The organism is Amycolatopsis sp. NPDC051071, assembly GCF_040682875.1.
Taxonomy (GTDB): domain Bacteria; phylum Actinomycetota; class Actinomycetes; order Mycobacteriales; family Pseudonocardiaceae; genus Amycolatopsis.
In genome coordinates, this window is record NZ_JBFBBY010000068.1 from 1 (window position 1) to 41,257 (window position 41,257).

Annotated in this window: 38 protein-coding genes; 22 read left to right on the top strand and 16 right to left on the bottom strand. The window is 67.4% G+C overall.

Annotated features, from left to right (window positions below):
- Positions 1 to 359: 359 nt before the first annotated feature.
- Positions 360 to 977 (top strand): sigma-70 family RNA polymerase sigma factor, encoded by a 618-nt coding sequence (locus tag AB0M65_RS21935; RefSeq protein WP_364030264.1) that lies wholly within the window; start codon positions 360 to 362, stop codon positions 975 to 977.
- 269 nt (positions 978 to 1,246) lie between these two features.
- The gene (locus AB0M65_RS21940) at positions 1,247 to 2,161 is read left to right on the top strand and encodes a LysR family transcriptional regulator (protein ID WP_364030267.1); all 915 of its coding nucleotides are present in this window, start codon (positions 1,247 to 1,249) and stop codon (positions 2,159 to 2,161) included.
- On the opposite strand, the gene AB0M65_RS21945 is transcribed toward AB0M65_RS21940, so the two are convergent.
- A complete protein-coding gene (locus AB0M65_RS21945) occupies positions 2,143 to 3,132 on the bottom strand; it encodes a small ribosomal subunit Rsm22 family protein (RefSeq protein ID WP_364030270.1) in 990 nt (329 codons plus the stop codon). The genes AB0M65_RS21940 and AB0M65_RS21945 overlap by 19 nt on opposite strands.
- 205 nt (positions 3,133 to 3,337) lie before the next feature.
- Between AB0M65_RS21945 and AB0M65_RS21950 the strand changes: the two genes are divergently transcribed.
- Together AB0M65_RS21950 and AB0M65_RS21955 are read left to right on the top strand one after the other, a co-directional pair.
- The gene (locus AB0M65_RS21950) at positions 3,338 to 3,745 is read left to right on the top strand and encodes a YciI family protein (protein WP_364030273.1); all 408 of its coding nucleotides are present in this window, start codon (positions 3,338 to 3,340) and stop codon (positions 3,743 to 3,745) included.
- Positions 3,746 to 3,774: 29 nt separating this feature from the next.
- Positions 3,775 to 5,106 (top strand): RNA polymerase sigma factor, encoded by a 1,332-nt coding sequence (locus AB0M65_RS21955; protein WP_364030276.1) that lies wholly within the window; start codon positions 3,775 to 3,777, stop codon positions 5,104 to 5,106.
- Positions 5,107 to 5,264: 158 nt separating this feature from the next.
- On the opposite strand, the gene AB0M65_RS21960 is transcribed toward AB0M65_RS21955, so the two are convergent.
- The 6 genes from AB0M65_RS21960 to AB0M65_RS21985 all read right to left on the bottom strand — a co-directional run bounded on the left by AB0M65_RS21960 (position 5,265) and on the right by AB0M65_RS21985 (position 10,621).
- Positions 5,265 to 5,705, bottom strand: a complete 441-nt coding sequence (locus AB0M65_RS21960) for a sigma factor-like helix-turn-helix DNA-binding protein (protein WP_364030279.1) — start codon at positions 5,703 to 5,705, stop codon at positions 5,265 to 5,267.
- A gap of 77 nt (positions 5,706 to 5,782) precedes the next feature.
- Positions 5,783 to 6,655, bottom strand: coding sequence for a nuclease (locus AB0M65_RS21965; RefSeq protein ID WP_364030282.1), 873 nt, complete (start codon positions 6,653 to 6,655; stop codon positions 5,783 to 5,785).
- 184 nt (positions 6,656 to 6,839) lie between these two features.
- Positions 6,840 to 8,540 (bottom strand): lactate permease LctP family transporter, encoded by a 1,701-nt coding sequence (locus AB0M65_RS21970; protein WP_364030285.1) that lies wholly within the window; start codon positions 8,538 to 8,540, stop codon positions 6,840 to 6,842.
- Between the two features lie 2 nt (positions 8,541 to 8,542).
- Positions 8,543 to 9,325: an IclR family transcriptional regulator gene (locus AB0M65_RS21975; RefSeq protein WP_364030288.1), complete on the bottom strand. Its 783-nt coding sequence runs from the start codon at positions 9,323 to 9,325 to the stop codon at positions 8,543 to 8,545.
- A gap of 281 nt (positions 9,326 to 9,606) precedes the next feature.
- Positions 9,607 to 10,014 (bottom strand): CoA-binding protein, encoded by a 408-nt coding sequence (locus tag AB0M65_RS21980; protein WP_364030291.1) that lies wholly within the window; start codon positions 10,012 to 10,014, stop codon positions 9,607 to 9,609.
- Between the two features lie 34 nt (positions 10,015 to 10,048).
- On the bottom strand, positions 10,049 to 10,621 hold the full coding sequence (locus tag AB0M65_RS21985; RefSeq protein ID WP_364030294.1) for a hypothetical protein: 573 nt from the start codon (positions 10,619 to 10,621) through the stop codon (positions 10,049 to 10,051).
- Positions 10,622 to 10,752: 131 nt separating this feature from the next.
- Between AB0M65_RS21985 and AB0M65_RS21990 the strand changes: the two genes are divergently transcribed.
- Positions 10,753 to 11,550, top strand: a complete 798-nt coding sequence (locus AB0M65_RS21990) for a fumarylacetoacetate hydrolase family protein (RefSeq protein ID WP_364030297.1) — start codon at positions 10,753 to 10,755, stop codon at positions 11,548 to 11,550.
- Positions 11,547 to 12,308, top strand: coding sequence for a fumarylacetoacetate hydrolase family protein (locus AB0M65_RS21995; RefSeq protein WP_364030300.1), 762 nt, complete (start codon positions 11,547 to 11,549; stop codon positions 12,306 to 12,308). The genes AB0M65_RS21990 and AB0M65_RS21995 overlap by 4 nt, the downstream gene beginning before the upstream one ends.
- Here the strand turns inward: AB0M65_RS21995 and AB0M65_RS22000 are convergent.
- Both AB0M65_RS22000 and AB0M65_RS22005 read right to left on the bottom strand, forming a co-directional pair.
- The gene (locus tag AB0M65_RS22000; protein ID WP_364030303.1) at positions 12,289 to 13,173 is read right to left on the bottom strand and encodes an alpha/beta hydrolase; all 885 of its coding nucleotides are present in this window, start codon (positions 13,171 to 13,173) and stop codon (positions 12,289 to 12,291) included. The genes AB0M65_RS21995 and AB0M65_RS22000 overlap by 20 nt on opposite strands.
- Before the next feature lie 58 nt (positions 13,174 to 13,231).
- Complete coding sequence (locus AB0M65_RS22005; RefSeq protein ID WP_364030306.1) at positions 13,232 to 15,088, bottom strand: ABC transporter ATP-binding protein; 1,857 nt, start codon at positions 15,086 to 15,088, stop codon at positions 13,232 to 13,234.
- Positions 15,089 to 15,322: 234 nt separating this feature from the next.
- Between AB0M65_RS22005 and AB0M65_RS22010 the strand changes: the two genes are divergently transcribed.
- Genes AB0M65_RS22010 through AB0M65_RS22025 form a run of 4 tightly spaced genes read left to right on the top strand, consistent with a single transcriptional unit; the run spans position 15,323 to position 20,440 of the window.
- Positions 15,323 to 15,760, top strand: coding sequence for a hypothetical protein (locus tag AB0M65_RS22010; RefSeq protein WP_364030309.1), 438 nt, complete (start codon positions 15,323 to 15,325; stop codon positions 15,758 to 15,760).
- Positions 15,761 to 15,792: 32 nt separating this feature from the next.
- Positions 15,793 to 17,385, top strand: a complete 1,593-nt coding sequence (gene boxC, locus AB0M65_RS22015; RefSeq protein WP_364030312.1) for a 2,3-epoxybenzoyl-CoA dihydrolase — start codon at positions 15,793 to 15,795, stop codon at positions 17,383 to 17,385.
- 6 nt (positions 17,386 to 17,391) lie between these two features.
- Positions 17,392 to 18,813: a benzoyl-CoA 2,3-epoxidase subunit BoxB gene (boxB, locus tag AB0M65_RS22020; RefSeq protein ID WP_364030315.1), complete on the top strand. Its 1,422-nt coding sequence runs from the start codon at positions 17,392 to 17,394 to the stop codon at positions 18,811 to 18,813.
- 19 nt (positions 18,814 to 18,832) lie between these two features.
- Positions 18,833 to 20,440 (top strand): benzoate-CoA ligase family protein, encoded by a 1,608-nt coding sequence (locus AB0M65_RS22025; RefSeq protein WP_364030318.1) that lies wholly within the window; start codon positions 18,833 to 18,835, stop codon positions 20,438 to 20,440.
- A gap of 104 nt (positions 20,441 to 20,544) precedes the next feature.
- Here the strand turns inward: AB0M65_RS22025 and AB0M65_RS22030 are convergent, their stop codons facing one another.
- Positions 20,545 to 20,997, bottom strand: a complete 453-nt coding sequence (locus AB0M65_RS22030; RefSeq protein WP_364030321.1) for a MarR family transcriptional regulator — start codon at positions 20,995 to 20,997, stop codon at positions 20,545 to 20,547.
- A gap of 97 nt (positions 20,998 to 21,094) precedes the next feature.
- Between AB0M65_RS22030 and AB0M65_RS22035 the strand changes: the two genes are divergently transcribed.
- From AB0M65_RS22035 to AB0M65_RS22050, 4 genes are read left to right on the top strand one after another with little or no spacing between them, the layout of a single operon-like run.
- Positions 21,095 to 22,060, top strand: coding sequence for a ring-cleaving dioxygenase (locus tag AB0M65_RS22035; RefSeq protein ID WP_364030324.1), 966 nt, complete (start codon positions 21,095 to 21,097; stop codon positions 22,058 to 22,060).
- A complete protein-coding gene (locus tag AB0M65_RS22040) occupies positions 22,057 to 22,668 on the top strand; it encodes an alpha/beta hydrolase (protein ID WP_364030327.1) in 612 nt (203 codons plus the stop codon). Before AB0M65_RS22035 ends, AB0M65_RS22040 begins: the two co-directional genes overlap by 4 nt.
- A gap of 19 nt (positions 22,669 to 22,687) precedes the next feature.
- Positions 22,688 to 23,836, top strand: a complete 1,149-nt coding sequence (locus tag AB0M65_RS22045; protein ID WP_364030330.1) for a dipeptidase — start codon at positions 22,688 to 22,690, stop codon at positions 23,834 to 23,836.
- A 38-nt stretch (positions 23,837 to 23,874) separates the two neighbouring features.
- Positions 23,875 to 24,237, top strand: a complete 363-nt coding sequence (locus AB0M65_RS22050; protein ID WP_364030333.1) for a lipopolysaccharide assembly protein LapA domain-containing protein — start codon at positions 23,875 to 23,877, stop codon at positions 24,235 to 24,237.
- Between the two features lie 15 nt (positions 24,238 to 24,252).
- Here AB0M65_RS22050 and AB0M65_RS22055 read toward each other — a convergent pair whose 3' ends face one another.
- On the bottom strand, positions 24,253 to 25,095 hold the full coding sequence (locus AB0M65_RS22055) for a maleylpyruvate isomerase family mycothiol-dependent enzyme (RefSeq protein WP_364030375.1): 843 nt from the start codon (positions 25,093 to 25,095) through the stop codon (positions 24,253 to 24,255).
- An 80-nt stretch (positions 25,096 to 25,175) separates the two neighbouring features.
- On the opposite strand from AB0M65_RS22055, the gene AB0M65_RS22060 reads away from it, so the two are divergent.
- The 8 genes from AB0M65_RS22060 (at position 25,176) to AB0M65_RS22095 (ending at position 37,038) form a co-directional block, all read left to right on the top strand.
- Positions 25,176 to 25,958 (top strand): Abi-alpha family protein, encoded by a 783-nt coding sequence (locus AB0M65_RS22060; RefSeq protein ID WP_364030336.1) that lies wholly within the window; start codon positions 25,176 to 25,178, stop codon positions 25,956 to 25,958.
- A gap of 8 nt (positions 25,959 to 25,966) precedes the next feature.
- Complete coding sequence (locus AB0M65_RS22065) at positions 25,967 to 27,211, top strand: DUF445 domain-containing protein (protein WP_364030339.1); 1,245 nt, start codon at positions 25,967 to 25,969, stop codon at positions 27,209 to 27,211.
- 347 nt (positions 27,212 to 27,558) lie between these two features.
- The gene (locus AB0M65_RS22070; RefSeq protein ID WP_364030342.1) at positions 27,559 to 30,528 is read left to right on the top strand and encodes a patatin-like protein; all 2,970 of its coding nucleotides are present in this window, start codon (positions 27,559 to 27,561) and stop codon (positions 30,526 to 30,528) included.
- Between the two features lie 215 nt (positions 30,529 to 30,743).
- Positions 30,744 to 31,235: a diaminobutyrate acetyltransferase gene (gene ectA, locus AB0M65_RS22075; protein WP_364030345.1), complete on the top strand. Its 492-nt coding sequence runs from the start codon at positions 30,744 to 30,746 to the stop codon at positions 31,233 to 31,235.
- A gap of 38 nt (positions 31,236 to 31,273) precedes the next feature.
- Positions 31,274 to 32,524, top strand: a complete 1,251-nt coding sequence (gene ectB / locus AB0M65_RS22080; protein WP_364030348.1) for a diaminobutyrate--2-oxoglutarate transaminase — start codon at positions 31,274 to 31,276, stop codon at positions 32,522 to 32,524.
- A 32-nt stretch (positions 32,525 to 32,556) separates the two neighbouring features.
- Positions 32,557 to 32,946, top strand: coding sequence for an ectoine synthase (locus AB0M65_RS22085; protein WP_364030351.1), 390 nt, complete (start codon positions 32,557 to 32,559; stop codon positions 32,944 to 32,946).
- A 23-nt stretch (positions 32,947 to 32,969) separates the two neighbouring features.
- Positions 32,970 to 33,869, top strand: coding sequence for an ectoine hydroxylase (thpD, locus tag AB0M65_RS22090; protein ID WP_364030354.1), 900 nt, complete (start codon positions 32,970 to 32,972; stop codon positions 33,867 to 33,869).
- Positions 33,870 to 34,242: 373 nt separating this feature from the next.
- Positions 34,243 to 37,038, top strand: a complete 2,796-nt coding sequence (locus AB0M65_RS22095) for a BTAD domain-containing putative transcriptional regulator (RefSeq protein WP_364030357.1) — start codon at positions 34,243 to 34,245, stop codon at positions 37,036 to 37,038.
- A gap of 364 nt (positions 37,039 to 37,402) precedes the next feature.
- On the opposite strand, the gene AB0M65_RS22100 is transcribed toward AB0M65_RS22095, so the two are convergent.
- The 5 genes from AB0M65_RS22100 to AB0M65_RS22120 form a co-directional block, all read right to left on the bottom strand.
- Positions 37,403 to 38,053, bottom strand: coding sequence for a DUF4190 domain-containing protein (locus tag AB0M65_RS22100; RefSeq protein ID WP_364030360.1), 651 nt, complete (start codon positions 38,051 to 38,053; stop codon positions 37,403 to 37,405).
- A 161-nt stretch (positions 38,054 to 38,214) separates the two neighbouring features.
- The gene (locus AB0M65_RS22105) at positions 38,215 to 39,138 is read right to left on the bottom strand and encodes a hypothetical protein (RefSeq protein WP_364030363.1); all 924 of its coding nucleotides are present in this window, start codon (positions 39,136 to 39,138) and stop codon (positions 38,215 to 38,217) included.
- Positions 39,096 to 39,572 (bottom strand): hypothetical protein, encoded by a 477-nt coding sequence (locus AB0M65_RS22110; RefSeq protein ID WP_364030366.1) that lies wholly within the window; start codon positions 39,570 to 39,572, stop codon positions 39,096 to 39,098. The genes AB0M65_RS22105 and AB0M65_RS22110 overlap by 43 nt, the downstream gene beginning before the upstream one ends.
- Before the next feature lie 90 nt (positions 39,573 to 39,662).
- Complete coding sequence (locus tag AB0M65_RS22115) at positions 39,663 to 40,109, bottom strand: hypothetical protein (RefSeq protein ID WP_364030369.1); 447 nt, start codon at positions 40,107 to 40,109, stop codon at positions 39,663 to 39,665.
- A 7-nt stretch (positions 40,110 to 40,116) separates the two neighbouring features.
- Positions 40,117 to 40,848: an OmpA family protein gene (locus AB0M65_RS22120; RefSeq protein WP_364030372.1), complete on the bottom strand. Its 732-nt coding sequence runs from the start codon at positions 40,846 to 40,848 to the stop codon at positions 40,117 to 40,119.
- Positions 40,849 to 41,257: the final 409 nt, after the last annotated feature.

Consider the following 41,257-nt stretch of genomic DNA (forward strand, 5'->3'; position numbering starts at 1 on the left):
CGATCTAGTGATTTGGGTCGTTCTAACGACCCAAATCACTCACGACCTTCGCGCGGCGTGGCCGGGCTCCGTCGCCCTAGAACGCCGTCAGCGTGATCCGCGCGGTGCGCGGGTCACCGGCGAGGCGTTTCAGCACGGAAAGTTACGTCCCCTGTCCCGACTTGTCTAGACCAGCGGTGAGAATCTGTCCGGTTTCGCGGCGAGGCGGACAAGCGATCGCGAACTTTCGTCGATTGAGGCGGCCGGATTACTCGGCTAACCTGGTTCGTGTCCACCGCGCCGGACCGCAGACCCGGTCGTGCGCGCATCCGTCCCAGACTTCGACGGCCAGGGTTCAGGTCTGTCGAGTGAGCAGGACGATGGATGACTCGGATTTTCCGGCGCGAAGAACAAACGAGACGTGGATTTCGCCGTCCGGCTGGGACGAACTCGCCAAGGCCGCGGCGGTGGGTGAACCACGCGGCATGGAGGACCTCATGGCGGCCCTTGTGCCGTGGGCGAGCCAGTACACCGCTACCCGGCTCGGCGACCAGGACCTGACTTATCTCGAACCCGCCGACGTCGCGCAGGAGATCTGTCTCGCGCTTTTCGTCGCGGTTCCCGGCTACGGCCTGCGCGGCGGTTCCTTCTTGTTCCTCATGCGCGCCATCGCGGCGAACAAGGTCGCCGACGTCTACCGGAAGGTGGCGCGGAGCAGGCTGGTCCTGACCGGCGAACTCCCGGAGCGGCCGGCGGTCACCGCGGACGAACCGGAGCAGCGAGCCCTGCGGGACGACCTCGGGATCCGGCTCGGCAAGCTGCTGCGGATGCTGCCGGTCTCCCATCGGGAGGTCGTGGGGCTGCGGGTGATCGGGCAGCTGACGTCGAACGAGACCGCGGCGGCGCTGGGTACGACGTCGTTGCGGGTGCGGGTGACCAAACACCGGGCGATCAGCAGGCTGCGTGCCTGCGCTCAGCGCCAAGAGGCCTTGAGCTGAAGGCGGACCATCAGCCGGAGAATCGGATTCCCCCGCTTGGCCCGGGTTTCGAGAATACGCACGCACATGGCCCCTCCAGAGGTCGTCGACAGACGCCGTCGTCGAGGGCCGGGACAACGAACACGATCCAGCCTAGGGACCGGCCGGGGTGCCGGAACCGGCTGAACGGCCGATTGGTTTCCACCTGATTCTCGCCAGTGGGTGAATGCCACCCGGAACGATACCGATTCGGCGCTTGTCCGGCACTGTTCGATACCTAAAATGGATAGGTGTTCTCCCTGGAGCAGTTGGTGAGTTTCGTCGCGGTGGCCGAGGAACTGCACTACGGCCGCGCGGCGGAGAGACTTTCGATGACCCAGCCGCCGTTGAGCAGGCGGATCCAGTTGCTGGAGCGGGAACTGGGGGTCGAGCTTTTCGACCGTACGCACCGCACGGTCCGGCTGACACCCGCCGGACGGGTTTTTCTCGCCAAGGCAAGGAAAATACTGCGTACGTCGCAAGAGGCGACGGTGTATGTCCGCCGCGCGAAACAGGGTGAGGTCGGGGTCGTGACGCTCGGTTTCACCGCCACGGCCGCGTATTCGTCTCTGGATCGTGTGCTCGCCGCGGCGACCGCGGAATTGCCGGGTGTCGATCTGGTGCTGCGGGAAATGGTGACGTCGGCGCAGGTCGAGGAGGTGCTGGCCGGCGGGATCGACGTCGGGATGATCCGGCCGCCGGTGACCGGGAACGACATCGTGACCTTGCCGTTGTGCCGCGAGCCGTTGCTCGCGGCCTTGCCGGCGGCGCATCCGCTGGCGCGGCGCAAGAAGAATCCCGACGTCCGCGATTTCGACGGCGAGCCGTTCATCATGTATTCGCCGTCGGAGGCCCGGTATTTCCACGACGTGCTCGTGGCGGTGTTCCGCGCCGCGCGGGTGCTGCCGTCGTATACGCAGTACCTCAGTCAGGTGCACACCGTGCTGGCGCTGGTCAAGGCGGACCTCGGCGTCGCGCTGGTGCCTGCCGCGGCCGCCGCGCTGCGGTTCGACGGCGTCCTGCTCCGCCCGGTGGACGGTATCGAGGGCCGCCCGGTGGAACTCGATCTGATGTGGCGGCGCGGCAACGACAATCCGGCACTCGGCGCGCTGCTCACCGTCATCGGCAACCTCGTCCGGCGCGGCCGTCAGTCTACTGTGGACTGACTGGGCCAGTCGTCGCCCCATTCGGCGTCACGTGCCTCGCGGTAGGCCTGCCCGTGCCGTTTGGTGACGATTTTTTCGGTGAGGCCGGTTTCGGCGCAGAGTGTCAGGCTGACCATGCCTTTGCGTTTGACCGGATGCCGCAGGATCCGGCCATCGGCCCGTTCCGGCGCGATCCGGGAGGCGACGACGTAGGAGAACTTCTCGTCCTCGAAGCCGAGCGTCCCGGCTTTGAGCTGGCGGTGCAGGCCGGTGCGCGGAAGCCGGGCGGAGAAATGGCACCAGTCCTTGCCGCGCGGGATCGGGCAGTCGCCTTCGTGCGTGCACGGCGCGACCAGGGAGAGGCCGAGCCCGACGAGCTGATCCCTGGCTTCGACGATCCGTTCGTAGCCGGCCGGGGTGCCGGGTTCGATCAGCACCAGCATCCCGGCCTTCGCCGAAAGCCAGCGGACGACGTCGGCCCGGCGCGCTTCGGGCAGCTCGCCGAGGACGTAGGAGAGGGTCACCAGATCGGCGTCCGGTGCGGGGGCGGCCGGGTCGATCAGGCCGCGCTGCCAGGTCGAGCCGCGGACGGCCTTGCCACCGGCGTTCCCGGCGAGCCGCCGCCCGAGCGCGATCGCGCCGGGGACCTGCTCGACGACGGTGCTCTCCTCCAGCGACGCCCAGACGTCGGCCGCGGCCCAGATCGCCGCGCCGGTGCCGCCACCGACGTCGATCTGCGTGCGCGGAGCGAACCCGGGCGCGCGAAGGGCGGCTTCGGCGAGCACGGCGTGTACGGCCGCGTAGGTGGCCGGCATCCGGTAACCCGCGTACGCGGCGATGTCGACGTCTGACGACAAGATCGGATCCGTCGCCGGGTTGTTCTCGCGGTAGCGGGAGCTGAGCCGCTCGACGGACTGCGTCAGCCTGGTCTGCGGGTACTTGCCCAGCTCTTGGTCCAGGGCGGAGCGGAGTGTTTCGGGGAGAGCGGCCACGACTGGAGAGTAAGTCCAGCCACGCGGAGCGCCTCCTTCAAGGGTGGGTGGTGGGGATAAGGTGGCAGCATATGCGGTTGACCTGCGGTTTCGCGGCTGCTCGAATACTCGCGGAAAAACTTTGGGGAGCGTGTCGAATCCGGGGGTCCCCGGTCGACGCGTAGATGTGGCAGGGACGAGCCCCGCCGGGAAACGGAGACGCGAGATGCGGTTCATGGTGATCGTCAAGAGCGACGAGAAGACCGACGCGGCCGGCGCGCAGCCGAGTGCCGAGAATCTTCAGGAGATGGGGAAGTTCAACGAGGAACTGGTGAAGGCCGGCGTCATGCTCGCGGGTGAAGGACTGCACCCCAGCTCCGAGGGTTTCCGCATCGCGTACTCCGGCGCCACCGAAGCCAGGATCGTCGACGGGCCCTTCGCCGAGAGCAAGGAACTCATCGCGGGTTTCTGGATCCTGCAGGTCAAGGACAAGGCCGAGGTCATCGAATGGATGAAGCGGGCGCCGTTCCGCGAGGGCGAGATCGAGATCCGTCGCGTGTTCGAGCTGGAGGAGTTCGACAACGCCACCCCGGAGATCATCGAGACCGAACAGAAGCTGCGGAAGCAGGCCTAGGGTTGCGGTCGCCGCCCCGACGATGTTGATTGGTCGGCGTGACGGCAACAGCAGATCCCCGGTCGGCGATCGACGCGGTGTGGCGGATCGAGTCCCCCCGCCTCATCGCCGGCCTGGCGCGGATGACACGCGACATCGGCCTCGCCGAGGAACTGGCGCAGGACGCGCTGGTCGCCGCGCTCGAACAGTGGCCTGAGTCGGGCGTCCCGAGAAATCCGGGCGCCTGGCTCATGACCACGGCCAAACGCCGCGCCGTCGATACCTTCCGGCGCAACGAACGGTACGTGCGGAAACTCGGCGAGATCGGCCGCGAGCAGGAGTTCGAAGAGGAACCCGACTTCATCGCGGGCCTCGACGACCACATCGAGGACGACCTGCTGCGGCTCGTGTTCACCGCCTGCCATCCGGTGCTCTCGACCGAGGCCAGGGTGGCGCTCACGCTGAAGATGATCGGCGGGCTGCAGACGCACGAGATCGCGCGGGCGTTCTTGGCCAAGGAAACCGCCATCGCGCAGCGGATCGTCCGGGCGAAGAAGACGCTCGGCGACGCGAAAGTGCCGTTCGAGGTGCCCGAGGGCGAAGACCGGGTCGCGCGGCTTTCGTCGGTGCTCGAAGTGATCTACCTGATCTTCAACGAGGGCTATTCGGCGACCGCGGGCGAGGACTGGATGCGGCCGGGGTTGTGCGACGAGGCGCTGCGGCTCGGCCGGATCCTCGCCGGGCTCATGCCGAAGGAACCCGAGGTGCACGGGCTCGTCTCGCTGATGGAGATCCAAGCGTCGCGGTCCGCCGCGCGTGTCGGGCCGAACGGCGAACCCGTCCTGCTGATGGACCAGGACCGGGCGAAGTGGAACCGGATCCTGATCGGCCGCGGTCTCGCCGCACTCGAACTCGCCGAGGCGCTGGCCGACGGCGCTTTCGGGATTTACGCGGCGCAGGCCGCCATCGCCGCCTGCCACGCGCGGGCGCGGGTGGGCGAGGAGACCGACTGGGGACGCATCGCCGTCCTGTACGAAGGGCTCGGGAAGCTGAACCCGTCGCCGGTGATCGAACTGAACCGGGCGGTGGCGCTGTCGATGGCCTTCGGGCCGGAGGCGGGACTCGAGGTCGTCGACAAACTGACGTCGGAGCCCGCGCTGAAGTCTTATCATCTGCTGCCGAGCGTGCGCGGCGACTTCCTGGCGAAGCTCGGCCGTCTCGACGAGGCTCGCGTGGAGTTCGAGCGGGCGGCGGAGATGACCGGGAACGACCGGGAGCGCACCCTGCTGCTGAACCGGGCCGCCGACTGCACCCCCGGCCCCAGCCCCGACTCGGGCCCTGCCGACCGCGCTGGTCGCGCTGGTCGCACTGGTCGCAAGTAGAGGACTGGTTGCGGTAGTTGCACGCGCAAGTACCGCAACTAGAGGACGAAACGCGATGGTCAGTATCGGCGCCGCCATGTACTGGGGAAGGTGTGAAGGTCGAGTTTCCTCGGCTGAGCCGAGGGAAGGGGGCCTTCACGCGCCCCGCGAAGCGCCGGTCAGGCGGGGGTCGGCCGCAGGGCGGTCAGGGCCCGGTGCTGGCCCAGCCGGACGGAGTGCACGGAACAGCCGAGCACCAGCGCGGTGTCGTCGGCGGAAAGCCCGACGAGTGACCGCAGCACCATGATCTCGCGCTGCGTGCCCGGCAGGCCCGAAAGCGGGTTCGGGAGTTCGGCGGCGGTCAGGTGGAAGTAGTCGACCTGGACGCGCGTGACCTCGTAAGCGAACGCGAGAAGGCCGGGTGCCTGGGGCGCCCCGGCGGCGATCGCGTGACAACTTTCCCTCACGACCGCGTCCGCGGCGTCGTAGGTACCCGTGCGCCGTCCGATCCGTGCCCGGCAATAGCGCACGACGAGGACACGAACGGCGTCGATGAGTTTCGCGGCTGGCTCCATCCGGCCGTCGGCCTCCTCCGACCGGTGCGAACTGTCTGCTTGCATCGGCTCCCTCTCCCACCTTTCAGATGAGCACGCCGGAGGGGGCAGGAGGTACGGTCTTTTTCCCTACATCGAAGCCGTCATGCCTCGATGAAGACGATCCGTTCCGGTTCGATCGTAAGGTTCACGGTCTGGCGTTTCACGCTCACCAAGGTCTCGAACTCCGTCGCGTGCCCGTCCGGGACGGTGAACAAGCGGTCGTTGCGGGAATCGAGGAAGGCGGAGAACCCGGCCAGCGAGACCCCGCCGCTCTCGTCGAGCGCGAGGTAGTCGACGAGCCTGCGGAAGAGCTTCGGCAGGATCACCAGTTCGTCGGCCAGTTGCCGCCGTGAGGAGAGCTTGAACCCGGAGTTCGTGACGTCTCGCGGCCACAGGCCGAGCCCGTCCTCGCGTGCCTTGCCCGCGGCTTCGGCCAAGGCATCGCGAAGATCGGGATAAAGCAGTGAATAGAACGTCGGGTAGGCGAGGCCGTCGGCGACCTGCCGGTAGTTGGCCGAGTTTTTCAGCGTTTTGACGTCGAGATGGACCTGGGAAAGGTCGGCCGACCGGCCGGGCCGTTGTCCTGGAAAGGCGAACGCCACCGCTCGTCCGTATTTGTCCGCGAATCGCGTCAGTATGTGACCCGCTACCTTGATCGGGGTCGCCGAAGTGACCCTTCCCCGTTCGTCGCGTTCCACGGTTTTGAACCCGAGGCCCTTCAGCAGGCTCGCCGCGGCGGCGTCGGCGAATTGCGCGGGCTGGTGCCACATCCCGCCGGTTCCCCTGGCCTGGTAATGCGTTTCGAGTGCGTCGATCGCGTCGAGCCGCAACTGCATCCCGCCCCGGGAATTGAGCCGGACCTTCAGCCCGGCTTTCTTCGTCGCTTCGGGGTCGTCGGGATAGAAGCGCACCGAATCGCCGTCCGGTGAGGCTCCGACAAGCTGGAACGTACCTTTGATCAGCGTCATGGGCATGTGGCCAACGGTAGTTCTCATTCCGGTGAATGAGACATCCGTTCATCCATCCAGAGCAGTGGCCGGTAAAGATCAGATGACCATTGTGGACATTCTCGGCGACCTTCAATTCCTTCGCGCGAATTGATCAAGTCCGCGATGCTGCCGGGATGGACTCGCCGCCCGTGGCACGCACTGATCCGCCTCAAGAAGGGATCATGAACCGGAACACGGTCGCCTGTAGCAGCGAGATCACGCCGACCACGGCGGTCAGCAGGACCGACCACAGAAACGTCTGCCGCAGCAGTGCGCCTTCCTTCCCGGACTGTCCGATCGCGGTGGCGCCGATGGACAGGTTCTGCGGCGAGATCATCTTGCCCATCACGCCACCCGAGGTGTTGGTCGCGCCGGCGAGGATCGGGTCGACACCCAGCTGCTGCGCCGAAATAACCTGCATCGGCCCGAAAAGACTGTTCGTCGAAGCGTCGGAACCGGTGAGGAAGACGCCAAGCCAGCCGATGTAGGCGGAGAACAACGGGAACAGCACCCCGGTCGTCGCCAGCGCGAGGCCGAGTGTCTGCGTCGCACCCGAATAGTTCATCACGAACGCGATCGCGAGGATCATGAAGATCGTCGCCAGCGCCCACCGCATCTGACGCAGTGTCCGCCGGTAGGTCGCCAGCAGCAGACCCGGTTTCGCGCCCATCGCGAAACCCACCACGATCGCCGCGATCAGGGCGACGGTTCCCGGCGAGTAAAGGAAATCGACGGTCAGTGTCGCCGCGTACGGGGTGTCCTTCGGCGTGATCGGCGCGTGCTGGACGACCTCCTTGTGCAGCCCCGGCCAGTCGAACACCCAGTCCGCCTTGTGCAGCAACGCGGTCAGGTCCAGCCAAGACGGCAGGTTCTTGAAGATCGTGCCGATCCGGGAAAGGAAGATCGCGACGATCAGAATGATGTACGGTGCCCACGCGTACAGCGCGCCACGTCCGGCCTTCGCCGCGCCGAGATTCGCGCCGAGACTCGCACCGGTCGTCACCGGTTCTTCGCCGTCGAAACGCCAAACCGCCGACGGCTGCCAGAACCGGGTCAGTATCCACAGTGAGGCCATCGCGGCGAGGGCGGCGACGACGTCGACGAGGCTCGGGCTGATGAAGTTCGAGGTGACGAACTGCATGACCGCGAACGACAGACCCGCCGTCAGTACCGCGGGCCAGACCTCGATCATCCGCTTCCAGCCGGCGAGGACGACGATCAGGAAGCCCGGGACGATGAAGGCCGGCAAGGGAAGCTGACGCCCGACCATCGACGAGAACAAATCCGTCGCTTGTTCCTGTTTCATGCCGAGGATCGGCGCGGTCAGCCTGCCGAGCACGATCAGCGGATTGCCGAGCCCGCCGAACGCGACCGGTGCGGTGTTCGCCAGCAACGCGAGCACGACCGCCTTCACCGGCGGGAAACCGAGCGCGGCCATCATCGCCGCGGTGATCGCGATCGGCGAGCCGCCACCCGCGATGCCCTCCAGCAGCGCGCCGAATCCGAACGCGATCAGCAGTGCCTGCAGACGGCGGTCCTCACTGAACCCGGCGAGTACCGCCTTGATGTTGTCGAACCGTCCGGTCGCGACGGTGACGTTGTGGAAGTACACGGCGTGGAACGCGATCCAGGCCACCGACCAGAAGCCGAACACCAGCCCCATGGCCGCGGAGCCGAAGGCCGGCCCGGCAGGCATCCGGTACAGCAGCAGCGCCGCGGCCAGTGCCGTGACCAGCGCGAGCGCGGCCGAAAGAGGTGCCGACCGGCGCAGGACGCCGAGCGCCACCAGCAGTACGACGATCGGCAGCGCGGCGAGCACCGCGGACAGCCAGAGCCCGCCCGCCGGCTGGTAGTCCTGGAGCCAGCCCACTTTCAGCCCCTTTGCGCCCGCACGTAACCCAGCCGGAGCGAAAGCGCGGCGGCTGTCCCGGCGACGGTCGCGCCCAGTTCGTCGGTCCGGCGGAGCACGCGGCCGGCGGGGCCCGCGATGCTGATCGCCGCGATCGGCCGTCCGGTGTGGTCGCGTACGGCGGCGGCCACACAGCCGACGTCCGGTTCGTTCTCGACGTCGTCGACGGCCCAGCCCCGGCGGCTGGTCCTGGCCAGATCGTCGAGGAGCCGGACCGGGTCGATGATCGTCTTGAGCGTGAGGCTGTCGAGTTTCATCCGGCGGATGCGTTCGACGCGATCCTGTTCGGGCAGCGCGGCGAGCCACGCCTTTCCGAGCGACGTCGCGTGCTGCGGGCGGCGGGTGCCGAGGCGGCAGGCGAGGGTGACGGCGTTGGCGCTGCGTTCGGTGGCGACGTAGACCATGGCGTCGTTGTCCGGGACGGCGAGATAGGTCGTCTCGCCGCTCCGCTCGGCCAGCGACGCGAGGTACCGCGGCGCGCAGCGGTGGAGATCGGTCGCCGCCATCGCGCGGGCGCCGAGTTCGACCAGCCGGGTGCCGAGCCGCACGCGGCCGGTGGCACGATCGGCTTCGAGGTATTCGAGGTTCTTGAGGGTGCCGACGATGCGGTAGGCGGCGCTCCGGGAGAGACCCAGTTGCCTGGCGATCGCGTTGGTGGAAATCTCCTGGTTCTGGCCAACATGCTCGAGCACCGCGAGTCCGCGTTCGAGTGTGCCACTGGAATCCAGGCCTCGTGGTGTACCCACTTCGCCCTCCGTTGGACCGGGGTACCGATGACCGGTACCTGTTTCCGCTAAGCGGATTCGGACGTTAACAGCTCCGTCCCGCGTTGGGAAGGTTTCTTAACGAAGTGCCGACTAAGGCAGGTTTTCGCAGCTCCAGGCTGGTCTTTCGAAGATCACCGGTTTGGCCCATTGGTCGCACCTATCGGATTCGATATATGACTTCAAGGGCCAATCTTCTGTTCACGGATATGAAAGAACCCCCGCCGGGAAATCGCGGCGGAGGTTCGGGGAGAAGTGCGTTTCTAACGGACAGACAGGCTCGCGACCGCTCGGACGACCGCCGTGCACCGGTCTTCGACGTACGCCAGGCCGCCTTCTTCGGCGATCCGGCGCGACTCGGCGGAGGTGATCCCCTGCTGGAGCCAGAGCGCCTTCGCGCCGATCGCGACGGCCTGTTCGGCGATCGGCGGGGTGTCGGCCGACGGACGGAAGACGTCGACGAGGTCGACCGGCTCCGGGATGTCGGTGAGCGAGCGGTAGACCTTCTCGCCCAGCAGTACGTCTGCCGAGGGATGGACGGGGATGATCCGGAAGCCGTGTTCCCGCAGCACGGCGGCGACACCGTGGGAGGCCTTGGCCGGATCGCGGCTCAGGCCCACGACGGCGATCGTCTTCGATCCGGCGAGGATCTCGGTGGCTCGATCGGTCATACCGGGTTCAACCACGGCGGAGGCGCGGGAATTCCTAGAGCTTCCACAGCCGCAGGCCACGCACCCGGTACACCGGCCAGACGAGGTGCCAGACGCGACGCCGCAGGAAGACCGCGGAGCAGGTCAGGACGTTGCGCGCGGAAGTCGCCGCGACGTCGTGGCGGTCCGCCCACGTCTCGCCGTGCCTGCCGGCGGCGATCCGGAAGACGTTGACCAGTCCCCGGCCCTGCATGTCGTACTTCGCGCCGGTGTCGCCGGAATCCGGGGTCAGCGACGCGATCTCCTGGCCGAACGCGGCCGCGGGTGCCGGTCCGGCGTCGGCAGGGAGGTCCCCGACGGTCGTCGCGATCGCCTTGCCGTAGAGGCGGCGCGAGTAGCGCTTGAGCAGCAGCCGCTCCCACAGCGGCAGGACACGGCGGTGCCTGAGCAGCGCCGAACATTCCGCGTGCCCGATGGCGAAGATGTCGGTGAGCTCGTCGTACGCGGTATGCGCCGTGGGCTCGTTGAGGTGCACGCGCACCTCGTAGCGGATGCGCGCGGTGAGCTCGTCGAGCTCCTCGCGGCGGTCGATCCTCGTCTTCGCCCGTGAGAGGGTCCAGTCGGACATGGGTGCAGGCTAGGTGATGATCGCGGCCGCACAAGCCACTTTCGGCCTAATCTCTTCCGTACCGGCCAGTGGAACGGGCACCTTGTGCGGGTACCGGTGACGGGGCAGAGTTCGGCTGTCGGAAGGAGCCCATGGACGCCAGCACGCTGCAGGAGGCCGCGGCCGCGCTGCTCAGCGCGTACGAGACCGGCAAGCCGATCGCGCCCCTGATCGAGACGTATCCCGCCGCGACCCTGGAGGACGCGTACCGCGTCCAGCAGCGGGTCGTCCGCCACTGGGCCGAACGCGGTGACGGCGTGCGCGGGCACAAGGTCGGCCTCGCCTCCGCCGCCATGCAACGGCAGATGGGCGTCGACCAGCCCGACTACGGTCACCTGACCGCCTCGATGTTCCACCTCGAACACCAGCCGATCCCGATCGGCGGGTTCCTGCAACCGAGGATCGAACCGGAGATCGCGTTCGTACTCGGTTCGCGGCTGCGCGGCCCCGGCGTCACGGTGGCGGACGCGCTGCGGGCGGTGGACTTCGTCGTGCCGTCACTGGAGATCGTCGATTCCCGCATCCAGGACTGGAAGATCAGCATCGTCGACACCATCGCGGACAACGCGTCCTCCGGCGGGGTCGTCCTCGGCAGCAGGCCGACCGCGATCGGCGACGTCGACCTGCGGCTGGTGGGTTGCGTCCTGCACCAGAACGGCGAGATCGCGGCCACCGGCGCGGGCGGCGCGGTACTCGGTTCGCCGGTGAACGCGCTGGTGTGGCTCGCGAACACGGTCGGGCCGCTCGGTGTCGCACTCGAACCGGGGCACGTCGTGCTGCCGGGTTCGATGACGCGTGCGATCCCGGTGAGCCCCGGCGACACCATCGTCGCGACGATGGCGGGGCTCGGCAGTGTCACCGCGAAGTTCTCCGGGGAGGAGCGGGCGTGAGTCTTGGGGTGCGGGAGGCGGCGGAAGCGCTGCTGTCCGGGGAAGAACGCGAGCCGCTGACCGACGCGTGGCCGGAGTTGGACGTCCACACCGCGTACGCGATCCAGGACGAGGCCTTGCGGCTGCGGCAGGCACGCGGCGAGACCCTGATCGGCGTCAAGCTGGGCATGACGTCGCGGGCGATGCGAAAGAGCATGGGTATCGACACGCCGTTGCTCGCGTGGCTGACCGACGCGATGGTCCTGCCCGCAGGCGTCCCGGTGCCGTCGTTGATCCATCCGCGCGCGGAGCCGGAGCTTGTTTTTGTCATGGGACAACGACTTTCCGGACCCGGCGTGACGGCGGCGACCGCGCTGGCCGCTGCCGACCGGGTACACGGCGGGGTCGAGATCATCGACAGCCGGTACCGCGACTACCGGTTCAAGCTGCCGGACGCCGTGGCGGACAACGGTTTCTCCGCGTACTTCACACTGGGGCCGGTCGGTGTCGCGCCGTCCACGCTGGATCTCTCACTGGAGGCGGCGCTGCTGGAGGTCGACGGCGCCATCGTCGACACCGCCACCGGCGCCGCGGTGCAGGGCCATCCGGCGGAGGCGTTGGCGCTGGCGGCCAACGCGCTGGGAGCGCGAGGGCTCACGCTGGAGCCGGGCTGGATCGTGCTCACCGGCGGGATGACGGACGCCGTGGACCTCCGCCCGGGTTCACGGGTGGCCGCGCATTTCTCGCAGCTGGGCTCGGTCACACTCGCCGGGTCTTGACCTCCGCGCGGTCGGCCGTCCGGACAAGGCCGCGCACCAGCCGCGGCCAGATCGGGCGTGGGAGGTCGTGCCCCATGCCCGCGACGACGTCCAATTCGGACTCCCGCAGCGCGCGGGCGGTCGCCCGGCCGCCCGACACATGCACGAGCGGATCCTTTGAACCGTGCACGACGAGTGCGGGCAGCCGCAGGTTCCGCAGCGCGCGGAAGCGGTCGCGGCCCGACATGATCGCCGCGAGCTGCCGTGCGGTGCCGCCGGGATTGACGCCGCGATCGAAGGAACGCTCGGCACGCTCCCGCATCCGGTCCTCGTCGAAGGGGTAGCCCGGCGAACCGATGACGCGGAACGTACGCAGCAGGTAGTCCACGTACTGCTCGCGATCGCGGGGCGGGGCCGAAAGCAGCATCGCGATCGCGCGGGCACTCGGCCGTCCGACGAACCGGTTGCCGGTGGTGGACATGATCGACGTCAGCGAGCGCACCCGCGCCGGATGCTTGATGGCCATGGTCTGCGCGACCATCCCGCCCATCGACGCGCCCACCACATGCGCGCTCTCGACACCGAGTCCGGCCAGCAACGCGGCCGCGTCGTCCGCCATGTCCGCCAGCGAGTACGGCGCCACGCGCAGGGTGTAGGCCAGCGGCAGGCTCACCCGCCCGGACAGCCGGCTGGAGCGTCCGGCGTCACGGTTGTCGTAGCGGATGACGTAGAAGCCCTCGGCAGCGAGGTTCTCACAGAGTTCGTCGTCCCACCAGATCATCTGCGAGGCCAGGCCCATGATCATCAGCAGCGGCCTGCCCTCCGGCGACCCGAACGTCTCGTGGCACAGCTCGATGCCGTTCACTTCGGCGATTGTCTCCGGCATCAGGACAGTGTGCCTACTCGCCGCGATACGCGCGAGCCTGGATTTCGTAAAGCTCGTGTTAGAGGCCTCCTTCCCCGATGAGTTCGGCGTGCGTGCCCTGTTCGATCAGCCGCCCCTTCTCCAGCACCAGGATCCGGTCCGCGGAACGGATGTTGGCCAGCCGGTGGGTCACGAGGATCGTGGTGCGCCTGCCCGTCCCGGACGTGCTCGCGTGCCGGAGCCCGGCGAAGACGCGGGCTTCGGCCTTCGCGTCGAGCGCGGCCGTCGGCTCGTCGGCGACCAGGACAGCGGCGTCGCGGTAGATACCCCTGGCGATCCCCATCCGCTGCCATTGCCCGCCCGAAAGATCCTGTCCGTCGTTGAACTTCTTCGACAGCACCGTTTTCTCCTTGGCAGAAAGGGACTCGATCACCTCGTCGGCGCCGGAGGAGAGGATCGCGTCATGCCACGCCGCGCGCTCCGGATCGTCCCGGCCGAGCCTGCCGACGGTCACGTTGTGCTCCGCGGTCATCGGCCATTCGGCGGGATCCTGCGCGATCACGGCGATGTTCGCATGCACCGATTCGTGGTCGGCGTCCGCGAGATCGACGCCGTCCCACGACACCTTTCCCTCGGACGGTGGATACAGCCCGGTGAGCAGCTTGCCAAGCGTGGTCTTGCCGGACCCGTTCTCACCGACCAGCGCGATGACCTCACCGCGCCGGATCGTCAGTGAAAGGTCCCGTAGCGCCGGGGTTTCCTGGCCCGGATAGGTGAAAGTGACGTTCTCCAGCCGGATCTCCGCCGGATCCGGCGGCGCGAGCAGCCCGCCCGTCGCCGGGCTGCGTTTTTCGGATTCCACGAGCAGCCGGTGGAAGAACGCGACGTAGAAGGAGTCCTCGTAGAGCGAATTGATCGCGTGCATGGTGGTGGACAGCGAGTTCGACGCCGTCCGCATGGCGAGTACGGCCGTGCCGGCGAGCGCGAGTTCCATCTGCCCGCTGTAGAGCAGGAAACCGAGCACGAAGTACGCGATCGCGGTACCCACGCCGGCGGCGGCGCGGCCGGTCAGCCGGACGAGGTTGCTGCGATGGGCGAGCCGGATTTCCTCGCGCATCAGGCTTTCGGTGATCCGCGAGTACTCGCTCAGCAGCGGTTCCTGCAGGGTGAGGGCATGCCGTTCGAGCGCGAACGAACGCCAGGTCGACACCTCCTCGACAATCGACTTCCGGATGTTCCGGCCGACGGTGTCGAGGTAGTGCCGGTAGTTCAGCCGGGCGACCTTGGCCGCCGCCCAGCCGTCGGCCGCCGCGGCGAGCAGGAGTACGGGCGCGAGCCACGGGTTGAGCAGGCCCGCCGCCACGAGGGCGGCGATCAGCGAGATCAGCGCCGACGTCAGATCCGCGATCCAGCGCAGGCTCATCTCGATGGCGCGGACGCCGTACCGCGCTCCTTGCCTTGCCAGCTCGCGGAAATCGGCGTCCTCGAAGGCGAGTAACCGCACCCGGACCATCGCGGCGGTGACTTCGTCGCCCGCGGAGGTGACGATGCGCGGCCGAAGCGCGCCTTCGACCGCCGCGACGGCGGTGTCGAGCAGCGCACGCAAGGCGTACGTGCCGGTGACGACCGCCAGCGCGGGCAGCGATTCCAGCACCCTGTCCGGGGTCGGCCCGTTCTCCAGCAACGCGGTGAACACGTTCGCCGTCGCGAGCAGCCCGAAGGCCGTGACGCAGCCGGAGAGCACGTGGACGACGCCTGCCAGCAGGGTCAGGCGCGCCGACGTCCGCCAGGCCAGCCGCAGCACGATCGCCACGGCGGACGGCAGCGCGCGGATGGCCTTGACCATCCCGGCGTCGGCCACGGTCTCGTCGACCATGGCCCACTCGGGCATCTTCAGGTTCTCGACCCCGATCAGGGGCACGGGAGCTTCGGGCACTCCTCCTTCTCTACGCGCACCCACCGACAATTCCGACCGCCTTCGGGGCTGGGTGTTGTCCGCTTGAGTACATGAAGGTCCCCTTCCTTGCGTCTAGCGCAGGGAAGGGGGCCTTCATGTACTTCGCCAGGGTTGCGAAGGGCCGCGCAGGCGGGACGAAAGTCCCCTTCAGCTCCAACACCCAGTGCGCTATCGTCTCGCTAGAGCGATCTATCAAATCGCAAGGGGGCAAGTATGGAAGCTCTACGAGACCGGGGCCTCACCGCATTGCGGCTGATCCTGGCCTTCACGCTGTTGTCCACCACGCTGCACTACACGCACAACGTGATCCGGGCGGCCGACTATCCGCAGGTCGAAGGGGTGTCGGTCACCGTCACCGCCGTCCTGGTCGTCGTCGCCTACGTTCTCTTCACCTCGTTCGGCATCCTCGGCTACCGCGACTATCTGCGCGGACGCTACTGGCGGGCGCTCGCGTTCCTGATGGTCTTCTCGCTGTCCGGGCTGGCGAGTCTCGGGCACTTCCTGGTCGGCGTTCCGCAGGTCCCGGCCTTTTGGTTCGCCACGATTTTCACCGACACCGCCGCCGCGCTGCTGCTGTGGGCCTTCGTGATGTGGGCGGCGACGAAGCTCAACCGGGTGAGTGTGCCTGACCAACTTTCTACACAACATTGACGGGGATTATCGAGATGTAGACAATCGATGGGGTGACGCGGACCACATCGGTGACGTTCGAACGTCATCCCAGCGGCTACCGGCACTGGAAGCTGACCATCGACGGCGACGTCGCGTGGCTCGAACTCGATGTCGACGCCGACGGGGGTCTCGTACCGGGTTACGAGCTCAAACTCAACTCGTACGACCTCGGCGTCGACATCGAGTTGTACGACGCCACCCAGCGCCTGCGGTTCGAACATCCCGAGGTCCGCGCGGTCATCGTGACCAGCGCGAAGGACAACGTCTTCTGTGCCGGTGCGAATATCCGCATGCTGGCCTCGTCGTCGCACGAGTGGAAGGTGAACTTCTGCAAGTTCACCAACGAGACCCGCAACGCCATGGAGGACGCGTCCGCGTACTCCGGGCAGAGCTACGTCGCCGCGGTGAACGGCACCTGCGCCGGTGGCGGCTACGAAATCGCGCTCGCCTGCGAGAAGATCCTGCTGGTCGACGACAATTCCTCGACCGTCGCGCTGCCGGAAGTCCCGCTGCTCGGCGTCCTCCCCGGCACCGGCGGGCTCACCAGGCTGGTCGACAAGCGTGGTGTGCGACGCGACCTCGCCGACGTCTTCGCCACCCGGCCTGACGGCGTGAAGGGGCGCACCGCCGTCGATTGGGGCCTTGTCGACGAACTCGTGCCCCGGCAGGGATTCCGCGAAACCGTACTGGCCAAAGCCCGGGAACTCGCCAGGACGAGCGAGCGGCTCGATGGCGAAGGTGTCGAACTGGCGCCGTTGACCCATCGGTATGTCGACGTCGCCCTCGGTGCGACCGAAGCGACGATCACCGTCAAGGGGCCGGAAGACGACGACGGCTGGTTACTGGATGTCACCCGTGAACTGGACGACGCGATCCTTCGCTTGCGCACCAACGAGCCCGTACTCGGCACCTGGGTGCTTCGCACCGAAGGCGATCCCGCGAAGGTGCTCGACCACGAGCGGGCCGTGTTCGACGCGAAAGACTGTCTGAGCAACGAAATCGTCCACTACTTCAAACGCACGCTGAAACGGCTCGATGTCACCAGCCGTAGCCTGATCGCGCTCATCGAACCTGGTAGCTGCTTCGCGGGGTCGCTGCTCGAACTCGCTCTCGCCGCCGACCGGCAGTACATCTTGGACGGTCCGCCGATCGACGACGAAGACAGTGAAGAACGTGCCTCGATCACGTTGTCCGAAGCCAACTTCGGCCGCTTCCCGATGGGCAACGGCCTTACCCGCCTGGAGTCCCGGTTCTTCGGCGACCCGGACCACGTCACGAGGCTTCTGGAAGAACGTGGCCGGGTGCTGAGCCCGGGGAACGCGAACGAACTCGGCCTGGTCACCGGCGCGCCGGACGATCTCGACTGGGAGGACGAGATCCGGATCGTGCTGGAAGGACGGGCGTCGCTGAGCCCGGACGCCTTGACCGGAATGGAGGCGAACCACCGGTTCGTCGGCCCCGAGACGCCGGAAAGCAAGATCTTCGGCCGTTTGGCCGCTTGGCAGAACTGGATCTTCACCCGTCCGAACGCGTCCGGTCCCGAGGGCGCTTTGCGTCGTTACGGGACTGGTCAGAAGGCCGTCTTCGACAGGAAGCGGGTCTGAAACCCCATGCCGACCAAGATCGATTACGACGCCAAGATCCCCAACAACGTCGACCTCTCCGGTAACCGGCGGCTCCAGCGGGCGCTGGAAGGCTGGCAGCCGAAGTTCCTGAACTGGTGGGGCGAGATGGGCCCCACCTTGCGGACCAACGGTGTCTACCTGCGCACCGCGATCAGCGTCGGCCGGGACGGCTGGGCGCATTTCGACCACGTCGACGTGCCAGGCTACCGATGGGGGATCTTCCTCGCGGAACCGGATCCGGACCGGGTCATCGCGTTCGGGGAGCACCAGGGCGAACCCGCCTGGCAGCAGGTCCCCGGCGAATACCGCGCCGACCTGCAACGGCTCATCGTGATCCAGGGCGACACGGAACCCGCGTCGGTCGAGCAGCAGAAACTGCTGGGGCTGACCGCGCCGAGCCTCTACGACCTGAGAAACCTCTTCCAGGTCAACGTCGAAGAAGGCCGTCATCTGTGGGCGATGGTCTATCTACTGCACGCCTACTTCGGCCGGGAAGGCCGGGAGGAAGCGGAAGGACTACTGCTCCGGAATTCCGGAAGCCCGGACGCCCCACGCATCCTCGGCGCGTTCAACGAGGAGACCGCGGATTGGCTCGCCTTCTACATGTTCACTTATTTCACCGATCGCGATGGCAAGTATCAGCTCGGCACCCTCAAGGAAAGCGGCTTCGACCCGCTTTCCCGCACTTGTGAATTCATGCTCAAGGAAGAAGCGCACCACATGTTCGTCGGCACTACAGGAGTGGATCGGGTGGTCACTCGCAGTGCCGAACTGATCCGCGAACACGACACCTTCGACATCGCCGGGTACGGCGGGATCCCGCTGGAAGTGATCCAGCGTTACCTCAACTTCCATTACACCGTCTCACTCGACCTGTTCGGCAGCGAGACCTCCACCAACGCCGCGAACTACTACACCGCCGGCCTGAAAGGACGCTGGCAGGAGGGCCGCCGCAAGGACGACCACAAGCTCACCGACGACGCCGCGGCGCTGTCCCGGCCACGCGCCGACGGCACCTGGGAGACCGAGGAGCTGCAGGCCATCCTGCTGCTGAACCTCGATCTGCGGGAGGAGTACCGGGCCGACTGCCAGACCGGCGTCAACCGCTGGAACAAGATCCTGGACGAGGCCGGTGTCGATTTCCGATTCGTCCTCCCGCACCCTGGATTCAATCGGGAAGTCGGCATAAACTCCGGCCACCATGTGACGCCCGACGGCACGGTTGTCGACGAGCGGACGTGGCTGGCCGGCAAACGCAAGTGGCTGCCCACTCCCGAAGACCTGACCTTCGTCCGATCGCTGATGCACCCGGTGTACGAGCGAGGAAAGATCGCGAGCTGGGTGGCGCCCCCACGCCAGGGCATCAATGGAAAGCCGTTCGACTACGAATACGTTTACTTGAGCTGAGCCGAGAGAAGGTGGGCCCGTGACCGCTGAAGCTACCGGGTTCAACGCGGCGAGCTACCTGCTCGACCGGCATCTGGCGGAAGGGCGCGGGGCGAAGGAAGCGGTCGTTTCCCCGAGGCGGAGCCTCACCTACGCCGGGCTCGCGGCCGAGACCCGCCGGGTCGCGGCCGGACTGAAGGCGATCGGCGTCCGCACTGAGGAACGGGTCCTGTTCTGCATGGTCGACGACGTCGAGCTGCTCACCGGGATCCTCGGCGCGATGCTGGCCGGAGCGGTGGCGGTGCCGGTGTCCACGATGGTCACCGGGATGGACCTCGGCAAGGTGCTGGCCGATTCGCGGGCAAGGGTGCTGTGCGTTTCCGGCGAGTTCGCGTCGCAGGCGACGATCGCGCTGGGGCTGGCGCCGGAGGTCACCGACGTCGTGCTCGACCGCGCGAAAGCGGCCGAGCTGCCGTCCGGTGTCCGCACGCACGACTGGACCGATCTGTCCACAGTGGATGACAGCGGCTTCGAGGCGGCGCCCACCTGGGAGGACTCGCCCGCGCTCTGGCTCTACACGTCGGGGACGACGGGTAAGCCGAAGGGCGCGATGCACCGGCACGCGGGTATCCGCGCCGTCTGCGAGACGTACGCGCGAGACGTGCTGGACACCGGCCCGAACGATCGGTTCCTCTCGGTCCCGAAGCTGTTCTTCGCTTACGGCTTGGGTAATTCCGCGTTCTTCCCGCTCGCGGCGGGCGGCACGGCGCTGCTCGAACCGGCGCGCCCGACCCCCGGGCTGATCGCCGCCAGGGTCAAGGCCGAACGGCCGACGCTGTTCTTCGCCGTCCCGACGTTCTACGCGGCTTTGCTCGCCGGCGACGTCCCGGACGACACGTTCAGCTCGGTGCGCCAGGCCGTTTCGGCTGGCGAACCGCTATCCGCCCTGCTGTACAACCGGTTCCGCGAGCGCTTCGGCGTCGAGATCCTCGACGGCATCGGTTCGACGGAGGCACTGCACATCTTCCTGTCCAACCGGCCGCATCAGGTCCGCCCCGGCCGCACCGGGGTGCCGGTGCCCGGGTACGAGGTCACGCTGCGCGACGAGCACGGCGCACCCGTACCGGACGGGCAGCCCGGCGAGCTCTACGTTTCCGGGCCGTCGATCGCGAGCGGCTACTGGGCGCGGTACGAGACGACGAAGCGGGTCTTCGAGGGCGAGTGGCTGCGAACGGGTGACAGTTTCGTGCGTGACGCCGACGGGAGCTACCTCTGTCTCGGGCGGTTCAACGACATGCTGAAACCCGGCGGGATCTGGGTGTCCCCGACCGAGGTCGAGGAGCGGTTGCTGCGGCATCCGGCGGTCGCCGAGGTCGCGGTCGTCGCCGCCTTCGACGCCGACGGCATCGAGAAGCCGATCGCCTGCGTGGTCGGCGTGCCCGGTCACCGGCTGGACGCGGACGAGCTGATCGAGTTCTGCCGGGCCGGGCTGGCGTCGTTCAAACGTCCGCGCGGCATCGTCGAACTCGGCGAACTGCCGAAGACGGCGACCGGGAAGATCCGGCGCAACGTCATCCGGGACCTGGTGCGGGACATGCACCAGATGCGGGCCTACCAGCCGGATCCCACTTCCCCCCTGCCCGGCTGACTCCCCGCGTTTCGTCCTCCGCCCTCCGTGTGTGTCATGAGGGGTCCCCATAGGACGAAATTTGTCCTATGGGGACCCCTCATGACACATCGCGAGCCGGTTCTTCAGTTCTCGCCGTTGACGGTGCGCAGGATCCGCATGGCCTCCGCCAGCGCGTGCGCGTCGTCACCGAGCGGGGCCAGCACGATCCGGCGCAGGATCTCCGCACACGCCTGCCGCGCCTGCCCCGCGACGTCGAGGCCGTGGTCGGTGAGTGCGGCGAACGTGACGCGCCGGTCGTCCGGGCTGGGGACGCGGCAGATCAGGCCGGCGGCGACCAGCCGGTCCGCGACCTTGGTGAAACCGCCGCTGGACAACGCCGCCTCGACGGCCAGCCGCGTCATCGGCATCCGGTGCTCTGGCGAGCGGACAAGCCGCAGGAGGATGTCGAACGACGCCGGCGCCAGGCCGAACCGGTCGGCGATCTCACCCATCAGCTTGTTCTGCGTCGCCAGGTAGCCCTCGATCACCAAACCCCACCAGGTGACCACTTCGTCGTCGTTCGGTTCCGCTGTCACGCGGCGAGGGTACACCAGCAAGTCTTCCTGGAATATATCTTGCGCGCGAGAGGTTATCGGGCTAGCGTCATTTCACCGGCTCCAGAGGAGGGGCACCATGTCGATCAAGACTTCAGGCCTGCACCACGTCACCGCCATCGGTGGCGATCCCCAGCGCAACGCGGACTTCTACACCCGGGCCCTCGGGCTGCGGCTGGTGAAGACCACGGTGAACTTCGATGATCCTGGCACCTTTCATCTGTACTACGGCGACGGATCCGGCAAGCCCGGCTCGCTGATGACGTTCTTCCCGTGGAAGGACGCGCCCAAGGGCAGGCACGGCACCGGCCAGGCGACGACCACGTCGTTCTCCGTACCCGAAACCTCGCTCGGCTGGTGGAAACGGCACCTCGCCGACAACGGCGTCGAGAGTGACCAGATCCGCAACTCCGACGGTGAGGAGACACTCACCTTCCTTGACCCGGACGGCCTGAAGCTCTCGCTCGTCGCGCATCCGCAGGGCGACCCGCGTGATCCGTGGGACACGAAGCTCGTCCCGGCGGAGAACGCCATCCGCGGCCTGCATTCCGTCACGCTTTCGGTGTCCAAAGAGGACGCGACCGCCGGGATGCTGACCGACGGCCTCGGCCTGACCTTCGAGCACCAGGACGGCAACCGGCTCCGTTTCTCCGCCGGTGACGGCGGCCCCGGCGCACTCGTCGACGTCCTGGTGACGCCGGACGCGCCGCGCGGTCTGGTCGCGGCCGGAACCGTGCACCACGTCGCCTGGCGCGCCCCCGACGAGCGGACGCAGGCCGCCTGGCGCGACGAGCTCATCGACGACGGCGTGAACGTGACGTCCATTTTGGACCGTCAGTACTTCCGTTCGATCTACTTCCGCGAACCGGGCGGTACACTGCTCGAAGTCGCCACCGACGAACCCGGCTTCGCGATCGACGAGCCGTTGCTGGAACTCGGCCGCGCGCTGAAACTCCCGCCGTGGCTGGAGCCCAAACGTGAGGACATCGAGGCGATGCTGCCGAAGCTGGACCTCCCGTGCGAGAACAACCCGGAATCGCGATGAATCCGTTGGAACACAAGTATGTCGAAGGATCACCGGACGCGCCGGTGCTGCTGTTCCTGCACGGCACCGGCGGCGGGCCGGACGATCTGGTGCCGCTCGCGCGGGAACTGAGTCCGTCTTCGGCGCTGCTCGCGCCGGTCGGTCCGGTGTCCGAACACGGTGCGGCACGGTGGTTCCGGCGCTTGGCCGAAGGCGTTTTCGATTATGAGGACGTCGTGTTACGCGCGCATCAGCTTGCCGATTTCGTGGTGTCAGCGCGAAAAGAATACGAAATCGAGAACAGGCGACTGGTCGCGATCGGGTTTTCCAACGGAGCCAATATCGCCGCCGCGGTGACACTGCTCCGCCCGGACGCGATCCATGAGGCCGCGCTCTTCGCGGCGATGTCGCCGGTTCCTTCGCCGCCGCAACACGATTTGTCCGGTACGCGAGTGTTCCTGTCGAACGGTGAACACGACCCGATGGCGCCGCTCGCCTCGGCGGATACTTTGGTCCGGACCTTACGTGAGCGCTCCGCCGAAGTCGTCGCACACCGCCATCCGGGCGGACATACCGTGACAGGCAACGGTTTGGTCGCGGCCGCGGACTGGCTGGGGAGAGCAAAGTAGACGGACGTACCATCGCCGGATGACCAATGGGGAACTAGCCCGCGCCAAGGCACTGCTCGAATCCGTGCTCCTCGCGGACGGGCACAACGACCTGCCGTGGGAGTTGCGTGTCACGACCGGGCCGGATCCGGTCGCGGCCGTGACGGGTACGGACCTCACCGTCCGCCAGCCGCATCTGCACACCGATTTCCCGAAACTCGCCGAAGGCAGGCTCGGGATGCAGTTCTGGTCCGTCTACGTGCCCTGCCAGTTCGAGGGACACAGCGCGGTCACGGCGGTCCTCGAACAGGTCGAGATCGTGCACCAGATGATCGAGCGGTACCCCGACCGCCTGGCACTCGTGGACACCGCGGACGAAGCCGAAGCCGCGTTCCGCGACGGCAAGATCGCCTCGCTGCTGGGTGCCGAAGGCGGCCACAGTATCGCCGAATCCCTTGGCGTGCTGAGGATCCTGCGCCGTCTTGGCGTCCGTTACATGACACTGACGCACAACTACAACACGACTTGGGCAGACTCCGGCACCGACGAACCCACGCACAACGGGCTCACCGGCTTCGGCCGCGACGTCGTCCGCGAGATGAACAAGATCGGCATGCTGGTCGACCTGTCGCATGTCGCGCCGAGCACGATGCGTGCCGCGCTGGAGGTCAGCTCCGCGCCGGTGATCTTCAGCCACTCCTCGTGCGTCGCGGTCAACGACCACCCCCGCAACATCCCCGACGACGTACTGGAGACGTTGGCCGCCAAGGACGGCGTCGCGATGGTGACGTTCGTGCCGGGCTTCATCTCGCCGAAGGTCGCGGAGTGGGACGACCAGCTTCGCCAGGACATGGACGCCGCCGGACAGGACTACCGGAACCTCGACCTGCGCACGAAGTTCACCGCGGAGCGAGGCGGCCCGGAGAAACCGAAGGCGTCCATCGACGACGTCGTCGCGCACATCGAGCACGCGCGCGAAGTGGCCGGAGTCGACCACATCGGTCTCGGCGGCGACTACGACGGAGTCGCGACGCTGCCCGAAGGCCTGGAGGACGTTTCGAAGTACCCGGTCCTCTTCGCCGCGCTGCTGGAACGCGGCTGGAGCGAGGCGGATTGCGCCAAGCTCGCCGGGCAGAACACCTTGCGCGTGCTCCGCGCGGCGGACGAGGTCACCCGATCGGACGCTTGAAGGCGCGATCAAGCCGGCTTCGGCGGACACTGTCGTGCATGACGCAGCCGCACGAGGGTGCCGCCGAGGTTCCGGTCGAGCCCGTCAAGCCGCCCGAAACCGCCGGCGGCGCGCGCCACAGCGGTAAGTTCGACGCCGTCCCGAAGCTCAAGCGCACGCGAGTGAGCGGGACTTGGATCGCCGTCATCGTGGCGCTGATCGTCTTGGTGTTCCTGTTGATCTTCATCCTGCAGAACCTCGACACCGCCACCGTGCATTTCCTCGGTATGTCCGGCAGCATGCCGCTCGCCGTCGCGATGCTGTTCTCCGTGATCGCCGGTGGCGCGCTGGTCGCACTCGTCGGCGGCGCGCGGATCCTGCAGTTGCGCAAACAGGCCAAATCGCGCCACCTGCTGCGCTGAGCCTTAGCCTGAGCCTCAGCCGACGATGATCGACGTCATCCCGAGCAGGGTGGCGCAAACGTTTTCGTCCCCCTTGACGGTCACCCGGTCCCGGTCCGCCGGGTTCCGGGTGCACAGCCGCCAGAACGTGTCCGCGTCCGTCGTCACCGAGGCCAGCGGCGAGCGTGACGTCGGCGCGACCTTGTCGATTTCCCAGCCGCCGACGGCCAGCTGAGCCGTCCACTTCCCGCCGCCCTGCCCGGTCACGGTGTAGACGACCTGCCTGCCGACGCGTGCTTCGACGTCACGCAGGGTGTGTGGCAGCGCGCGCATGAAGGTGTCGACCACCGGGCCGCGGAACGCCGCCTCGTCGAGTGTCCGTGCCCCGACGGCCTCGCGGATCTGCTGCTGGTGCACCCAGAACTCGGTGTACTCGCGGGCGACGTCGAGCCAGACCGGCGCCGGCTCGTCCCCGGCCCAGCTCACCGGATCCCCGACGGCGTCGAGATCAGCGCGGCCCCACATCTCGGCGAGCTGCGAGGTGCTGTCGACGAGCATCGCGAACAGCACTTCGGGCGACAGCCGCCGGCACGCGACCACCCATTCGTCGTTGATCCGGTCGATGAACTTCACGAACGGTTCGCTCTCGCGGGGCGCCGTCATCCGGTAGTCGTCACGGTCGCGGGACAGCCTGCCGAGTTTGTCGCCAAGGAGATGGGCGGCGAGATCGTGCACCGTCCAGCCGGCGCAGACCGTCGGCGCGGCCCACTGATTGGCGTCGAGCCCGGTGAGGACATCGAGCAAGGCCTGCTCCTCCCGCGCGAACAGCGGGAGGACGTCGACCGGCGGACCCCAGCGCGTGAAGCTCATACCGGCCATCCAAACACCCTCGTCGATCACAATTTCGGCCATTCGGCCTACTCGCAGGTAGCATCAGCGCGAACGTGAGGGGAGTACCCGTGAGCAACGATCGACCCGCCGGTGACGACCTGGCCGCTTTCGCCAAACGCGCGGGGCGGCTGGCGGGCTGGGCCGCCCGCACGGGCTTCGAATTCACGCGCAAACTGCCCGGCGTCGAGATCGCCGAGCAGGTCTTCAAACAGGGCGAACGGCAGCTGCTGACGGAACTGCGCCGTCGTCTCGACGAGGTCGACGACCCGTACCACGCCGCGCTGACCGCCGCGTCCGCGATGAACCGGCCCGGCTCCAACGGCTCGCGCCCCGTCGAAGCGACCATCACCCTCGTGCATACGCGCGCCCAGCTCGAACCGCTCCGCGCGGCGATGGCGGAGCTGCTGAACCACTCGATCGGCTTCGGCCGTGAGCGGTCCCGCGAGTACCTCTACGCGATCATCCTGCGGCAGCTGACGCCTGACGAGGCCCGCATCCTTTCCGCGCTTTCGGACGGCTCGCCGTTCCCCGCCGTCGACGTCGCGGAGCGGACCAACCTCGGTGGCGCCGGACGGTTCGTGCTGCGCAACGCGTCCACCGTCGGCAAGGCGGCCGGGGTGTCGCTGCCGGACCAGGTGCCCGGCTACCTCACCCGGCTGATCGGGCTCGGCCTGGTCGAGCTGGACGAAGAGGTCCCCTCGTTGGAGACCCAGTACGAGATCCTGCTGACCGACGAGACCGTCCGCGAGGCCGAGAAATCGGTCAAGCGGGTCAAGTTCGTCAAGCGTACGGTCCACATTTCCCGGCTCGGCGCCCACTTCTGGCAGGCCTGCGACCCGAGCATCGGCTGAACCCGGGTATGGGCGCGTTCCTCGACGGCATCCTCGCCGACTTCGCCCAGCACTGGCCGCTTTACGTCTCCATCCCGATCGTCGCCGCGTTGATCGGGTACACCACCAAACTCGTCGCGATCCGGATGATGTTCCAGCCGGTCGAGTTCGTCGGGATCAAACCGTTCCTCGGCTGGCAGGGCATCGTGCCCAAACGCGCCGCGCGGATGGCGAGTATCGCCTGCGACACGATGACCGAACAGCTGATCAAACCGGCGGAGGTCGTCGCCAGGCTCGATCCGCGGCGAATCGCCAAGGAGATCGAAAAACCACTCCAAGCCGCGGTCGAGGACATCGTGCGCGACGTCGCCGCCCACTATCAGCCGGGGCTGTGGGAATCGCTGCCGGTGGGGATGCAGCGGCTGGTGATCCAGCGCGTCCAGGCCGAGACGCCGAGGATGGTCGCCGCCGTACTGGAGCTGATCAAGTCCGATGTGGACAGTGTGTTCGACCTCAAGGGCATGGTGGTCACCGCACTGGTCAAGGACAAGCGGCTGCTGAACCGGATCTTCCAGGAAGCGGGCGACAAGGAGTTCAAGTTCATCGCCCGGTCCGGCATCTTCTTCGGCGGGCTGATCGGCGTCATCCAGATGGTCGTGTGGGTGCTGTTCAAGTTCCCGCTGATGATGCCGCTGTTCGGGCTGTTCACCGGCTGGTTCACCGACTGGCTGGCGCTGCGGATGATCTTCTACCCGCTCGAAGAGCGCCGGTACTTCGGCGTGCGGTGGCAAGGCTTGTTCCTGAAGCGGCGCGGCGAAGTCGCGGAGGCGTACGGCGGGCTGATCGCGAAGGAGATCATCACCCCGCACAACGTGATCGAAGCGGTGCTGCACGGCCCGCTGTCCGACCGGGTCCTCGGCCTGATCCAGCGCCAGCTCGACGAACAACTCGGCCGCCGCGTCGGCGTCGGGAAACCGCTGGTTGTGTTCGCCGTCGGCAGCAGGCGGTATCAGGACATGAAGCTGAACATCGCCGAGAAGATCATGGACAAACTGCCGGAGACCATGCGGTACATCGAGGACTACGCGAACGACGCGATGGACATCCGGAACGTGCTGGTGACGAAGATGAAGGAACTGTCGCCGCGTGAGTTCGAAGGCCTGCTGCGGCCCGCGTTCCAGCAGGACGAATGGATCCTGATCGCGACCGGCGCCGTCCTCGGCTTCGCCGTCGGTGAGGCCCAAGTCCTCCTCTTGGAACACTTCGCAGCCTGACGTCGCCCCGCGTTTAGTCCTCCGAGACGGTGGCCCGGCCTGACGCGACCCCGCACTCGCGTGCTTGAAGGCGTAACTCGCGTGCTTGGAGGCGTAACTCGCGTGCTTGAAGGCGTCACTCACGTGCTTGGACGTCGTACATCGAGTGCGACATTCAGGCACGCGAGTTACGCCTTCAGGCACGCGAGTGACGCGTTCAGGCACGCGAACCGGCAGTTCGGCAAGATCGTCGGTGACCGTGGGGTGAAACCGCCCTTACGGGCGAACGAATTTCGGCACGATCGGTGGTACACCGGTTCATCCGTCCGGTCTAAGGTGCTCGTGCACAAGCCTTGGGGAGGGCGCATATGGCCGACGCGGGAAGCCCGTGGCCGCAGGAGATCCGGCTGGCGATGACCATGGTGGGCGGGGCGAGCCTCGCGGTCTGGATGGGCGGGGTCGCCACCGAGACCTCGCATCTGCTGCGGGCGTCGAGAACGCCGGAAGCCGAGGGGCCGTACCGGGCCCTGCTCGACCTGCTCAACGCCACGGTCTCACTCGACGTGCTCACCGGCACGAGCGCGGGCGGGATCAACGCGGCGTGCCTCGGCCTCGCCGAGGCGTTCCGGTCGAGTCCGCAGGTGTTGCGTGACACGTGGATCAGCACGGGATCGCTCGACAATCTCATCCGCGAACCCGGCGAGAAGGAACCGCGCTCGCTGCTCGACGGCGACAAGGTGCTCCTCGGCGATCTGAAGGACGCGTTGCACCGGATCACCGACAAGGCGACGGTGAAACCCGACTGTCCCGACATCACCGTGCTGCTCACCGGCACGATGATCGACGGTGAGACGACCCGGTTCGACGACGCGCTGGGAAATCTGGTGCGGGACACCGAACATCGCCTGCTGTTCCGGTTCGACGGTCCTTTGTGGACGAAAGACGTGGTGGGGCCGCTCGCGCTGGCGGCACGCTCCACCGCGTCTTTCCCCGGCGCATTCGAACTGTCCCGGATGCCGATCGGCGGCAAGACCGACGAGTTGCATCCGGATATGACGCCGTACACCGACGTCACCCGATCGCATTGGCTGACGGACGGCGGGGTGCTGCTGAACAAGCCGCTGCGCCCGGCGTTGCGGGAGATTTTCGAACGGCCGTCGCATTCGGACGTCCGGCGGCTGCTGCTGTATGTGGTGCCGACGGCGGAACGCGAGGCCGAGCGGGTCGAGGTCGACGGGGACCGGCCGCCGCTTCTCGGCATCGCGATGAGCAAGGTCGTCGGCACCGTGCTGAGCCAGACCATCAGCGCCGAACTCGAAGACCTGACCCGGCACAACGACGCCGTCGTCCGTACCAGGGGAACCCGCGTTTCCCTTGCGGCGATGGGAGTTCGCGGCGGTCCGGCCGCGTTGGTCGATCAGCGGCTGATGAACGACTACCGCGATCGGCGGGTGCAGGAGGACGCCACCGCGCTGGTCCGCGAGGCGACCCGCAGGCTGTCACTGTCCGATGTGGAGGATCCGAGCAGGCAGTGGGCGTCCGGGACGGCGGCGCAGTTGCGTGCGGCCGCGGCGGAAGGTCTGCGTGACGGCCTGCCCGCCAAGCCGCCGAAGGATTCCTGTCAGCTCGAACACCTGGTCGCCTTCCGCACCACCGCGTTGGACGATTCGGTGGCCACCGGCCTGCAACTGGTCAACGCCGGTTTCCGGCTCGATCCGGCGCCGGAGCAGGCGGTGCAGCTCAATCGTTGCCGTGTCCTGCTGCATGAGGCGCGACACAAGGCGTCGCGTGGTCAGCGGCTCGCGACCTGGGTCGCCGCACAGGATCCGCCGCCCGGTGACGTCACCTTGGCCGCCTGGATCGGGAAGCTCGCCAAGGACTGGGCGACGCTCGGCCGGTCGGACACGCTGAAAGAGGCGTGGCCGCTCGTGACCGCCGCGCTCCGGCAGGCGACGCCGATCCTTTTGCCGCTGGCCAAGGCGAAACCGGATACCGAAGCCGGTGACACGGTCAGCACCCTGCTCGCGTGGACGGGGCTCACGTCCGACGAGAAGAGCGCGGGTGACCCGATCGTCACCGCGCGGCTGGTGCTGCTGCACATCGCCACGCGGGGGCTGCTCGCGCGGCCGCCGTCGGTCGACCAGCGGGTCGACCTCGTCCAGGTGAGCGCGGATTCGCGGACGCTGATGGATATGAAGCGGCGCCGATCATGGGACAAGCTCACCGGCATGCAGGCCGACTACTTCGGCGCGTTCTACAAGGCGTCCTGGCGTGCGAACGACTGGATGTGGGGCCGGGTCGACGGCGCGGGCTGGCTGGTCCAGTGCCTGCTCGACCCGAAACGACTGAGGCTCCTGCGTGACGTCGTCGGGCGTGACGCCTTCCGAGCTCAGGTGCGGGACACGTTCAAGAAGATCGGCTGGCGGCGGCCGGGTACCGAAGACGGGCTGTCGCAACCGGAAGCGGAGGCGTTGCGCGCGCAATTGACCGGTGAACTCGCTTTCCTCGGCCTCGACGGCGAACTCGGTGACGTGGAAGGAGAAGCCGCCCTGCCGATCAGCATGCCGGTGACGGCGATGGTGCTCGCCAGGGTCCGGCAACTGGAGATCGCGCGTGAGGAACTGCCCTGCGTCGGCCTCCATTGCGGACACGACGCGAAAACGGCCAAGGGGAACGGGAAGCCGTCGGAACGGTTCCGGCAGCTGATCGAGAATGAGCCGGAAACCGAGGAGCAGACCCAGCACGCGTTCCAGGCGTGCCAGGTCTCCGCCGAGCGGTTCGAACACGAACGTGGCTCGATGCTGCTGACGAAGACGCTGGTCAAGGCGGGTGCCGCCGGGATCAACGCGGCCGTCGGCGCGACGCGGGTGCCGAAGTCGGTCCAGCCGGCGGCCACTTTCGCGCAGGCCGCCGGACGCGGTGCGTGGTGGATCACCCGCGGCGCGGCCACGCTGCCGTCACCGTGGAACGTGCTGGCCGCGTTGATCACCGTGCTGGCGGGGTTCGTCCTCGGCGGACAGGGCGGCCCGGTGCTGCAATGGGTCGGCGTCCCGGTCGCCGCGGGGGCCGTCGTGTTCCTGGTGGTCAGCCTAATGACGTTGCGCAAGACGTGGCGGATGGTGCTTACGGTGGTGGCGGTGCTGGCGGGGGCGGGGTTACTGTTCGCGGCGTTCCTGCCGCCGGTGCGTGAGCCGCTGTTCGGCTGGCTCGGCGACGTCGTCGCGGCCTGGCGGCGAGGCGAGGCGCCGGTGTGGTGGCTTGTGGTCTGTCTGCTGCTCCTGCTGCCCGCCGTCTGGACCCCGCTCGGTTCCGTATTCCGGCGGCGGAGGCGCCGCTGAACCGCCGAATTGCGGCCTTGTCCTGCGAAGTAGTGGTAACCGTTGGTATCGTCACATGCGGTGAGACCGCAGCGTAGCGGCCTTACCCACGAGTGCTGCGCTTCAAACGTTACCGTTACCTTTGTCACGTATGTTTCAGGGTTGTCGCAGGTAGCCGCGTTGCCGCCGCCGCGCTGAACTGACCGCGCCCGAAACCTCCGGTACGTTTCTTGAACATGTCCGGAAAGCACTTGATCGAATACCCGACCAAGGCAGACGGTGCCGAGCTCTGGCGAATCGCCCGTGATTCGAAGAAGCTGGATCTCAACTCGGCCTACGCCTATTTGCTGTGGTGCCGCGATTTCGCCGACACCTCTGTCGTCGCCAAAGTCGACGGTATCCCGGTCGGCTTCGTGCTCGGGTATCGGAAGCAGGACACCGGCTTCGTCTGGCAGGTCGCGGTCGACGCGTCCCAGCGGGGAAAAGGCCTGGCCGGGGCACTGCTCGACGAGTTGTTCAGCCGTCTTGCCGCCCAAGGCGTGCGGTACCTCGAAACGACGATCACGCCGGACAACGAGGCTTCGATCCGGTTGTTCGCCTCGTTCGCCAAGCGGTGGAACGCCACCTTGGAACGCCAGGATCTGTTCACGTCGGCGGATTTTCCGGCCGAAGACGGAACGCATGAGCAAGAGGATCTGTACCGAATCGGTCCGCTCAGCAGTCAGTAGAATGTAAAGCCGGGGATCGCAGGGAGAAAGAAAACGTCATGAGCATTTTCGAAGAACTCGAATCCCAAGTACGCAGCTACAGCCGCGGCTGGCCCGTGGTGTTCGACAGGGCGCAGGGGAGCTACCTGTACGACGAAGACGGCAAGGGGTATCTCGACTTCTTCGCCGGTGCCGGCGCGCTCAACTACGGGCACAACAACCCGGCACTCAAGCGGGCACTGATCGACTACATCGCCCGTGACGGCGTCACGCACGCACTCGACATGTTCACCGTGGCCAAGCGGGACTTCCTGGAGACGTTCAAGGAGAAGATCCTCGCGCCGCGCGAACTCGACTACAAGGTCGTCTTCCCCGGTCCCGGTGGCGCGAACGCGGTCGAGGCCGCGCTGAAGCTCGCACGCAAGGTGACCGGCAAGGAATCGGTCATCAACTTCACCAACGCCTTCCACGGCATGACGCTGGGTGCCTTGTCGGTGACCGGTAACTCGATGAAGCGTGGCGGCGCGGGCGTCCCGCTGGTGCACGCCACCCCGATGCCGTACGACAACTACTTCGACGGTTCCATCCCGGACTTCCTGTACTTCGAGAAGCTGCTCGGGGACTCCGGCAGCGGTCTCAACGAGCCCGCCGCCGTGATCGTCGAAGGCGTGCAGGGCGAGGGCGGCATCAACGCCGCGCGAGTCGAGTGGCTCAAGGCCCTCGACGACCTGTGCAAGAAGCACGGCATCCTGCTGATCCTCGACGACGTCCAGATGGGCTGCGGCCGCACCGGCTCGTTCTTCAGCTTCGAGGACGCGGGCATCAAACCCGACATGGTCTGCCTGTCGAAGTCCATCAGTGGCTACGGCATCCCGATGGCGCTCACCCTGATCCGCCCGGACCTCGACGTCTGGGAGCCGGGTGAGCACAACGGCACCTTCCGCGGCATCAGCCCGGCGTTCGTCACCGCGACCGAGGCGCTGCGCGTCTACTGGAGCGACGACGAGCTCGAGAAGTCGACCAAGGCCAAGGGCGAGCGCATCGCCGCCGCTTTCGAAGGCATCGTCGAGGCGTACCCGGACGCGAAGCTGTACGCCAAGGGCCGCGGTCTGGCCCGCGGTCTCGAGTTCGCCGACGGCGACCTCGCGGGCAAGGTCTGCGCCGCCGCGTTCGAGCGCGGGCTGCTGATGGAGACCTCCGGCCCCGACGGCGAGGTCATGAAGCTGCTGCCGCCGCTGACACTGACCGACGACGAACTCACGAAGGGCCTGGCGATCATCGACGAGTCCATCGCCTCCGTCCTGACCTGATTGTCCGTACCAGGAAGAAGAAGGAGTTTCCTTTGCTTGTCAGAACACTCGACGAGGTCACCGACACCGACTCCGACATCAAGACCCCGAACTGGCGCAGCAAACGCATCGTGCTGGCCAAAGAGGGCGTCGGTTTCTCGGTGCACGAGACCACGCTTTACGCCGGGACGGTCAACGACTTCTGGTACGCGAACCACATCGAAGCGGTCTTCATCACATCCGGTGAAGGCGAGCTCGAAAACACCGCGACCGGCGAGGTCTTCCAGCTGAAGCCGGGCACGTTGTACTTGCTCAACGACCACGACAAACACCAGGTCCGGCCCAAGACCGAGATCAAGTGCGTCTGTGTGTTCAACCCGCCCATCACCGGTCGTGAGGTCCACGACGAAAACGGCGTGTACCCGCTAGTCACCGAACCCTAAAATCGCTCGAGGAGGCGACTGCATTGACGCTGACCGACACCCGAGTCGACGACAGCTACCCGACCCGCATCACGGGTAAGCCCGAACACCTGCCGAGGGCGCATCCCACCGTCTGGGGCACCGAGGCCGACGGTCCCCTTGACGGGGCAACGCTCGCCAATCACGAGGCCCGTGGCTACACCGTCGTCGACCAGTTGCTGTCGCCTGGCGAGATCCAGACCTACTGGCAGGAACTCGTCCGTCTGTCGTCGGGGGACCACCGCGACGACGAGCGGGTCATCACCGAGGCCAAGACCGGTGAAGTCCGCTCCATTTTCGATGTCCACGAGACCAGCGAGCTGATCGCGGAACTCGTCCGCGACCCCCGTGTGCTCGACCGGGCCCGGCAGATCCTCGGCTCCGAGGTCTACATCCACCAGAGCCGCGTGAACTACATGCCCGGCTTCAAGGGCACCGGGTTCTACTGGCACTCGGACTTCGAGACCTGGCACGCCGAGGACGGCATGCCGTCGCCTCGCGCGGTCAGCTGCTCCATCGCGCTCACCGACAACTACCCGTTCAACGGCGGGCTGATGCTCATGCCGGGTTCGCAGCGGACCTTCGTCCAATGCGCCGGGGAAACCCCGGAAGCGAACTACAAGAGTTCACTGAAAGAGCAGCGGGTCGGTGTGCCGAGCGAGGAAGACATCACCGCGCTCGCGGCCGAATACGGAATCGACCAATTCACCGGCCAAGCCGGTTCGGCGCTCTGGTTCGATTCGAATGTGATGCACGGTTCGTCGAACAACATCACGCCGTACCCGCGGTCGAACATCTTCGTGGTGTTCAACAGCGTCGAGAACGCGCTGCGGGAGCCCTTCGCCGCGATCGAACCGAGGCCCGCGTTCATCGCGGGCCGAGACAGCAGCCCGCTGACCCGGTGATATGCGTAGCGTGACGGGGCGCCTGTAGCGAGTGATGTGCGCCCTGTTACGTTGGCGCCACGTGTACGGGCCAGTGGGCTCGCTCACGTAGCTGTTGTCGACGGACGGACGGGTTCTTCGCTCGGGGTGAGCCCACCCGCCGGACGTGGACGCCGATGTCCGGTATGGGTCGCGCCCCCAGGCGGCCCAAATCGGATATCTCCCGGCTCCGTGCCATCAGATCGGGACTGATGGCGCGGAGCCTTTTTCTTTGCCCGGACGAGGCGGCGCCAAAGCAGGTGACCGTTCGAGATCCGCGTTTTCTGGTTGGCGGCGTCCTCGCGCGGTAGGTTGACTACTCCGGTAAGGGGAGAGATCGGGGGAGGGGGCGATCATGGCCGAAAGCGATTCCCCTGCCCGCTTCCAGCTCCTCGGTCCCGTGCGGTTGCTCGACGGCGACCGGCCGGTGCCCGTCGGTGGCCCCGGCGTCCGCGGCCTGCTCGCGCTGCTCGCCCTCAAGGTCAACAAGGTCGTCGCGCTCGACGAGATCATCGACGCGCTGTGGGGGCACGACCCGCCGGCGACCGCCCGCACGATCGTCCACGGCAACGTCTCCCACCTGCGGCGCGTGCTCCGCGACATCCAGGGCGACCATCCACGCGGTGCCCAGATCCTCACCGCGCCGCCGGGGTACCAGCTCACCGTCGAACCCGGCCGGATCGACGTCCACCGCGCCCGCTCCCTGCTGGACCGGGCGACCGCCGAGGAACCGGCCAAGGCGTCCGAGCTGCTCGCCGACGCCCTTTCGCTCTGGCAGGGGCCCGCACTCGCCGGCGTGCCGGATTCGGTCCGCGCACCCGAACTGGAGGATCTGAGGCTCGCCGTCCACGGCGCCAGGGTCGACGCGGATCTCGAACTCGGCAGGCACGCGGAGCTGATCGTCGAGCTCAGCCCGATGGTCCGGACCAACCCGCTTTCCGAACGCACGGCGGGCCAGCTGATGCGCGCGCTGTATCACTCCGGACGCCGCGGCGACGCGCTGGAGCTGTACCGCACGGTCTCCCGGGCGACCCTGCGCACACTCGGCGTCGAACCCGGCGCGGATCTGCGGTGGCTGCACGAACGCGTGCTCAATGACGACCTGCCGGTCAAGATCGTCTCCGAACCGAAGGCCGAACACGCCGCGACGCCGGTGCAGCAGTTGCCGCCCGCCGTGCCGAACCTCGCCGGCCGCGAAGCCGATCTCGCCTGGCTCGACGACCTTTCCGAGCGGGCCGAAGCGGGCGAGACGGCGGTCGGCGTGGTCACCGGGACCGCCGGGATCGGCAAGAGCAGCCTGGTGGTCTGGTGGGCGCATCGCGCCGCCCGCCGCTTCCCCGACGGCATCCTTTTCGCCTCCCTGCGGGGTTTCGACCCGCATCACCTGCCACTGGAACCCGCCGAACTGCTCATCCAGTTCCTGCTCGGCCTCGGCGTACCCGCCGACGGCATCCCCGGGCAAGTCCACGAACGCATCGCGTTGTACCGCTCGATGATCGCCGGACGGCGGATGCTGGTGATCCTCGACAACGCGCGCTCGGCCGAGCAGGTGCGGCCACTGCTGCCGCCGGGTTCGCGTTCGATGGCGTTGGTGACCAGCCGCTCCCGGCTCGACGGGCTCGCCGTTTCCAACGCCGCCAAACTACGCGTGCTCGGCACGCTCGCACCCGGCGACGCCGTCCGGCTGATCGAGGAGCTGGCCGGACCCGCCGGTTTCGACCTCAACCACGCGTTGGCCCGGCTCTGCGGTTACCTCCCGCTCGCGCTGCGGATCGCGGGTGCCCGGCTCGCCGCGAGCGCGCAGTGGTCCGCGCAGGATCTGGTCGACGAACTCGGCAACGAACGCACCAGGCTGGCCGCGCTCGACGTCGAAGGGCCGGACGACGGCGTCCGCGCGGCGTTCGACGTCTCGTTCCGCGGGCTGCCGTCCGACGTCGCGCATACGTTCCTGCGGCTCGGCGTCGTCCAATGCGTTTCCGCCGGTTCCTACCTGACGGCCGCGATCGGCGGGATCACCGTCGCCGAGGCGCGGCGGCATCTGCGGGTGCTCGCCGCGCACAACCTGCTCGCCGAGACCGGCCGCGACGCCTTCGTCCCGCACGACCTCGTCCGGCTGTTCCTGCGGGAGCTGGCGGAGAACGAACTCGACGAGTCCGATCGGGAAGACGTTCTTTCCCGATCGATCAGGTTCTATCAAGCCGTCGCGGACCGGGCGCGCCGCAAGATGCTGCGGATCGTCGACCCACTCGATTTCGACGGCGTCCTCACCGACGCGCAGGCCCCGCCGATGAGCTCCTTCGCCGACGCGCAGGACTGGTTCGCCGCGGAGTGGGAGAACCTGCTGGAGGTACTCGAAGCCGCCCGCGCCGCCGGACGCCACGACGACGTCTGGCGGCTCGCCAGGGTCGCGCACACCTACCGTGCGGTCTATCCGTTGCTGGACGAGTGGACGCGGCTGGTCGAGATCGGGCTGGAGGCCGCCGAGCGCTCCGGCGACGTCCTCGGCCGCTGCTGGATGCTGATCTCCCGCTGCGCCATCGCACTCACTTTCGAACTGCCGCAGGGCTGCCTCGCCGACGCCGAACGCGCACTCGAACTGGCGACCGCGATCGGCGACCACCGGCTGATGATCTCCGCGAACATCCATCTCGGCAGCGCGCTGACCCTGCTGGCCCGGTTCGACGAGGCCATCGCGACGCTGCGGCAGGCCGTCGACGAGACCGGCCGGACCGGCGACCTCGAACTGCGCGGGCAGGCACTCAACAACTGCGCGGAGGCCGAGAAACGGGCCGGGCGGTTCATCGAGGCGATCGGGCACCAGGTCACCTCGCTGGAGATCGACCGGACCCTCGGCGACGACAGCTACGTCGTCGTCTCGCTGAACAACCTCGCCGAACTGAGCATGAAGATCGGCGAGCTGGCCGCCGCGGAGCGGTATATCTGGGAGGCCGTCGACCTGACGATCAGCAGGCGGTTCACGCTCCAGGAGGGCGTGCTGCGGCTGACGCTGGGGCGGGTGCTGCGGGCCGGGTCGGATGTGGACGGTGCCCGGGAGCAGTTCGCGCAGGCACTGAAAATCCTGGAAGACGCCAATCCCAAACTCGCCGGGCTGGTCCGTGCGGAACTTACGGACCTCGGCGATGGTCCGTAAGTGATCCTTAGCGGATTCTTAGTGGTGTTGTCTTTCGCGCGCGTAGGGTCCGCTTCGGCGCCGGTCGAGCCCTAGGGGAGGGGCAGTCGGTAGGGACCGGCGCTCGGGCGGACCCGGCGAGGGTCCGTCTGAAGAGTCGCCAGGAGCGGCTCGTGGCGGTCCGGCCGGTGGAGGATGGGGGCGATACCGGCCGGCCGCCAGGCGGCGTCGCCCGCGAGTAGAGGACTACTTGCGATCCTTGCGCGTGCAACTACCGCAACCAGAGGACTACTTGCGATCCTTGCGCGTGCAGCTACCGCAACCAGAGGACTGGTTGCGGTCCTTGCGCGTGCAACTACCGCAACCAGAGGACTACTTGCGAGGCTCAGCCGGTGCTCGCGGTGCACAACGCGATGGTCTGCCCCTTGTTCTCCGCCACCTTCGTCCCGTTGACCAGGATCGAGCAGCTGATCTGGTTGCTGACCGTCGAGTTCCGGGTGTCCGCGGTGACGGTGAGCAGGTAGTCACCCGAGTTGAACGACGCCGTGCCACGCCATTCGTCGGTACTGGCCGGGGTGGTCTCGGTCCGCTGGTCGTTGAGCGAGCCGAACCGGACGGTCGCGCCGCCGGACGCGCTGACGACGAACTCGACGGCGTTCTTGTCCCCGGCGACCGCCGGAGAATGAAGTCCCGACTCGCCAGTAGCGAAGAAGTTGGTGTAGACCAGTAACCCGCCGGCGGCCAGCAGACCGGCGAGGGAAAGTGCCAGCCCCGCGACACCCATTCCCTTCTTGTCCGCTTCACCCTTCTTGATTTTGATCAAACCGATCACGGAAAGGGTTATTCCGATTACGGCGAGCGGCCAAGCGGCAAGCCCGGCCACCGGGACGAAGGCGACCCCGAGTGCCGCCAAGCCGACCAGGAAACCCGCGATGACCAGGCCGTTCTTGGGCTTGTGGTGCCGGGTTCCGTGCGTGGCGAACCCCGGGCCGTAGCGAGTGGCGGGGGGATGCGGGAGCGGTGGATCGGTCGGCATACATGCCCTTTCGGCGGGTTCTGTCCGAAGACGTTAACCCATCGTCCGGGGTAATGGCCGAAATTGTTACCTGCTGGAAAACGTCATCATTAAACGATGATCATGCGGTCATCGACATTTTCTGACGAGAATTGTGGCATCGCCGAATGTCGGATACCCGATCACTGATCGAACAGACTGACCTCTGGCGTGATCTCCAGCAGTTCGTGCACCGGGCGGCCGCGGCGGCCGTCGATGGTCGTCGTGCGCACGACACGCAGCCGCGCGGTCACCGGCCGGTCGAGGTTCTCCTTGATCTCGTCGAGCAGATCCGGCGCGACGGCGCCTTGGATCGTGCCGCCCGATTCGCGTTCGAGATAGAAGATCCGCCGCCGGGTGCGGACGCCGTCCAGCCTGCCGCTGACCGTCTCGTAGCCGACGGCTTCCCGTGACTCGCGCAGGCTCCCGGACAGGATCCTCGCCTGTTCGGTGGTCATGCTGCGGGTCACTTCGTCGCCGGAGGTCGGCGTCAGCCCCATGCCGATCCCGGCGTGTTTGCTGACCGCGTTGACGATGTCGCTGACCGCGTTGCGGACGGTGTCGCGCTGCAGCAGCACCGCGTCCAGCGCGCCGTCGTCGGAACCGTTGGCAGGCAGGAAGTCGCACAGTTCCTTGACCGCGCGTTCGGACAGCGACTCGAGGCCGTCGTGGATGAGCGCGTCTTCGACCGCCGGTTCGGGGAAGCCGAAGAAGATCGCGTTCCCCGCTTGCCCGCGCTGGATCAGCGGGGCCTTTTCCCGGTCCGCGGGCTGGACGATGGTCACCTCACCCGACGGGTTGCGGATGATGTGCCCGATCTTCGCCGTCGCGTCCTGCAACGCGCGGCTGATGTCGGAAAAGGTGTACGCGTCGAGATGCGATTCGCCGATCACGGAAACGCGAAGCAGCGGCGAACGGGACGTCCGCTCGAATTTCGCGTACGCGGCCATCGCCGACGCGCGGGCGAGGTCGTCGAGCCACGTGCCGCCGGGGATTTCGTCGGCGATACGCCGGAATTCGTTCCTCACCAGATCACTTCCGGAATTCCCCTGCCACCCGCGGCCCATACTTCTTCCCAGATCTCCTCGTCGCCGGGGCGGCAGAGGAAACCGTCGAGCATGCCGCCGACGGGCTGGACCTGCTCCAGGTACATGGCGGGCTGGCCGACGATGACCCCGCGCAGGGTCAGCAACCCGTACAGCGCCGAGCGTCCTTCGTCGTCGAGCCGTTTGAGCGCACCCCATTCGTCCGGGATCAGCACCACGTCGAGCCCGAGCGGGGCATGCGGGGTCCGTGCGGTCAGCGCGCCGCCGATCCACGCGCGGCCGGTCGGCATGATCCGCCGGGCGACCCCCAGATAGCTGTTCAACGCGCTGAACAGGATTTCGCGATCGTTCTGATGCGGTGCGTCGAAGACCAGCCGCTCATAGACGTCGGCGAGATCGGCGGGATGACGGCCCGGGGGCAGCAGGTTGTGCGGCGTCCAGTAGGGGAGCGCCAATCGGAGCCTCCTTCGTGTGCCGGGGCTCCCGATCGAAGAAACGAACCCGGCTCCCGCTCACAGTGCGTAGCCGAATTTACCAGGTGAGTGTCAACCGCCCTGCCCCGGCCGGTGCTCGGAGCGACGGCCACCCGGCGGCCAGTCCTCGTCGCTCGGCCAGACCGGCTCGGCTTCGTGGCCGTACTCGCCGTTCCGCGCGGCCGGTTCCGGTTCGTCGGAGTGGTAGATCCGTGCCGGGTGTACCGGTTCCGGGATCAGCTGGCCCTCGCGGTGGCCCTCCGCCACCTGGTCGAACGGCTCGTCGTCGTCCTGGATCCGCGCGGGCGGGATGAACTGAGTTTGCTCCGCCGAAAGCGGCTCAGGCTCGGTGTAGACCGGGATCGCGGGCTCGGGTTCGGGCTCGGGCTCACCGGCCGGTGCCGGTTCGGGCGCCGCTTGTGCACGCCGCTCGCCGCGCGTCATCAGCCAGGTGACACCGCAGCCGAGGGCGAAAGAGATGAGCAGCCAAAGCCAGATCTGCCCGAAGAGCCACAGCATTGAGCCATCACCTCTGTGTCCGCTGTTCGACCGCGATGTCGACGCGGCGGCCCTCGCCGCCCGTGCCGTCGGAGTTCCTGCGCTCGGTGGAGTAGACCTGGTCACGCTTGACCCCGTTGCGCTCCAGTAACCGCTCCACCGTCTTCGCCCGGTTCAGGGAAAGCTTCTTGTCCGAACCCGTCGCCACCTGGCCGGTGATCCGGAACCGCAGCTCGCCCGGAGCGTCCGTGAGCAGCTTCGCGATTTCGAGGGCGCCACGTTCGCCGTCCGCGGTCAGGTCGGTGGTGTCCGGCTGGAACGTGATCGGTACCGCCGTCAGCAGACGGCCGATCTCGGCCTGGAAACCGGCCTTGTCCGTCGGCTTGGCAGGCGTCGGCGTAGGACTGGGCGGCGGGCTCGGCGGCGCGGGCGGCTTGGTGGACGGTTCGCCACTGGTGGTCACCGGGCCCGCCGGCGGGGCGGTGTCGCCGGAGATCTCGACCGTGCGGACCCCGTCGATCCGCTGGATGGCGTCCATCGCCTGCGCGGCCTCGTTGGGAGGGAAGCCGCTGAGGCTCGCGTCGCGGCCGGAGAAACTCACCTGGCCACCCGACACGCCGACGTCCGCGAGCGCGTCCTGCGCGCGCGCCATCAGGCCGGCCTCGATGTCGTCCGAGGTCGACCAGACGGAAATCGCCGTCAAGGCGGCGGTGACCAGCAGCGCTGTAGGCAGCAAGCGGCTCCAGCGTGTACCGGGCATGCAGGGACTGTAAGCCGCGTTCCGCCGGTTAGCGACCCGGCTTTCACCGCGTCCGACCCGGCGTCCGGCGGCCTTCGAGGCCAGTCCTCAGCCCGCGTCCGGCCGCGCGTACGGACGTCGTCGAGCAGCGTCGACGGTGGTCAGAGGTTTGCTCCGGTGCCTGTCGCGGCTTGTGCCGGGAGTCGTGCCGGCGCCGCCGCCGGGTGATCGGACGGGTTAGGCACATTACCCTGTTGAGTGACACCGATCGGCCTGATCGGAGCAACCGGTACGCGCGTGAGTGGTGTTGTCCTGGCGACGGGAAGCGTTCGGGTTCGGGTCTCGTGAGTGTTTTGGGTCGTTAGGGCCAAGAGTGTCTTGGGTACCTACTGAAATTTGGCTGCGGGGCTGATCGTGGGTCAGGTCCGTG

Coding starts and splice junctions, on each gene's coding strand:
- AB0M65_RS21950 (WP_364030273.1), top strand. CDS start 3,338: ATGCGGTTCATGGTGATCGTCAAGAGCGACGAGAAGACCGACGCGGCC.
- AB0M65_RS22055 (WP_364030375.1), bottom strand. CDS start 25,095: ATGGCCGGTATGAGCTTCACGCGCTGGGGTCCGCCGGTCGACGTCCTC.
- AB0M65_RS22105 (WP_364030363.1), bottom strand. CDS start 39,138: ATGGGCCGCGGGTGGCAGGGGAATTCCGGAAGTGATCTGGTGAGGAAC.
- AB0M65_RS21980 (WP_364030291.1), bottom strand. CDS start 10,014: ATGACCGATCGAGCCACCGAGATCCTCGCCGGATCGAAGACGATCGCC.
- AB0M65_RS22065 (WP_364030339.1), top strand. CDS start 25,967: ATGGGCGCGTTCCTCGACGGCATCCTCGCCGACTTCGCCCAGCACTGG.
- boxB (WP_364030315.1), top strand. CDS start 17,392: ATGCCGACCAAGATCGATTACGACGCCAAGATCCCCAACAACGTCGAC.
- AB0M65_RS21965 (WP_364030282.1), bottom strand. CDS start 6,655: ATGCCCATGACGCTGATCAAAGGTACGTTCCAGCTTGTCGGAGCCTCA.
- AB0M65_RS21985 (WP_364030294.1), bottom strand. CDS start 10,621: ATGTCCGACTGGACCCTCTCACGGGCGAAGACGAGGATCGACCGCCGC.
- AB0M65_RS22010 (WP_364030309.1), top strand. CDS start 15,323: ATGGAAGCTCTACGAGACCGGGGCCTCACCGCATTGCGGCTGATCCTG.
- AB0M65_RS22050 (WP_364030333.1), top strand. CDS start 23,875: ATGACGCAGCCGCACGAGGGTGCCGCCGAGGTTCCGGTCGAGCCCGTC.
- AB0M65_RS22100 (WP_364030360.1), bottom strand. CDS start 38,053: ATGCCGACCGATCCACCGCTCCCGCATCCCCCCGCCACTCGCTACGGC.
- AB0M65_RS21960 (WP_364030279.1), bottom strand. CDS start 5,705: ATGCAAGCAGACAGTTCGCACCGGTCGGAGGAGGCCGACGGCCGGATG.
- AB0M65_RS21990 (WP_364030297.1), top strand. CDS start 10,753: ATGGACGCCAGCACGCTGCAGGAGGCCGCGGCCGCGCTGCTCAGCGCG.
- AB0M65_RS22040 (WP_364030327.1), top strand. CDS start 22,057: ATGAATCCGTTGGAACACAAGTATGTCGAAGGATCACCGGACGCGCCG.
- ectB (WP_364030348.1), top strand. CDS start 31,274: ATGAGCATTTTCGAAGAACTCGAATCCCAAGTACGCAGCTACAGCCGC.
- AB0M65_RS22035 (WP_364030324.1), top strand. CDS start 21,095: ATGTCGATCAAGACTTCAGGCCTGCACCACGTCACCGCCATCGGTGGC.
- AB0M65_RS22095 (WP_364030357.1), top strand. CDS start 34,243: ATGGCCGAAAGCGATTCCCCTGCCCGCTTCCAGCTCCTCGGTCCCGTG.
- AB0M65_RS22070 (WP_364030342.1), top strand. CDS start 27,559: ATGGCCGACGCGGGAAGCCCGTGGCCGCAGGAGATCCGGCTGGCGATG.
- AB0M65_RS22045 (WP_364030330.1), top strand. CDS start 22,688: ATGACCAATGGGGAACTAGCCCGCGCCAAGGCACTGCTCGAATCCGTG.
- AB0M65_RS21935 (WP_364030264.1), top strand. CDS start 360: ATGGATGACTCGGATTTTCCGGCGCGAAGAACAAACGAGACGTGGATT.
- ectA (WP_364030345.1), top strand. CDS start 30,744: ATGTCCGGAAAGCACTTGATCGAATACCCGACCAAGGCAGACGGTGCC.
- AB0M65_RS22000 (WP_364030303.1), bottom strand. CDS start 13,173: ATGCCGGAGACAATCGCCGAAGTGAACGGCATCGAGCTGTGCCACGAG.
- AB0M65_RS22115 (WP_364030369.1), bottom strand. CDS start 40,109: ATGCTGTGGCTCTTCGGGCAGATCTGGCTTTGGCTGCTCATCTCTTTC.
- AB0M65_RS22120 (WP_364030372.1), bottom strand. CDS start 40,848: ATGCCCGGTACACGCTGGAGCCGCTTGCTGCCTACAGCGCTGCTGGTC.